Annotated in this window: 56 protein-coding genes and 3 pseudogenes (1 of these 59 cut by a window edge); 23 read left to right on the forward strand and 36 right to left on the reverse strand. The window is 67.0% G+C overall.

From position 1 onward, the window contains the following. The coding region (locus HNR00_RS14940; protein WP_183570657.1) for a transposase at positions 1 to 242 on the reverse strand (242 nt) is incomplete at its 3' end. Positions 243 to 400: 158 nt separating this feature from the next. Between HNR00_RS14940 and HNR00_RS14945 the strand changes: the two genes are divergently transcribed. Then, positions 401 to 790 (forward strand): transposase, encoded by a 390-nt coding sequence (locus HNR00_RS14945; protein WP_183570659.1) that lies wholly within the window; start codon positions 401 to 403, stop codon positions 788 to 790. Between the two features lie 51 nt (positions 791 to 841). Here HNR00_RS14945 and HNR00_RS14950 read toward each other — a convergent pair whose 3' ends face one another. From HNR00_RS14950 to tnpA, 3 genes are all read right to left on the reverse strand, one after another. Then, positions 842 to 1075, reverse strand: coding sequence for a hypothetical protein (locus HNR00_RS14950; RefSeq protein WP_183570661.1), 234 nt, complete (start codon positions 1073 to 1075; stop codon positions 842 to 844). A gap of 74 nt (positions 1076 to 1149) precedes the next feature. Next, entirely contained in the window at positions 1150 to 1497 is a 348-nt protein-coding gene (gene tnpB / locus HNR00_RS14955) for an IS66 family insertion sequence element accessory protein TnpB (protein WP_183570663.1), read from the reverse strand. Then, positions 1494 to 1865: an IS66-like element accessory protein TnpA gene (gene tnpA, locus HNR00_RS14960; RefSeq protein ID WP_183570665.1), complete on the reverse strand. Its 372-nt coding sequence runs from the start codon at positions 1863 to 1865 to the stop codon at positions 1494 to 1496. The genes tnpB and tnpA overlap by 4 nt, the downstream gene beginning before the upstream one ends. 94 nt (positions 1866 to 1959) lie before the next feature. Here tnpA and HNR00_RS14965 point away from each other — a divergent pair. Beyond that, positions 1960 to 2223: pseudogene (locus HNR00_RS14965) on the forward strand (transposase); the annotation flags it as partial. A gap of 160 nt (positions 2224 to 2383) precedes the next feature. Here the strand turns inward: HNR00_RS14965 and HNR00_RS14970 are convergent. The 3 genes from HNR00_RS14970 to HNR00_RS14980 are packed head-to-tail and all read right to left on the reverse strand — an operon-like array spanning position 2384 to position 7223. Continuing rightward, entirely contained in the window at positions 2384 to 4261 is a 1878-nt protein-coding gene (locus tag HNR00_RS14970) for a vWA domain-containing protein (RefSeq protein WP_183570667.1), read from the reverse strand. Continuing rightward, the gene (locus tag HNR00_RS14975) at positions 4261 to 5979 is read right to left on the reverse strand and encodes a hypothetical protein (protein ID WP_183570669.1); all 1719 of its coding nucleotides are present in this window, start codon (positions 5977 to 5979) and stop codon (positions 4261 to 4263) included. Before HNR00_RS14975 ends, HNR00_RS14970 begins: the two co-directional genes overlap by 1 nt. Before the next feature lie 59 nt (positions 5980 to 6038). Further along, entirely contained in the window at positions 6039 to 7223 is a 1185-nt protein-coding gene (locus HNR00_RS14980; protein ID WP_183570671.1) for a TAXI family TRAP transporter solute-binding subunit, read from the reverse strand. A gap of 187 nt (positions 7224 to 7410) precedes the next feature. Between HNR00_RS14980 and HNR00_RS14985 the strand changes: the two genes are divergently transcribed. From HNR00_RS14985 to istB, 8 genes and pseudogenes are all read left to right on the forward strand, one after another. Further along, positions 7411 to 8400 (forward strand): hypothetical protein, encoded by a 990-nt coding sequence (locus HNR00_RS14985; RefSeq protein ID WP_183570674.1) that lies wholly within the window; start codon positions 7411 to 7413, stop codon positions 8398 to 8400. Positions 8401 to 8466: 66 nt separating this feature from the next. Continuing rightward, positions 8467 to 11898: a tubulin-like doman-containing protein gene (locus HNR00_RS14990; RefSeq protein ID WP_183570676.1), complete on the forward strand. Its 3432-nt coding sequence runs from the start codon at positions 8467 to 8469 to the stop codon at positions 11896 to 11898. After that, positions 11895 to 13937 carry a hypothetical protein gene (locus tag HNR00_RS14995; protein ID WP_183570678.1) on the forward strand — a complete coding sequence of 681 codons (2043 nt, stop codon included), beginning with the start codon at positions 11895 to 11897 and terminating at the stop codon, positions 13935 to 13937. The genes HNR00_RS14990 and HNR00_RS14995 overlap by 4 nt, the downstream gene beginning before the upstream one ends. After that, positions 13934 to 17350, forward strand: a complete 3417-nt coding sequence (locus HNR00_RS15000) for a hypothetical protein (protein WP_183570680.1) — start codon at positions 13934 to 13936, stop codon at positions 17348 to 17350. The genes HNR00_RS14995 and HNR00_RS15000 overlap by 4 nt, the downstream gene beginning before the upstream one ends. A gap of 131 nt (positions 17351 to 17481) precedes the next feature. Next, positions 17482 to 20007 carry a hypothetical protein gene (locus tag HNR00_RS15005; protein WP_183570682.1) on the forward strand — a complete coding sequence of 842 codons (2526 nt, stop codon included), beginning with the start codon at positions 17482 to 17484 and terminating at the stop codon, positions 20005 to 20007. A gap of 190 nt (positions 20008 to 20197) precedes the next feature. After that, positions 20198 to 21118: pseudogene (locus tag HNR00_RS15010) on the forward strand (ISL3 family transposase); the annotation flags it as partial. 170 nt (positions 21119 to 21288) lie between these two features. Continuing rightward, positions 21289 to 22579 (forward strand): annotated as a pseudogene (gene istA, locus HNR00_RS15015) (IS21 family transposase). After that, positions 22576 to 23445 carry an IS21-like element helper ATPase IstB gene (gene istB, locus HNR00_RS15020; RefSeq protein WP_183570684.1) on the forward strand — a complete coding sequence of 290 codons (870 nt, stop codon included), beginning with the start codon at positions 22576 to 22578 and terminating at the stop codon, positions 23443 to 23445. The pseudogene istA and the gene istB overlap by 4 nt, the downstream one beginning before the upstream one ends. Here the strand turns inward: istB and HNR00_RS15025 are convergent, their stop codons facing one another. Then, positions 23446 to 23877, reverse strand: coding sequence for a hypothetical protein (locus HNR00_RS15025; RefSeq protein ID WP_183570686.1), 432 nt, complete (start codon positions 23875 to 23877; stop codon positions 23446 to 23448). A gap of 85 nt (positions 23878 to 23962) precedes the next feature. After that, complete coding sequence (locus tag HNR00_RS15030; RefSeq protein WP_183570688.1) at positions 23963 to 24124, reverse strand: hypothetical protein; 162 nt, start codon at positions 24122 to 24124, stop codon at positions 23963 to 23965. Here HNR00_RS15030 and HNR00_RS15035 point away from each other — a divergent pair. The 3 genes from HNR00_RS15035 (at position 24104) to HNR00_RS15045 (ending at position 27529) form a co-directional block, all read left to right on the forward strand. Further along, positions 24104 to 24655, forward strand: coding sequence for an IS66 family transposase (locus tag HNR00_RS15035; RefSeq protein WP_183570690.1), 552 nt, complete (start codon positions 24104 to 24106; stop codon positions 24653 to 24655). The two genes, HNR00_RS15030 and HNR00_RS15035, sit on opposite strands and share 21 nt — an antisense overlap. 521 nt (positions 24656 to 25176) lie before the next feature. Then, positions 25177 to 26748: an integrase arm-type DNA-binding domain-containing protein gene (locus HNR00_RS15040; RefSeq protein WP_183570692.1), complete on the forward strand. Its 1572-nt coding sequence runs from the start codon at positions 25177 to 25179 to the stop codon at positions 26746 to 26748. A gap of 226 nt (positions 26749 to 26974) precedes the next feature. Then, entirely contained in the window at positions 26975 to 27529 is a 555-nt protein-coding gene (locus tag HNR00_RS15045; protein WP_183570694.1) for a metallophosphoesterase, read from the forward strand. Here the strand turns inward: HNR00_RS15045 and HNR00_RS15050 are convergent. The 9 genes from HNR00_RS15050 to HNR00_RS15090 form a co-directional block, all read right to left on the reverse strand. Then, positions 27526 to 27816 (reverse strand): hypothetical protein, encoded by a 291-nt coding sequence (locus tag HNR00_RS15050; protein WP_183570696.1) that lies wholly within the window; start codon positions 27814 to 27816, stop codon positions 27526 to 27528. The genes HNR00_RS15045 and HNR00_RS15050 overlap by 4 nt on opposite strands. Positions 27817 to 27871: 55 nt before the next feature. Continuing rightward, complete coding sequence (locus HNR00_RS15055) at positions 27872 to 28294, reverse strand: hypothetical protein (RefSeq protein ID WP_183570698.1); 423 nt, start codon at positions 28292 to 28294, stop codon at positions 27872 to 27874. Between the two features lie 178 nt (positions 28295 to 28472). Further along, positions 28473 to 29156 (reverse strand): hypothetical protein, encoded by a 684-nt coding sequence (locus tag HNR00_RS15060; RefSeq protein WP_183570700.1) that lies wholly within the window; start codon positions 29154 to 29156, stop codon positions 28473 to 28475. Between the two features lie 74 nt (positions 29157 to 29230). Beyond that, positions 29231 to 29695 (reverse strand): hypothetical protein, encoded by a 465-nt coding sequence (locus HNR00_RS15065; protein WP_183570702.1) that lies wholly within the window; start codon positions 29693 to 29695, stop codon positions 29231 to 29233. Positions 29696 to 29704: 9 nt separating this feature from the next. Beyond that, the gene (locus HNR00_RS15070) at positions 29705 to 30136 is read right to left on the reverse strand and encodes a hypothetical protein (protein WP_183570704.1); all 432 of its coding nucleotides are present in this window, start codon (positions 30134 to 30136) and stop codon (positions 29705 to 29707) included. Beyond that, positions 30133 to 30447 (reverse strand): hypothetical protein, encoded by a 315-nt coding sequence (locus HNR00_RS15075; RefSeq protein ID WP_183570706.1) that lies wholly within the window; start codon positions 30445 to 30447, stop codon positions 30133 to 30135. The genes HNR00_RS15070 and HNR00_RS15075 overlap by 4 nt, the downstream gene beginning before the upstream one ends. Continuing rightward, positions 30444 to 30773 (reverse strand): hypothetical protein, encoded by a 330-nt coding sequence (locus tag HNR00_RS15080; RefSeq protein ID WP_183570708.1) that lies wholly within the window; start codon positions 30771 to 30773, stop codon positions 30444 to 30446. Before HNR00_RS15080 ends, HNR00_RS15075 begins: the two co-directional genes overlap by 4 nt. Next, on the reverse strand, positions 30766 to 31083 hold the full coding sequence (locus HNR00_RS15085) for a hypothetical protein (protein WP_183570710.1): 318 nt from the start codon (positions 31081 to 31083) through the stop codon (positions 30766 to 30768). The genes HNR00_RS15080 and HNR00_RS15085 overlap by 8 nt, the downstream gene beginning before the upstream one ends. After that, entirely contained in the window at positions 31080 to 31547 is a 468-nt protein-coding gene (locus HNR00_RS15090) for a hypothetical protein (protein ID WP_183570712.1), read from the reverse strand. Before HNR00_RS15090 ends, HNR00_RS15085 begins: the two co-directional genes overlap by 4 nt. A 486-nt stretch (positions 31548 to 32033) precedes the next feature. On the opposite strand from HNR00_RS15090, the gene HNR00_RS15095 reads away from it, so the two are divergent. After that, a complete protein-coding gene (locus tag HNR00_RS15095) occupies positions 32034 to 32450 on the forward strand; it encodes a hypothetical protein (RefSeq protein WP_183570714.1) in 417 nt (138 codons plus the stop codon). 48 nt (positions 32451 to 32498) lie between these two features. Then, positions 32499 to 33086, forward strand: coding sequence for a hypothetical protein (locus tag HNR00_RS15100; RefSeq protein WP_183570716.1), 588 nt, complete (start codon positions 32499 to 32501; stop codon positions 33084 to 33086). Between the two features lie 139 nt (positions 33087 to 33225). Here the strand turns inward: HNR00_RS15100 and HNR00_RS15105 are convergent, their stop codons facing one another. Further along, entirely contained in the window at positions 33226 to 33513 is a 288-nt protein-coding gene (locus HNR00_RS15105; RefSeq protein ID WP_183570718.1) for a hypothetical protein, read from the reverse strand. A 268-nt stretch (positions 33514 to 33781) separates the two neighbouring features. Between HNR00_RS15105 and HNR00_RS15110 the strand changes: the two genes are divergently transcribed. Continuing rightward, positions 33782 to 34231: a hypothetical protein gene (locus HNR00_RS15110; RefSeq protein ID WP_183570720.1), complete on the forward strand. Its 450-nt coding sequence runs from the start codon at positions 33782 to 33784 to the stop codon at positions 34229 to 34231. Here the strand turns inward: HNR00_RS15110 and HNR00_RS15115 are convergent. From HNR00_RS15115 to HNR00_RS15140, 6 genes are all read right to left on the reverse strand, one after another. Next, entirely contained in the window at positions 34210 to 34380 is a 171-nt protein-coding gene (locus HNR00_RS15115; RefSeq protein WP_183570722.1) for a hypothetical protein, read from the reverse strand. The two genes, HNR00_RS15110 and HNR00_RS15115, sit on opposite strands and share 22 nt — an antisense overlap. A 140-nt stretch (positions 34381 to 34520) precedes the next feature. Further along, on the reverse strand, positions 34521 to 34955 hold the full coding sequence (locus HNR00_RS15120; protein WP_183570723.1) for a hypothetical protein: 435 nt from the start codon (positions 34953 to 34955) through the stop codon (positions 34521 to 34523). Between the two features lie 81 nt (positions 34956 to 35036). Beyond that, positions 35037 to 37010 (reverse strand): hypothetical protein, encoded by a 1974-nt coding sequence (locus HNR00_RS15125; protein ID WP_183570725.1) that lies wholly within the window; start codon positions 37008 to 37010, stop codon positions 35037 to 35039. Positions 37011 to 37586: 576 nt separating this feature from the next. After that, the gene (gene cap2-3 / locus HNR00_RS15130; RefSeq protein WP_183570727.1) at positions 37587 to 39833 is read right to left on the reverse strand and encodes an anti-phage 6A-MBL system cap2_3 protein; all 2247 of its coding nucleotides are present in this window, start codon (positions 39831 to 39833) and stop codon (positions 37587 to 37589) included. Between the two features lie 5 nt (positions 39834 to 39838). After that, positions 39839 to 40966: an anti-phage 6A-MBL system MBL-fold protein gene (gene mblB, locus HNR00_RS15135; RefSeq protein WP_183570729.1), complete on the reverse strand. Its 1128-nt coding sequence runs from the start codon at positions 40964 to 40966 to the stop codon at positions 39839 to 39841. A gap of 43 nt (positions 40967 to 41009) precedes the next feature. Further along, the gene (locus HNR00_RS15140; protein ID WP_183570731.1) at positions 41010 to 42275 is read right to left on the reverse strand and encodes a patatin-like phospholipase family protein; all 1266 of its coding nucleotides are present in this window, start codon (positions 42273 to 42275) and stop codon (positions 41010 to 41012) included. Between the two features lie 148 nt (positions 42276 to 42423). Between HNR00_RS15140 and HNR00_RS15145 the strand changes: the two genes are divergently transcribed. Continuing rightward, on the forward strand, positions 42424 to 42732 hold the full coding sequence (locus HNR00_RS15145) for a helix-turn-helix domain-containing protein (RefSeq protein WP_183570733.1): 309 nt from the start codon (positions 42424 to 42426) through the stop codon (positions 42730 to 42732). A gap of 107 nt (positions 42733 to 42839) precedes the next feature. Continuing rightward, the gene (locus HNR00_RS15150; protein WP_246390668.1) at positions 42840 to 43706 is read left to right on the forward strand and encodes an ImmA/IrrE family metallo-endopeptidase; all 867 of its coding nucleotides are present in this window, start codon (positions 42840 to 42842) and stop codon (positions 43704 to 43706) included. Between the two features lie 144 nt (positions 43707 to 43850). Here HNR00_RS15150 and HNR00_RS15155 read toward each other — a convergent pair whose 3' ends face one another. The 7 genes from HNR00_RS15155 to HNR00_RS15185 form a co-directional block, all read right to left on the reverse strand. Further along, complete coding sequence (locus HNR00_RS15155) at positions 43851 to 44321, reverse strand: hypothetical protein (protein ID WP_183570737.1); 471 nt, start codon at positions 44319 to 44321, stop codon at positions 43851 to 43853. Next, positions 44303 to 44641, reverse strand: coding sequence for a L5-gp82 domain-containing phage-derived protein (locus HNR00_RS15160; RefSeq protein ID WP_183570739.1), 339 nt, complete (start codon positions 44639 to 44641; stop codon positions 44303 to 44305). Before HNR00_RS15160 ends, HNR00_RS15155 begins: the two co-directional genes overlap by 19 nt. Positions 44642 to 44650: 9 nt before the next feature. After that, positions 44651 to 46330 (reverse strand): AAA family ATPase, encoded by a 1680-nt coding sequence (locus HNR00_RS25940; protein ID WP_183570741.1) that lies wholly within the window; start codon positions 46328 to 46330, stop codon positions 44651 to 44653. Positions 46331 to 46366: 36 nt separating this feature from the next. Continuing rightward, complete coding sequence (locus HNR00_RS15170; protein ID WP_183570743.1) at positions 46367 to 46879, reverse strand: hypothetical protein; 513 nt, start codon at positions 46877 to 46879, stop codon at positions 46367 to 46369. A 49-nt stretch (positions 46880 to 46928) separates the two neighbouring features. Next, positions 46929 to 47129: a hypothetical protein gene (locus HNR00_RS15175; RefSeq protein ID WP_183570745.1), complete on the reverse strand. Its 201-nt coding sequence runs from the start codon at positions 47127 to 47129 to the stop codon at positions 46929 to 46931. Positions 47130 to 47226: 97 nt separating this feature from the next. Beyond that, positions 47227 to 47661, reverse strand: a complete 435-nt coding sequence (locus HNR00_RS15180; RefSeq protein ID WP_183570747.1) for a hypothetical protein — start codon at positions 47659 to 47661, stop codon at positions 47227 to 47229. An 11-nt stretch (positions 47662 to 47672) separates the two neighbouring features. Next, the gene (locus HNR00_RS15185; protein WP_183570748.1) at positions 47673 to 48374 is read right to left on the reverse strand and encodes a hypothetical protein; all 702 of its coding nucleotides are present in this window, start codon (positions 48372 to 48374) and stop codon (positions 47673 to 47675) included. 167 nt (positions 48375 to 48541) lie between these two features. On the opposite strand from HNR00_RS15185, the gene HNR00_RS15190 reads away from it, so the two are divergent. The 5 genes from HNR00_RS15190 to HNR00_RS15210 all read left to right on the forward strand — a co-directional run bounded on the left by HNR00_RS15190 (position 48542) and on the right by HNR00_RS15210 (position 51886). Beyond that, complete coding sequence (locus HNR00_RS15190; RefSeq protein WP_183570750.1) at positions 48542 to 49156, forward strand: hypothetical protein; 615 nt, start codon at positions 48542 to 48544, stop codon at positions 49154 to 49156. 3 nt (positions 49157 to 49159) lie between these two features. After that, a complete protein-coding gene (locus HNR00_RS15195) occupies positions 49160 to 49354 on the forward strand; it encodes a hypothetical protein (RefSeq protein WP_183570752.1) in 195 nt (64 codons plus the stop codon). 200 nt (positions 49355 to 49554) lie between these two features. Beyond that, entirely contained in the window at positions 49555 to 50121 is a 567-nt protein-coding gene (locus HNR00_RS15200; RefSeq protein WP_183570754.1) for a hypothetical protein, read from the forward strand. Between the two features lie 409 nt (positions 50122 to 50530). Then, positions 50531 to 51211, forward strand: coding sequence for a hypothetical protein (locus HNR00_RS15205; RefSeq protein ID WP_183570756.1), 681 nt, complete (start codon positions 50531 to 50533; stop codon positions 51209 to 51211). A 462-nt stretch (positions 51212 to 51673) separates the two neighbouring features. Then, positions 51674 to 51886: a hypothetical protein gene (locus HNR00_RS15210; RefSeq protein ID WP_183570758.1), complete on the forward strand. Its 213-nt coding sequence runs from the start codon at positions 51674 to 51676 to the stop codon at positions 51884 to 51886. Between the two features lie 275 nt (positions 51887 to 52161). Here the strand turns inward: HNR00_RS15210 and HNR00_RS15215 are convergent, their stop codons facing one another. The 4 genes in view from HNR00_RS15215 to HNR00_RS15230 are tightly spaced (at most 55 nt apart) and all read right to left on the reverse strand, a layout consistent with a single transcriptional unit that may run on beyond the window. Further along, positions 52162 to 53073, reverse strand: a complete 912-nt coding sequence (locus HNR00_RS15215; RefSeq protein ID WP_183570760.1) for a cation diffusion facilitator family transporter — start codon at positions 53071 to 53073, stop codon at positions 52162 to 52164. A 55-nt stretch (positions 53074 to 53128) separates the two neighbouring features. Next, complete coding sequence (locus HNR00_RS15220; RefSeq protein ID WP_183570884.1) at positions 53129 to 54400, reverse strand: cation:proton antiporter; 1272 nt, start codon at positions 54398 to 54400, stop codon at positions 53129 to 53131. Between the two features lie 54 nt (positions 54401 to 54454). Next, the gene (locus HNR00_RS15225) at positions 54455 to 55522 is read right to left on the reverse strand and encodes an endonuclease/exonuclease/phosphatase family protein (protein WP_183570762.1); all 1068 of its coding nucleotides are present in this window, start codon (positions 55520 to 55522) and stop codon (positions 54455 to 54457) included. Continuing rightward, positions 55519 to 55543: the 3' portion of a DUF421 domain-containing protein gene (locus HNR00_RS15230; protein ID WP_183570764.1), read on the reverse strand. It continues 512 nt past the right edge of the window; 25 of the gene's 537 nt are visible here — the last part of the coding sequence; its start codon lies beyond the right edge, outside the window; its stop codon occupies positions 55519 to 55521. The genes HNR00_RS15225 and HNR00_RS15230 overlap by 4 nt, the downstream gene beginning before the upstream one ends.

Raw genomic sequence — 55543 nt, forward strand, 5'->3', positions numbered from 1 at the left:
AGCAGCGCCCGCTGCAACGGCGCCTCATCCCAGATCCCGGCCGCGATGAAGTGGTGCAGCCGATCGTAGGAGACCCCATCGGCCCGAGCCGCCATCGGCTGGATGCTCTTACGATCACCCAGGCCGATAAGCCCGGCCACGTAGGGTGGGCACATCGCCCGCCGTGACGGATGCGACAGGTCAGCCAGGAACGGCTGCAGCCATCGATCTAGATCGTCGCGCCATCCGCCCGCATCCGACATCGCAATCACCCACGTCCTTCGACATGGCGTGCGAATCCGCGAACACCCGGTGCGTTCCCTCAACCTGCCAAAGTAGTGCTAGAGCATCGTCCTGAAAATCGGACTCTCGGGTTGCGGCGTGGCGGCATCCCTGATTCCCTCCGACAAGGAGGTGGATCATGGGTGGCTGCAAATCACTGGACCTTCGCGAGCGGATCACCGGGTTTGTTGAGAACGGCGGCTCGCGGCGGGCCGCGGCGCGGCAGTTTGCGATCAGTGCGAATTGCGCGATCAAGCTGGCGCGGCGTCGCGCTCGAACCGGTTCGGTGGCGCCTGCCCGCCAGGGGCGGCCCAAGGGCAGCGGCAAACTGGAGCCGGTGGCCGACTTCCTGATCGCGGCGGTGGAGGCCACGCCCGACATCACCATGCCGGAACTGGCCGAGCGGCTTGTGGCCGAGCATGGCGTGACGGCGACGCCGGCCATGCTGTCCCGCTTCCTCTGCCAGCGCGGCTTCTCGTATAAAAAAAGCCCTGATGGCCGCCGAACGCGGGCGCGCACCGATCCCTGAGGATCGCCACGAGTGGCGCACCAAGCGCCAGCCGCTGATGCGAGCGGCCTGTCACCGCCTCGTCTTCCTCGACGAGACGTCCGTCACCACCAAGATGACCCGCCTGCGCGGGCGCAGCCCAAAGGGACCCGGTTGCACGCCAAGGCGCCGTTCGGCCAGCCGGGCGAGTTCGAAGCGCAGCTTCTCGATCAGGGTGTCGGCCTGGACCGCCTCGCGCGCCATGCCGACGATCAGACGCTTGAGCGCATCGACGTCGTCGGGCAGCAGGGCAGGATCGAGAGCCACGCCAACAGCTTAGGCCGTGCCGAAGGCGCTCGCCACATCCATGCGCCCGGACGCTGCCGCCTCGGTAGTCTGCCTCAGCCCGCGATCCTCGGCCGGTCGGTGCGCAGCGGCGTGCGCCAGTCGATGCCCTCCAGCAGCATGGCGAGCTGGGCCGGCGTCAGCGCCGCCGCAGCCCCGGCAGTGGCCGGCCAGACGAAGCGGCCCTTCTCCAGGCGTTTGGCGAACAGGCACAGGCCCTGGCCGTCCCACCACAGCACCTTGATCAGGTGCCCCTGCCGCCCGCGGAACACGAAGGCCTGCCCCGAGAACGGATCGCGGGAGAGATGGTCCTGCACCAACGCGGCCAGCCCGTCGAAGCCCTTGCGCCTGTCGGTGTGTCCGGTGGCCAGCCAGACGCGCGAGCCGGACGGGACCGGGATCATCGGTGGAGCAGCGCCGCGATCACGCCCTGCAGCAGCGCCAGGTCCGCTCCGGCCTCGGCCCGCAACCGATGGCCGCCGGCCAACTCGATCTCGACGACGCCCGACTCGGCCGGCCTCTCGGTGGCCGCAGCGGCGGGAGGCGGCAGGGCGAGCGGGACGAAGGTCGGCGAGGCGGAGGCCGTCCGGGCCTGCTGCTCGGCCAGCACGGCGCGCCGCCAGCGGAACAGCAGGCTGGAATGCAGGCCGTGTCGACGCGCCACCGCCGAGGCGGTCGTGGCGGGATCGTCCGCCTCGGCCAGGATGGCCCGCTTCTGCTCGGGCGACCAGCTTCGGCGCGTGCCGGCGACAACGATGTGAGAGTTGGTCATAGGTCCAGACACAGGGCCGATACAGCGCCATCCGACGCCAGGTCCTGTATCCAGGGCAGAGCACTACCCGCACAAGGCGGCCGCCACCGAGCGCTTACTGTCCGGCTTCCAGACCATGATCCGCGAGCGCAGACCGCCGGACCTCGACACCTGGATCGACACGGCTGCCCGCGGCCTCCTCGCGTCCTTCGCCAACGGCCTGTCGAGAGACAGGGCGGCTGTCGCCGCGGCGCTGGTCGAGCCGTGGTCGAACGGCCAGACCGAGGGGCAGATCACCCGCCTCAAGCTCGTGAAGCGGCAGATGTACGGTCGGGCCAAGCTCGATCTGCTCGAAGCGCGGCTGATCGGCGCCGGGTGACGCAACTGTATCGAGAGTGCGCCAGACCCAAAGTTGCACGCCGAAACACAGTCAGAGAAACGCGGGACACTTCCCGAGGCCTGCTTGGAATGCTTGAGAACCTCGCAGCAATGCGCTCTGGACTCGATACGCGCGGCATCGCGATCGCCTATGACGACATTCACGGTATGGTAATTTTTTTGACGTCCCGGTTTCCTGCGGACAGATTCACCGTCTCCGTCTTTTCTCCGCGCCCCGTGGAGACTCTGATGCGATAGCGGCCCGGACTGAGAACCTGAACGAGACGAGGCCCGAGATAGGTCGTTTCCGCGTCCTCGGTGCTGCCCGCGTGTTCCCGCGCGATGTCGAAGCGCGTGTTCTCGTCGCGGATCGGAGCTTTGTTCTCGTCCTCCAGTTCCACGTGCATGACCGCCACCGGCAAGGTGGCGGTGACTTCTGTGGCCTCGTCGGCAACGACCTCGGCCTCGATCACCGGCAGATTCTTCGGCTCAGCGCTGTCGGTACTGATCAGCCGCGGAGTCACGCGGTAGCGGCCTTCCGGTACGCGCTGCCGGGTGCCACTCGCGGCTGGAATCTCCGGCCCGGCCGGATCGAGCGGCGCGAGTCCGAATACCACCGCGGCGGTGATCTGTGAGTCGGAGAGACCGTCGGGATAACGGACCTGTAGGGCCAACGTCCCGTTCCGCGGTTCCATCTTGAACGTGAACAGGGTGTTGTCATTGCTTTCACCGAACCAGAGATCCACATCGCGGCGCTGCGTCTGACCGGCGAGCGTGGCTGTGACGACGTAGCGGCCCGGCGGCAGATTGCGCTCGAATTTCGAGTTGGTCGAATAGAACGACAGAGTCTTGCCAGCCCCCGGCGTGCCTGACGATGCCGGGGGAACCAAGCTCAAGGTCCAGTCGATCTGCGCGGTGATCGGTCTGCCCGACGCATACTGTGCTCTTGCGACCAGGGTTGCAGGATCAAGCTCGATCGCGAGCGGGGCATTTCCATTCATCGCGACCCGGACCGGGATCTTCTTTTTCACCAACTTGGGCGGCGTGACGATGTCGCTGAACAGATGACCGTCGTAATCGCCTTCCGTGGCGCGGATGGTGACTCGATCCGCATCGAGCTTGAACCAGGGCCCCCGATCGCCGTTGCGCAACGTTTCGAGCGTGAGTCCAAGATCGGCCATGCGGAAGCCGCTTGGCAACGTCACGGACTTTCCGGGCGTCCGGGCGAAACGTAGGTCAACGTCGAGCGTCGGGAGAACCGGCAGGAGCATCTGCCCGATTTGCGTGCCGATCTTGCGGGCTTCGGTGATCGATTGCGGCGTACGGAGTTGCGCGTCGAAGCATTTGGCCAACTCGTCGGCCCGCTGCACGTCCTGCTCCTCGAGGCCGGAAGTGATAACGAAACGGACGCGTATTTTTTTCCGAACGAAGTCCCCGTCCTTCTCTCGGAAAACCGGATCGAGGCTGCCGCCGGGGCACGGATCGGGATCGCAGATCTTCTCTCCCTCGATGATGTCGGTGACGATGACGAGATCCGCTCCCTGTGCGGGCGCATCCTGCGCCGCTTGCAGGATCGCCGCAGTCACCGGCGTATGGCCTTTCGGGTTCCAGCCTCGTCCCTGATCGTCCATCTCCTGTTTGACGCCCGATGCGCGTGCCACGGCATCGATCTGCCTGTCATCGATCCGTGCCGGCCGGATGTGCTCGACGTCCTTGCACTTGTCCTCATTGCTGATCTTCTGGTCCCGCTGGTAGAACTGGTAGCCGAACCGTACCAGACCGAGCTGAGCCGTTGTAACCGGCTCGTTGCCGCTCGCCTGACTGCGCAGCGACTGAGTCAGCGTGTCCACGACTGCCGCGGCGAATTCGCCGCGGCGCGGGCCGCGGTCGAGATAGCGCTTCCACATGCTGCCCGATGCATCGAGGACCAGGATAATCGGGCGCGGCTGAGCGCCCGCCCGAGGCTGCTGCGCCGGGGCGACCGCACACCAAAGGAGCAGGGCGAACAGCAGGAGCGGGCGCAGGATCGTCGCTGGCATCAAAGCACCGTGACTTCGGCAAGTTCGAGCAGGATTCGATCGGTTCCGGCCGGACAGGTATCGGCCTGTGCCCGGAAGGCGGCAGTCCGCTTCACACCCGGAAGATCGATCGACAAAGTGCCGGCGAGATTCAAGCCGCCGGTACAGGCAGCGTCAAGGGCCGCGACCGCGACGAAAATCCGCCACCGCCCCTTCGCAGGCGGCGATGCGAGATCGAGCTGCGCTGGCGAGGAGGCCCTCACCGCCACGTCGGGCGCATTGATGTCGGGCCTGCCGACATAGTCCGGCCCGAACGCCATCAGCGTGGCCTTGAGGCCGCTTGCGCCGGACAAGATCATGCCGATCCCGGTGGATAGGGACGATCTCGCAGCCGGCCGCAGGGCAGTGGTCGCTGCCAAGGCGAAAGGCACGACCCCTTCCGCACGGGGGAGATCTGAATTCGCGACCCCCACCGGGGACACGGGACCTGACAGCGCACCTGGGCCGGGCTGTTGCCCAGGTGCCGGGACAAGTTGTTTCGGGAACGCTTCGGGCTCGATCTGGGCTCTGGGTTCCGACGGCTGCCCGGGGAGCGGCGATGGAGCCGTCGAAGCGGCGGCGCCCTGTTGAGGGCCGGATCGGGTCGGTTGACTTGGCCCGGAAGATTGGCTTGGAGCCACAACATTCGATTGGCGTCCGGTTGCTTGGCCCGTTGGGTTCTGCGGTGCCGCACCCGAAGGCGTTGTCGGAACGCCAGGCGGGGACGCCCCGGGCGTCGTGCCGACGGGGTTGACGCCGACACCCAGACCGGCGTGGGTCTGGGGTGCCGTGACCACGGATGGCGGCGATTGGGAAGGGTATGGCGGCCCGGGTTGTTTGGCGCCTGTCTTAACGGCAACGCAGGCGAGGTCCGGCGGCGGCGGTCCGCCGACGCTCCTCAGTCGGTTCGGGCAGGTGCTCCCGGCAGCGATCAGGGTCGCCGGCACGGTGATGGGCGGAACCGGGCAGGTCGCGGCCGACTGGACGATGGTGAACGGATTGACGCCGGACTGCCCGTTGCCGAGCACGCGCGCGATGGTCGCCGCGGCCTGCGGCGGGAACCCCTTGGCAGGTGCCAGGCCGCCGCCGGGCACGACGAGATGGAGCGTGACCTCGGCGTTCGCGGGTGGACGCGTCGTGCGGATGGCCTCCTTGCCCTCGAGGCCGAAACAGCCTTCCTCGACCACGACATTTCTGACCGTCTCGGAATCTCCGGGCGTGAGCTTGAAATCCGTGGCCACGACAAGGACTCGGATGTCGTTATCCTGCGTGTCCGGGCCTCGTCTCCTGTTTCCGGTCTCGTTCCTGTACCTAGCGAGGATACCGTCGAGCTTGGAGAACGCTTCCTGAAGGCTGTAGAGGTTGGGCGTCGCGCCCAGCATCCACCCCGCTGGCGGGCGGGATCCCTGAACGCGTCCCTCCGCAAAGTTGGTGACGGCGTCGCGGGCGACGCTGCGCCGCTCCTCGGGCGACATTCCGTCGAGCTTCAGAGGCACGCGGTCATCATCGCGCATCAGGTCGCAGAAACGGTCCTCGATTGAGCAGAGGATGAGCCTCTGGCGAGGCGGATAGGCCGCGACCAAGTCTTCCAGGTGCCGGACGCCATCCCCAGAATAGGTCCCGCGCTCCGCGAGCACGACGAGCACGGCCTGCGCCTCGGCACGGGGCGGCAGCAACAGGAGGGCGCTGGCCATCAGCATGGCGAGGGCCGACCTGGACCAGGCACGCCTCCTGGCCGCGCGCGTAATGGACCCGCTCGTCATGGCAGCAGGCTGGGCGGGCACTCGGCATGTCCTTTGCGCCATGAAGCGTAGAGCGTCGCGGCAACCGGCGAGGTCGGATCCTCGATCCGGATTCCCGGAGCGGGATCGCGCAGGAACGCCTCGTAGCACGCCCGGTCACGGTCCGCCGTCTCGTCGCAGACGCGGGTCGGCCTTTCTCGGTTCCGGGCGAGCCACTCGGTGGCCACGGAGAATCGTTCCCAGCCGGCGACGGGAGCGGCGAGATCGACCTGGCACCACAATCCTCGTTCGGTACCCGGCCGTCGGACCAAGTCGCCGATGCGGCCAAACAGATGCTCCGCGAACTGGCGGACGGGCTTGTAGCGCGGCTGATTCGGCTCCCAGGCGAACACCGCGAGCACCGAGGGGACCGCGCCGACCGCCACGCTGCTTCCGGGAGCGATCAGCGAGGGATAGTCCTCGGAGGAAAGCACCGAGGCTTCGTAGGGCGCCGCGTCGGCCTCGCCCGACCCGAAAGGGACGAAATTGAGGTGGGCCTCCATGCTCTGTGCGCCGCTGATGCTTTTGAATTGAGCGGCACCGCGACCGACCACAAACACCATGGCGTCGATCTCGCCCGCGATCAGCTGGGCGCGCGCCTCGTCAGGCCCGGTCTCGCTCTCGATCGGCTTGATCCCAATCCGTTCGAAGAGCAAGCGCGCGGTGATCCGCGTGCCGGAGCCCGGCAGCCCGACCGAAATCCGTTTCCTGTCGAGCGCTGCCAGGTTCGGCACCCTGCCGCGCGCCAGGATGTGAATCTCCTCGCGGTGAAGGCGTGTCAGGTAGCGCATCTTCCGGCGCAGTTGCTCGTAGGTCGACGGGTCACGGCGGAAGGCGTCGAGTACGTCCGCCTGCACGATGGCGAGGTCGATGCCCTTGAGGTTGAGGAGGTCGTCGATGTTCTGAACGGACCCGTAGCCGACTGAGACGACGATGCGCAGCCCGCGCCGGCCGCGCTCGTCGAAGACCCGCGCCATGTCCGCGCCGAGTGGCATGTATTTGCCGCCGGGTGAGCCGGTAACAAGCCCAACCACATTCTCGTTGTACCGCGCTCTATCTGCATCATTTAAGAAAATTTTTGAGGTTGATTGCGCATAGGCGCTAGCTGAAGAACCAACAAACCAGAAAGCTAGCACCATAATTGTCTCGAAAAGCGCTTTCATTGGAACTCCGAAAAGGGATGAGATCCCCCCCGACTTCACCCACACCATATCTAAACGCCAAAATCTCATGCAAGTGACTTTTGGCCCTTGAACTCAGGCCGAAGAGCAGGCTTAAGTGCCTTTCAGCAGACGACAAGCCTTGGGCATTAGCGCGATAAATTTATGATCCGTTTTTGGGGAAAAGGGAATGGCGCAAAATAACGATTTAGAACAAGAGTCGGTCTCTAAGAAAAAAATCTTTTTGACTGCAGTGACCGCGTTGGCTCTCTTGGCTATTTATTATTTTTTACCGCTATTATTGGCATGGATTTATTCTCCATCGCTCGATAGTGCACTCAAATCAGAAGATCAATCAAGACTTTTCAAAAAGACTGTTTTGAGCGGATGCCCAGAGCGGCACTCGCTGAAATGCGTACATTCGGACGACACGGCCCTGGCTCAAGAACACAATGCTGCAATAAATATTTACACGAAATCAATCTACAAGAAAAACAGAGATATGATCGAGTACTGGATTGTTTCATCAAGGCCTGCTATAGGCTCTCTTCGTATAGGTATTATTAGTAGCGATCTGGCCGAAGAATTCAAGTATTGCTCAGAGAACATCCGCAATAAAGATGTCGCTAATGTGGAAGATGGTCCAGCGGCAGCTATTCAGGATCGTCTTGTATTTGTAGGTAATTTCAATGGTCGATTGACCTGTAAATATATTATGGATGCCTTAGAGTTTCATATGAAAACAGATAAAAATGTCAAACTTATATCAAATCCAGAAATTATGCTAGAATATGTTGCGACTATGTCTAGTCTCATTGAGACAATTTCGAATGTGAACCAGTCGGCAGGAGATGAATTGCGCAAAATTGGAAAAATTGGCGATGCTGTGGCACGTCTTGAAAAAAATGATATATGTTCTGGCTTGAATGATCCCAGTTGTCGCCCGGACTTGTCTGATATCCAGCGGCAAGTTTCGAGTATATTAGAGGCAAAATCAAGATATCCAGAAAAAACTAATAGGGAAGTATTCGAGATCGAATTAATATCTATATTGCGAAGCTGTATTATATACTTTTATGCGGCTATAGCAATTTTTTTACTTTTGTTATATCAGAACAAGAACTCTCCTTTCAAGGCACTGAGTTCTTTGCTTCGGATTATCTTTGTAGGGTCAAGATAGTTTTGGGAATAAACCCTCCGGATAATATTTTACTTTAACAATAAACATCTTGTACGGAGAACGAAAGTGTCAGCGAACGACCTCAAGGAACAGTTCCGTCCGACGCTCCTCGTCGGTGTCGGTGGCACCGGCATCAAGATCGCCGAGCGGATTTTCGCGCGCGCGCTAGCCGAACGGGCCTGGCTGCGCGACCGGCTCGACGTCGTTGCGATCGACACGGACGAGAACGACCTGCGCGGCCTTTCCGCGCTGGAGAGCCGGCAGTGGATTCAGGTCTCGACCACCGACCGGGTCGCGCAGTTGCTCGACAAGAATCCGGAGATCGAGCCCGACTGGTTCGGTTCGCGGCGCAAGCTGCCGCACGAAATCCTCAACATGACGCTGCTCGACGGGGCTGCCCAGATCCGGCTTCTGACCCGGCTCGCCCTGACGCATGCGCTTAAGCGGCGGGCGGTGCAGCAGCCGCTGGGCGACGCGATTGGCCGGATCGCAGCGCTCAACAGCCGCACCGTGTTTGGCGGGGCGCTCAACGTGATGATGGTCGGCTCGCTGGCCGGCGCCACGGGCTCTGGGCTGTTCTTGCCGGTCGCGCTGCTGCTTGCCGCGCTCTGCCGCGAACGGTCGATCGCCGCCGAGCTGCGCGGCCTCTTCCTGCTGCCGGACGTGTTCGTGCGCAGCGGCTCCATGCAGTCGGGGCAGATCGACAACGTGCATGCCAATGCCTACGCCGCGCTCAAGGAGCTGAACGCAGTCAACCTGTTCGCTGGCGAGCGCATTGGCGCAACCGACCTGCACTTCGAGTACGCTCCCGGCGCCACGGTCGGTCGCGGGCAGTTCCCGTTCGCCAGCGTGTCGCTGATGGACTACGAGAACATCCGGGGCGGCAATCTCGGGCGCAACCTCGACAACTATCTCGAGATGGCGGCTCGAGCGATCTACGTCCTGATGTTCACGCCGATCGGCCAGAAGGTCGCGAGCGTGAGCGTTAACGACGCCAGGGCCGTGTCGCGCGCCGCCTCGCAGGACACAACCAACATCTATTCGGGCGTTGGCGTCAGTACGATCGAGTACCCCGCCGCCGAGGTTGCCGACTACCTGACCCTTAAGCTCGCGAACGAGAACCTTGCCGGCGACTGGCTGCGCCTCGACCGGAGCTTCTTCGAGCGCCAGCGCCGCTACGAGGAGCAGCGTGCCGCTGGCAACGTCGCCGCCCGCCGCCCCGACCAAGGGCAGGTGTTCCTAGAGGATCTCGACCAGTTCGCCAAGAAGGACAGGCTGCCGTTCTTTGCGGAGATCGATGCGCGGCTGCATCCCGTCATTCGCGACGAGAGGACGTATGTCGAGAAGGTCGAGCCGCGCTACGAGACTTATCTCGACGCGATCCTCGGCGAGGTCGTCGCGCGGTTCTGGTCGCGCGAGAACCTCCGCCGCGTGCGCAATCGCGAGATGATCGATTCGAGCCAGCTTCGCAGTCAGACCACGATGACCGATATGGTCCGGCGTCTGGAGGCGGCGCTAGACGACGATCTGCGCAGCATCGACACGGCGCTGCCGGTGGCCCCGGAAGACGATTTTGTCAACATTCTGCTCACTGCCGACGATCTCTCCGAAGGCGAGTGGCGGCCGTTCCATCTCCAGAGCTACCTGATCAAGGACGGTCCCCATCTCATCGAGGTGCGCGCCTTCCTCTATGCGCTGGCGCGCCGGGTCGCCGAGCGCCGAAGCAAGCTCGACCCGCGCGCCAAGCGCCGGCTCCTCTACGCGCAATCGAACGTGTTCGACACCGAACGGGCAGCCGACCCACCCGACCGCCGTTCGCCCAGGACGATCGAGACCGCCCGCGAGGTCGCCGAGCGCGGGCTGCTGTCGCGCTGGGTCAAGGGCTCCCCTGAGGATTTCCGCGACACCTACGCCGCCTATTTCAACACCTCGCTTCAGGCCTTGCGCGCGTTCGCCGAGGAGGAGATCCGCGCCAAAGTGCTCGACCTGCTCGCGGACGAGATCGTGGGGCTCGAACGGCACTACGCTGGGCTGTTTCTCGAATTACGGGCGATCTTCGAGCGGCTCAGCCAGGAGGCCGACCTGCTGGAAGGGCGGCACGGCGCCGAGATGCGCGCCACGAACGGCAGTGTCTTCGTCAATGCGGACCGCGAGGCGAAGGCGGCCGTCTGGGCGGACCTGCGCACGGCCTCGGGCGGGCTGCACCTTGCCGAGGCGGCTAACAAGACGCTCGGGCGGGACGTCTACCGTCAGTACCGCAACGATCGCCGGCTCCGCGTCAGCACGGATTTCGGCGCGCTCGGCAGCGTCTTCGTGAGGGCGATCGTCGAGGATTTCTCGCGCTCGGCCGTGGAGCGCGATTTCCGCAGCCAATACGACATCGGTATCGTCGAGGCGATCAAGCGCGACAGCCAGCGCATGCGGCAAGACTGGAAAGCCCGCCTGCGCGCGCTCGTCGATCTCGTTTCGTCGCAATCGGATCCGTTTCTGACGCTCACCGACCAGGGGCATGGCCAGCGCTCGATGTATTGGGCCGTGCACTCAGACGTGCGCCGCGACATCGCCGACGACCGCGAGTTCGAAACGCTGTTCACCTTCAATCAGGGTGAGCAGCCGCTCGTCGCGGAGGCGTTCTCGCCCAAGCAACTGATGTGCTTCAACAGCAAAGTGTTGCTCGAGCTCGTCCACCTCACGAAGGTCCAGGCCGGAGAGCAGGCGCCGCGCTCCGTGACCGCGCCCGCGCCGGGGCGCTACTACGAAGCCTATGCCCACATGATCGACGGCCTGATCGAGGAGGATCTCAATCCGCGCGCGAAGTCGCCGCACATCACCCCGCATCTCGACGCCGCGTGGCACCGCCCGGGCATGCTGCCGGAGATCTCGCCGGAGCTTTCGCGGGCGCAACGCAACGACACTTACCGCGCGCTGGCGATTGCGCTTGGCCTCGGCCTGATCACCTTCGACACCCATTACGGCCAGAAGGTCGCCGGGTTCTCGACGCTCGGCCGCGTCGGCGCGTTGGGCTCCTCCGCCGACCTCGTCGCCAGCCATGACTGGTGGGAGGTGACGGGCTCCTTCCTCGCGCATTCCGAACTCGTGCGCGCGACCGAGCGCTTCTGGAAGGAGACAACTCAGCGTCTCGGACTCGGCGAGAGCGTCGATCCAGACCCGTTCAATGCGCTCTCCGATCCGGCTCTCGTGGCGGATATCCTACGCCTGTCAGTCCCGCGCGACGACGAGGCGCGGCGCGAAGCGCGCACGCGTGCCCTTCTCGCTGGCTGGATCGCGGCGCTGGCGGACTTGGTCGACGTTACGGCTCGCGACTTCGCTGCGCCCGGCAGGCAGGCCCAGCATAATCAGGCGGTCAAGGCGGCGCGCGCTGGCGCCTTCGAGGCCCTTCGCCGGGATGGTATCCGCCAGGAAACGCTCGGGTCGATCGGGCGGGTCTTCGACCGCGCGGTCGAGGACTCCCGCGCAGCGCTCGGTTCCGCAGTATGACGGCCGGCCAGGGGCCGGCCGTTGCGTCCAGGGCGGCGGCGCGCCCGACGAGTGTGATCGTCGTCAATTGCAGCCGATGGCCGAACTTCGTCCAGGCTGTGCGCAACGACGCACTCGACCTCTACGCGGCAGAGGCGCGCGTCGCGTTCTGGGACGTAACGATGGCCGAGAGCGAGGAGACGTTGATCTGGGGACAGTGGCCCAAGCCCTTCGCCCAGCATCCGCGCCGTTTCGTCGACGAACTGCTCGACCGTATCGAGCAGGTCGAGGAGGCCGCCAACGAGCGCTTGGTTGTCCTGATGGTTTTCGACCGTCCCGAAAGCCTCTCGCCTGATTCCGGTGCCGACCGGGGGACCGGCGCGGGCGTGCAAGCCGGAGCGAAGGCTGTGAAGATCGCGGTCGCGGCGGTAGAGCGCCTCTCGCGGCCGATGGTCGAGGCCGATCCGTCGCTACGCTCGAAAGTGCTCTGGATCGCCGCCTTCCACGGCGCCGAGTCCGAACGGGACAGACGCGTCGCCTTCGACGTGGTGGCGCCGCCAGCCGCTGGTTCGCCGGCCCGGCTCTTCGAGACCGCAGTGTACCTGTCGTCCGCGCGTGGCGGCAACCGCCGCGCCGGCGACGCTTTCACGGCGCTGCGGATCCTGATTGATCTCGCCCGAGACGAGGATGCGGCGCGCGCCCTTCTGCGTGCGATGCCGAACAACCGCGACGGCCGTGTCTTCCTGTTGCGGCCAGCGCGAGTCGCGGCCAACCCCTCCCAGGACACCCGAGCCCGGCTCGCCCGCCTGATCCGCTCGACGATGGATACGGCGGGTTCGACGGTCGAGGATCCGGCCGCCGACAGAGTGGGGCCGATCGTGACGCGGTTGCTCGAACGGCTCGAGACGTCGCAACCGGGACGGATCGTCGGCTTCACGGCTACGCCGACCCCCGGCTCGAAGAAGGCCGGCGATACCTCGGCGCTCGATGCCGGCACGGTGGAGCCGGCATCCGAGCACTGGGCGGAGGTCCGGAATCTCGACGGCGGCGAAAGGGCCTTCGTACGCGCGAAGGGCGAACTCGCAACATTGTATGACGCGCGCGACGCCAATCTCGCCCGCGAGCGCCGATCCCTCGACGAGAACGCCCGTGAGAACGCTGGCCAACTTGAGGAGTTGCGAGGTGCTGCCTTCGATCCGAGCTTTGGAGTGTCCGGCCAAGTCAAACGGCATCTCGAACGCGGTTGCGATTATCTGTCGCAGAAGTTCGATGCGCTGACCCAGGACGCCCATCGATCCCGTGATGCCCACACGAGCGCACGCGTCGGGGCGAAGGCGATTCCCGACCACAAGCTCGACGGGCCATTCGATAACTTGCGCTCGGCGCTGTCGGCTTGGCTCCCCCTTGAGGTCATGCTTGTGGCCACCGGCGCGATGGCGGCCTCCTTCGTGCTGTTCCAGATGCCGATCCTCTTCGCGCACGATGCGAATCGTTGGACGGTCGCGCCGCTGATCGTTGCGGCGGCCGTCTGGCTCGTCGGCTGGGTGATCGTGCTGGGTCGTTGGCGACGGGCCGAGCGACATCGAATCGATGCGATCGTCGGCGTCCGTACGGCTCAGCGCGCCGCCGCCGAGGATATCGACGAGATCGCCAAGCTCGGACTGCGACACGTCGCGACGGCACGGCTCGCGGGACAATGCCTGCCGTTCCTGACCCTGATGACGCGGCGCGCGGAGGAGATCGGCCGCATCAGCGCAGAGATGCAGCGCGTCTTCGATGCGCTTGAAAGAGAAGCGCCACCGTCCGACGCCAAGGACGAGTTCGTCGCCACGGCAAAGGAGAAGCTCAGGACGCTGCCCCAGGAAGACGCGTTCAAGACGATTTTGTGGGACGAAAAGCCTCCGGCCACGGCTCTACACGACCTCGAATTTGACGCCGGCCGCAGCCCGCTCCGTTTCCAGAGCACCTTAACCTTCCGCGGGGTCGTGCGGATCGAGAATGTAGCCTTTGCCGACGACGCTCACCCGCCAGCAACGACCCCGCCGAACGTACGATCATGAGCTTTGACGACGTCCCGAATGCGATCGTTGCGGCTTTGACAGGTTCCCTGTTCTGGGTCTGCCTCGCCGTGGCGCTCGTCGGGCAGATCGGCCTGCTCTCCGTCGCTTGGCTGCTCGGCCGCGCTTGGCGAGGGCGGTTCACAGCCATTGGAGCCGCCGCCCTCCTCTTCTGCATCGCTACCTCCTTGCAGGGAATGATGCTGTTCGAGCCCGCAGGTGAGGGTCCGATCCCGTCTCTGGTCGATCTCATGCGGCTCACTGCGCCCTGGATCGAGCGCGTTCTATACCTGCCGCCTGGCTTCGCCGAGCCGGGTCAACCGCTCGGCTCGGTCCTGCTCAACCTCAGTCTCGGGTTCCTGATGCTCCCGGCCACCTTGGCCGCTGCCTTGATCGTGCGGAAAATCGTATCGCTGATCGGCCACGCGCGGGAAACAACCGGGGCGCAGCTTGTCGAGGACGCGAATGCGGCCGCCATCATTGCGGGATGGTTCCTGCACAGGCCGCCGCTTGCGCATGTCTATCTTATCCTAGTCGGCACGAGCGCGGCGGCGGGACTCGTTCTCGTCGGCTGGATCTGCGCAGATGTCGAGCAGCAATTTGTCAGGGACGGCATCGCTGCCTCCAGACGGGCACTCTGGGTTGCGCCTTGTCTGATCTTTGGATTGCTGTGGGCGGCCACACAACCGGCTGAGAGCGTGCGACCGTCGCAGAAGGCGACGCGCGGAGCCGGAGCCGAGGCAGATGAGCCCGACCTCGAGGCCTTGTACGAGAGCTACACGGCCGACTTCCGCGCACATCTGCTGCTGGCCAAGGCTAGTCCGGCGGAAGGCCTCCAAGCCGGCCGCACGGATGTCGACGAGACGGCGGAACGGATCGCGCGCGTCGCCAAGCGGGAGAACCTAGCGGGCAGCGCGGCGTTGGGCGCCGCGCTTGGGCGCAAGCTCAGCGGGATCTGGGGCGGTACGCATGGCGCCGCGTCGGGCAACTCGGAGAGGCTCGCCCTGCTGATCGGCGAGGAAGCGAACTACCTTCACTTCCTTGTGCTGGCCGAACTGATCCTGTCGGCCCAGGACCGCGGTACCACCACTCTGGTGATCGCGCCGGAGTCATCGTTCGACCGCATCGGGACCGCGATCGGTCGGGCGCTGCAGGCTTTCGAGGGTGGGCCGACGCAGCGGCTCTTCCTGGGAAACGAGCAGCCGAGCGGGCGCTACGACATCGTCGTCAGCTCGCTCCAGCGCCTGGAGGCGGACATTCTGTCGAGCCGGGAGGCTTCGCTGGAGGAGGCGCGACGGCGCTTCGGCCTCCTGATCGTGATCGACCTGCACCGGCTTGACACGACGTTGCTGCGGCTTCGCCTGATCCGCCTGTCCCGGCTGCTTGAGGGGCGCGCCCTCCTAACCGTGGCGCAGAGTGCGCCCCGTGCCGGCCTCAGACCGCAGCTTCTCGCGGTTTTGGCTCCGCTCAGCGTCGAGACGGTTCGGCCAATCAGCTTGATCGGCCAGGACGCCGCACGCCGCTTCCAGCTCGTATGGCGCAACGACGCCGAGGCACTCAAGGCGCTCTTCGAGCGGGATCTGGGTAGGCCTCTCCCGGACACGGCGGTGGAACTCGCGCCGCTGATACTGGCGCGCGCTTGGAAGCGCGGCATTGCTGCGACCTTCTACGACCTCGCTGGTCGCATCGACAGCAAGCTCTGGCTCGGAACCGTGCCGAGCCAGGTCCGCGCGCCCCTCGTCGGAATCGGCCCGGATGAGATGCGAGACTTCGAAGCTGGCAAAGTCTCGTTTCCCAGACGTGAGCATCGCGTCGTGGTGATCGAGGATCTCGCCAACCTCGTAGAGGCGATGAGCCGGTCCGTGAACTTCATGAACAACCCCGGCGTGCTCGTTCACATCGTCGCCCACGATTACCCCTTGCGCGATTTCTTCTGCAACGAGTTGCAAGAGGATGGCGGGCGAGAGAGCCTACTGCCCATTGCCTCGAGCCCGCGCGGCGGCCCGGCCGAGCTTGCCCTCGCGCTGGCCGACGAGATTCTCAAAGCGCCGAACGGATGCGTATCCGAGCGCGCCCTCACGCGCTGCTTCGAGGATTCGGACGTCGGTGAGCGTCTTCAGCACGATACCTGGGCCGATACGACGCGCCGGGGATTGACGGAGCTGCTGGGCGCACAGCTCGGCTACGTACCGGAAATCCGAGTCGAGACGAGCGCCGGTCACGAGCGGCAGTTGATCTTCCGGGCGGCGCACGAGCTTCGGCTCGATCCGACCTACATGCTCGATCTGCGGCGCGACGGCCGCTCCGATCCCTATCGGTCTTACCTCGACCGCAACGACAACGGCCTGACCTATATCGAAAGCTCGCTGATCCTACTGCGCGGCAGCTTCGTCACGATCAAACGCGTCGATACGGACGAGGGAGAGGTCAAAGTAGCGACGGCGGAGATCGGCAGCTCCATCGCGAATCTGCACACCCTCAATCGGCCGCGCTATCGCTTCTCTCGCCTGTACGACCCGAATATGCTCGCCAAGGAGCTTGTCCTGCTGGGCGAGCGGGTCTCGGCCGCAACCGCCCCGATGCAAAGTCTCGTCCTTCTGCTGCGTGGCCCAGTCACCCGCTTCACGGTCGGGTTCCACGAAATGGCCGAGTTGGCGCGACCCTTCACGGCCGGGCACGCGCCCAAATGGCAGGAAGAGACCGTGCGGACAGACATGCGCCAGGCGGTGCAGATTCTGCTGCGCCTGCGCGTCGGCGATTCCGTCGGAGCGGATCGGGCTCGGTGCGCGTTCACGCTGGCCGCGACCCTTCAGGACGTGCTCTGGAGCATGTTTCCCTCCGACGGCGAACGTCTCGCGGTTCTGTCGCCGCAAGCGGCGCCCGCCGTCGATGAGGTCCTGAAAATGGATCACGAGACCGAGAGCGCGGATCCATTCGAGCTCTATCCGGCGGTCCTAATGCCACGCCTCGCCGAAGGCCTCGCCGACGTGGAGCCGCGGGAGCCGTCGAGAGTCTGGACGCCCGGCGGCCTGCTGCGCCCGCCGGTAGAGGAGTCGCGGGCGCTCGACAGGATCGCGCGAATGATCAAGGCCCACCAGAGGGATACCGAAGGCGAAGAGATCCTGAGCGATGAGGCGGTCGCGCGCTTCAGCGAGGGTGACCGCTTCCTCGATTTTCTGCTGATCGAGGACGCCTCGCACGATCTCGGCTGCCTGCGCGCCTTGTTCGAGAACTCGCACCGCGAGGCGGTCATGAACGTCTGGTGCCGCTACGTCCGCTGGTGTGCGGGCAGGGCCGGGGTTGCGGACTTCTACTACCGCTACGGTGATCCGGGCGAGCGTATTCCGGCGATCTTCGATTTCGAGGCCGCCGCCGACGTGCTGGAGCGCTGGATGGCCGGAGGGGTCAGGCGATGAGGTGCGGTAGGCTAGGCAAAGCCGGCGGTGGAACGCTATGGCGGCTCGCGCTCGTCGCGCTCGCTCTGCTCGGTTTGGCTTGGCCCACGCAGGCACGAGTCGTTGGCATCGTCTTCGATGATTCCCGCAGCATGGACGAGCGCGTCCACCTGCCGACCTTCGGCGTGCAACTGCTAATCTCGAGCCTTGACGGGCGCCCCGGCATCGATCGCCTGCTGACGTTGCGCCTGTCCGAGGGGCTTGAGCGGATGCGCAACCGATCCAACGCGCCGCTGCCGGAGCAACCGATCCGCGATGCTGCGCTGCTTCAAGGGACGATCGACCGCTTCCGTACGGATTGGCCGGCGAAGCTGGCTCCGGGAACGCCCTACGCAGCCATCGACATAATGTTACGTAATATCGTCAACGCCCTGAAGCCCGGAGAGGCGGGCTTCATGGTTGTGGTGTCGGACGGCGAGTTCGGCGATCAGCCCGACGAAACGGCATTGCGCCGGGCCTACGAGGCGTACAAGGCGCAACTCGACCGTAAGGAGGCGAGCCTCCAGGTCGAGTTTCTACTCATTGCCTTCCCCGACAGGCTCAGACTCGAACAGATCGTCGAGAATCAGAAGGTCCGAAAAACGCTGCTCGATGTCTTCAATGGCGGAGTGGCCAATGCCCAGGGCACGGCACCGAAGGGTCAGCACGATGTCGGTGACATCAATGATCTACTGAAATCTCTGAAGCGGGTCATCGCCGCCGTGTCCGGCACTGCCGAGAACCTCGCCGAGACCTACGTCCAGACGGCTGGGGTCATGCGCACGATCGACACGCCGCTGGCGATCAGCCGTATCGTCACGCTCGCGACGTCTTCCGACAAGCAGAAATTACCGCACCTGAGCGCCACGTCCTTCACGGGGGCTGAGCGGTTCGTCTACGCCTCGCGCATGGACCGCGCCGACGTGGCGGCACCGAACTTCAAGCAGTTCGGCGAGACGACACAACTGGTCTTTGCGCCGCGTCTTCTCTACGCTGGCAAGCACATCCTGACCTTTGATCGCCCTATAGGCGACGACGTGATGATGGTGTTTCAGACCGCAGCGGCTGCAACGCTAGATATCCTCACCGAGGCTGGCGCTCCGGTCGCGACGGACTCGCAGGCGCGACGCATCCTGGCACGTGGCGCGCGCTACAGGCTAGCCGCGACGCTGCTCGACGAGACACCGCAGGGCCCCCGGCCCATCTCGCTCGGGTCGCTGCGCGGTCGCACCACGTTCGAGGCGATCCTCGACGGGAGCGGCGGCCCACGGCGGCTACCGATGGCGGTCGATCCGGGAACAGATCGGGCTGTTGTCGATTTCACGGCCGGACCACCGGGCGAAGGCACGGCGCGCGGCGAGGTCACGCTCGAAGGCTTCATTACCTCGCCGAGCCAGCCGATGCGGCTCTCGATCGTCGATGGTGTGACGAAGTTCGAGACCAGACTACGCGGACTCGAAAGCTGCCCGGTCTGCGCGCCGGGCGCGATCGGGGCGACGTTCGACTCGACCGGACGTCAGACCGACATCGCGGAGGGGACCATAACACCGCACGGCGCTCTGTCCGGAACGACCAAGCTCGACCGAAGCGGCATGCCGGCATGGATCGAGGTCGTTGACGATGCCGGCAACATTCTTTCCGACGGGGCGGCCATACCGATCACACCGAAGAAGGAGATCCGATTCAAGCTCCGCCATACCGGGACGCTGCCGGCCGATCTTCCCAACGCGACGGCTCCGTTCGCGCTCGTTTTCAAAACCGAGGAACCCCTCTCGGGCGAGGGACTGGTCGAGGGAGCGGTGCAGATCGGCACCGCGCCCGCCACGCTGCAGTTGCGCGAGAAGCACGGGCCGGACGACGCCGACGGACGGCTCGTGGCCACGGCAACGGCCCTCAGCGATAGCTCGCTCGATCTCGTGTTTGCGCTCGAGGGCGCGATCACCCCATCGGCACCCTCGCAATTCTCAGTGACCTACGACGGCCAGATGTTTCGGGTCGATGTCGTCGAGTCGGCGAACGGCCGCGTCGTGCTACGACCGCGAGCGGAGTGGTGGTGCGCGTGTTTCCTCTGGTTCGATGCGGGACTGCACCGCATCAGCGTGGCTTATCGCGGCCCCGGCGGACTCCAATCCGCTCACGCCGAAGCCGAGATCGTTGTTGCGCCGACGCACCGGGAAATCTTGACGGGCTGCGCTCTTTTCCTCGGTTTGTTGTTGATCGCCGCGTGGTTCATCGGCGTCGTCGTTGTCACGAGCAAGACCGCCCGCTTTCCGAAGGGAGCCGTTGCTGAGATTCAGGAAGGACAGCAATTGCCACGCCACATCGATCTTCGAGCACGCAATCTGACCTTCCTCAAAGCCCTGTTTTGGCCCGTGAGACGTTTTTGGACTAGGAGTGTCGTGCCTCACGAATGTCGCCTCGTCGAGGGACTTTTAGTTGTAGCCAGACGCGGAGGTTACGTTTTGCGGCTCAACAAAGAGCTTTCGGCTGAGATCAGGGGCCACACCATTCAAGAAATTCTCTCAAAGAATTCGGATCTTTTTAGCATTCGAATGAACTGGAGAGAGGAAATTTCAATGTGCGGTCCCCCAGTTGTTCGGATTCGTATACTGCGATCGATTTCTGATATTGCGTACTGAGAGCGGTATTTTGATAAGACAATGTAACTTTAATGTTTATGAAATTAGTTCGATCTCACATAGATAGCAGCAAATAAACTGTCAAACAGCGTGGAATATTGACCCCGGATCGGCGTGCAACTTTGGCTCTGACTCACTTTCGGTGCAGGCGGGTTGATGGATCTCGGCTTTTGCCGTCGGAGATCCTGCCATGGCCCGTAGCCTTCATCTCGGTTCGGTCATCCCGCCCGGCCTTGTCGTCGATCACATCGAGGTGGGAGCAGGCCTGACCATCACTGCTCGGCCGAAAATCGCCTCGGCCCGGTGTCCGAGGTGCGAGGGCGTCTCGTCTCGAATGCACAGCCGTTATACCCGCACCCTGTCGGATCTGCCGGTCGCCGGCCGGCGCGTCGTCATCACGGTCAGCGTCCGCCGGTTTCGGTGCATCGAACCGAAGTGCCGGACAAAGGTCTTCGCCGAGCGGCTCGAACCGGACCTCGCCACTGCCTACGCTCGGCGCACGGGACGGCTCGAGACCCTGGTTCATCATCTCGGCCTCGCGCTCGGTGGCAGGCCGGCGGAGAGCTTCGCCCGCCGGCTCATGGTGCCGGCGAGCCGGGACACGATGTTGCGGACCGTGCGCCGCCGCGCCCAGAGGCCGACAGAGCCCCTCAACGTGATCGGCATCGACGATTGGGCGTTCCGCCGCGGGCACCGCTACGGCACGCTGATCTGCGATCTGGAGCGGCGGCGCGTTGTAGCCCTCCTGCCGGATCGCGAGAGTGGCACCGTCGAGGCATGGCTCTCCGCCCATCCCGAGATCGCCGTCCTCGCCCGTGACCGCGGCGGCGGCTACGGCGAGGCTGCGACGCGGGCGTTGCCCATGGCGACCCAGGTCGCTGACCGCTGGCACCTGATGGAGAATGCCAGCGCCACCTTCCTCGATGCCGTGCGCAAGTCGATGGCCGCCATCCGTGTCGCGGTGGGGGCCGCCACGATCGACCCCGACCGGCTGACCTGCGCCGAACGCCTACAGTACGAGGGCTACCGTCGGCGAATGGCGACTGCCGAGGCGATCCTGACGCTGTCGCGACAGGGGCTGCCGATCCGGCAGATCGTCCGCACGACCGGACTACGATCCGCTGACGGTGTCAGCGGGCGTTGAATACTCCCTGATTGTGGGCATCGAAAATTCCCTGGTCGGTGCCCTGGCCCGCGGAGGCGGGACGCCCCCCGCACCCTCGGGCTTATCCATCCTCAGCCACCATGCCCGCCGACACGTATTGGTCGGGAGCGACGAGGATGGTCCTGCTGGGAGAACTCCTCATGATCCTGGACCTGCACCGAGAGGGCTTGTCCGTCACCGCCATCGCTCGCCGGACCGGGCGCGACCCGAAGACGGTCCGCAAGTACATCGAGCGCGGCCTGGAACCGCCGGCCTACGGCCCCCGCCAAGCCGGACGACCGAGCAAGCTCGCACCCTACCTCGACTATTTGCGCGAGCGCGTCGCGGCCTTCCCCGATCTCAGCGCGGTGCGCCTGACCCGCGAGTTGCGTGAGCGCGGCTACACGGGCGCCTACACCGCGGTGAAGCGGTTCGTGGCCGCGATCCGGCCGGCCGAGGCCAAGCCCTACGAGGTCTGCTTCGAGACGCCGGCCGGCCAGCAGGCCCAGGTCGACTTCGCCCGCTTCGTGGTCACCTTCACGGACGCACCGGACACGGCCTGCATCGTCTGGCTGTTCTCGCTCGTGCTCGGGCATTCCCGGCACATCGAGGCGCGCTTCGTCCTGCACCAGGATCTGCGGACGCTGTTGCGCTGTCACATGCAGGCGTTCACCGCGATCGGCGGCGTGCCGATCGAGATCCTGTACGATCGCATGAAGACGGCGGTTACCGGCGAGGATGCGGGCGGCCACATCGTCTACAACCGATCATTGCTCGCGCTGGCCAAGCACTACGGCTTCCTGCCCCGCGCCTGCCGGCCCTACAGGGCCAAGACGAAGGGCCCCTTCGACAGGCTCAGGGTGAGGGGTCGAACGGCCATTCTCCTACATCGGCCAGGACTTCTTCCTGGCGCGCTCGTTCCGCGACCTCGACGACCTGAACGCCCAGTTACGGACTTGGCTCGACACCGTTGCCAACGTCCGCCTGCACGGCACCACGCAACGGATCGTCGCGGAGGCCTTCGCCGCCGAGAAGCCCGAGTTGCAGCCGCTGCCGGCCGTACCCTTCGATGCCCTGCTCAAGCTGGAGCGGCGCGTCAGCCACGATGGCCTCGTCTCGATCGGCGGCAACTATTACAGCGTACCGGACCGAACCCGGCGCGTGGTCGAGGTGCATCAACTGCCCGACACGATCCGCATCCTCGACAGCGGCCGCCTCGTGGCGTGCCATCCGATCTTGGAGGGGCGGCGCCAGTACCGCGTCGATCCCGATCATCGTCAGCGGGCGGCGGCGCGGGCCATGCGCCACGGCCATCCCGACAGCCTGACGATCGGCCGCCGTGGCGACCACGTCGCCCGGCGCTCGCTGGCCGTCTACCAGGCGATCGGCGAGCGGCTCGCCGGCACCGGGATCGGAGGCCGCTCATGACCCGCGCCGCCGCAGCCTGTACCGCCACCACTCTCGACAGCATCAAGCGCAGCCTGGTCGGCCTGCGCATGCCGCGCGCCCTGGAGGTGCTTGATGCCACGGTCCGGCGCATCGAGCAGGGCGAGATCGACGGCATCTCTGCCCTCGACGAGATCCTGACCGAGGAACTGACGCTGCGCGAGAACCGCCGCGTGAAGACCGTCCTGCTCGTGGCGCGCCTGACCACGATCAAGACGCTCGCCGGCTTCGACTTCACCTTCCAACCCTCGCTTGACCGGGAGCGCATCCTGGCCCTCGCCGAGCTGACCTTCATCGACCGATCCGAGGTCGTCCATCTGCTCGGCCCGCCCGGCACCGGCAAGAGCCATCTCGCGACCGCGCTCGCCGTCGAGGCGGTCAAGGCCGGACGCAGCGTGGTCTTCTCGACGCTGGCCGACCTGATCACCTCGCTGGCCAAGGCCGAACGCGACGGGTCCCTACGCGAGCGCATCCGCTATCTCTGCCGGGCCGCGCTCCTGATCGTGGACGAGATCGGCTACCGTCCCGTCGTCCTAGGCGGCGGCAACCTGTTCTTCCAGCTCGTCAACGCCCGGTACGAGAAGGGCGCGATGATCCTGACCTCCAACCGCGGCTTTGCCGAGTGGGGCGAGGTGTTCGGTGATCCGGTCGTGGCCACGGCGCTTCTCGACCGCCTTCTGCACCACGCCGTGGTCATCCAGATCGAGGGGGCGAGCTACCGTCTGCGTCAGCACGCCGACCTCGTGCCGGAGCACGTCCGCTCGAAGGCCCTCATCACCCCGCCGCCCGCCCCGAAGCGCCGCGGCCGCCCACCTGGAAAGGCGATGCTCGATCACGCAGGCGGCTGATCACCGCTCACCGCCGAGCCTGCCGGTCAGGGAATTTTGAAAGCCCATAATCGCGGAGACTTCCAGGCCCGTTGACACGACCGAGAAGGAACTAAAAAACGTAATCAGGAGCAGCTTGCGCCGACAACCCCAATCAGAGAAGGCTCTCAGTGTCGGGGCGATGAACCGTGCGTGCGCCTCCAAGGAAAGCTTCACAATGCGCGAGACGCCCAGTCGCATGAGATACGACGCCTCCACTCCGGAGGCGTCGTCCTCGTGGCGACGTGATAATACGTCGAAGTCGAGATCCTGCTCATTGATCGCGACCCGCAGGACCAATCCATATTCGTCCGTCGCGATACGCGCTGCGAGAATGCGTTCCTCGCGATCGAGCGCTTCGTGAAACGCACGCAGATCACCTGCCATCGCCGACTCGGCCTGAGCGATCGTCATGGATCAATCTCCACTATATGCATCTTGAAGACTGGATTGCCCCGACGAGGATGCCGTGGCGAGTAATCGGATCGACGCATCCACTTCAGATCGCGGCGATCATCGCCTTGTCCACCACCCAGGGTGCGCTCAGGCGATCAAAGCGCAGGCCGGCGATGAAGGTTTGCGTGCCCCAATGCTGGCGCTGGGCAGCGGCAAGACCCGGACCGGCCGGCTCTAGATCTATGTGCGCGACGAGTTCCCCCACGGTGGCGCCCGTCCGCTGGCGGCCGTGTTCTTCGCCTTGCCCAACCGCCGGGGCGAGCGCCCGCTCGCCCATCTGGCGGGCTTCTCCGGCGTGCCGGTGGCCGACGGCTATGCCGGCTTCAACGGGCACTACGAGAAGGCCCAGCCGGGTGGCCCGCTGACGGAGGCAGCCTGCTGGGCGCATGTGCGGCGCAAGATCTTCGACGTGCATGCCGCGACCGGCTCGGCGCTGGCCGCGGAGGCGCTGGCACGGATCGGCGCGCTTCACGGGATCGAGCGTGAGTTGCACGGCAAGCCGCCCGACGCCCACATCCGTGAACGGCAGGCCCGCGCGAAGCCGCTGGCGACGGCGCTGAAGCTGTGGGCGGAAAGGAGCCTGACCCAACTGCCGGGTCGGTCCGAACTGATCAAGGCGTTGCGCTACATGCTGGCACGCTGGTCGGCGCTGACCCGCGCCTTCGACAACGGACGCATCACCCTCGACGACACCCAGCCCGAGCAAGGGGACGAACAATCCATGTGTGCAGGCTAGGACCGAGGCCGGGCCCTAGACGACTGAAGTTCCGTTATCGGCATTGTCTGCGATGCGCTGGCACGACCGGGTCGGATCGACACCCCTGTCTGATGGTACTTCTCACTTAATCGCAATCATCGCTCCTTCGCAAAGGAACGATGTTTGAAGGCTGATCGTGGAGCCTCACGCGTTCGTGATCCGACACCCAAGTAGGTGATTCGGTCGGCATCGTCATTGTATGGGGGTTGTACGACGCGATGGACGACAGCTAGCAAATGCCCGCCAAAGGCGCGCGCAGCTCTTTGATTTTGCTAGACAAATAGCATTGGAGCGGGTGAAGGGAATCGAACCCTCGTATTCAGCTTGGAAGGCTGGTGCCTCGACTGGTTTTCGCCCCTGAATACCAGCCCATTCCATTAACCAGCCCACTGAGAATACAGCGGAAATCCCCCTCACTGCGTAGCCAGCACCGTTGCGCACCGTTTACCCCTGAGGCTGGTATCGGGCTGGTATCACGCTGACGGGGGGACCGGCGAGGCATGGCGAAGGCGGCTGCGAAGCCCAAGGCAAAGGCGGCGTACACCCGCAAGCGCGTGGCCCTGGCGGTCGAGCACGTCGAACGCGGCGAGGACCTGATCGAGCAGGGCAAGGTGCCCGGGCGCGGAATCGAGTTCGCCGATACGCGCACCGCGGGCCTGATCCTGCGTGTCACGCCGCGCGCCTCGACGTTCATGCTCAAGACCGAGGCCGCGACCATCCGGTTGGGCGAAGCCAACAGGCTCACGGTCGAGCAGGCGCGTGACCAGGCAGCCCTCGCGAGGATCAGCCTGAAGCGCGGCCGGGACCCCCGCCGTCAGGTCGCGGCCTTCGAGGCGTCGATGGGCCAGACGGCCGACGTCGCCGCATCCGCCGAGGTCGCCGCGGCGGTCGATGACACGCCCGCGCAGACAGAGGCCGACCGTCGGGCCTACGGGCCCTGGCTCTGGCGCGACCTGATCGACGAGTTCCTAGCGGCCAAGCTCCCTAAGTTGAAGGGAACCTACAGGTCCCAGTACGAGAGCTACCTGCGCCACAAGGCGTTCGACCGAATCCGGGACCGCCTCGTCTCCGAAATCCGCATCAAGGACCTGGAGGGCGTCAGAAATTCCGTCGTTACGAGCAACACCGCCTCGGCCGCCCACCGCGTCGTCCAGCAAGGTAAGGAGGCGCTGTCCTGGGCCTGGCGCTACAACGCCGGTGTCAGCGGACTCGACGTCTACGAGTTTGAGTGGTGGCTGCGGTGGAGCATCGAATACTCCTCGGGCACGCGTGATCACGTGCCTCTGATCGAGGAGCTCGCCCGCACCCTGGCGCTCGCCGAGCGGCACCGGTCGCTCGGGCAGACGGAGCACGCGACCGGCCCCGGCACGCTCGCGATGTTGTGGCTGACCGTCCTGACGGGGCAGCGGACTTCCCAGACGTCCATCCTGCGGCACGACCGCCTCTACCCCCTCGACGGCATGCCGGGGTGGCTAAGCGCAAATTGGTCCGGGTCCGAGATGAAGGGCGGCAAGAGCGGCTCCCGACCCCACGCCCTGCCGCTGCCCCCGCAGGCGCTCGCGGTGCTGAAGCGGATCCTGGCCGAGCTCGACGAGCCGTCCCCATGGGCGTGCCCGTCCTCCCGCGGCGACGGCCATGCCAACCAGTCCGCGGTCAACAAACTGCTCTGGCGCCTGGAGGGCTTGGACAACAACGGCGATCCTAAGCCCGGCAGGGCGAACTTGCTCGCGCTGCACGGAATCGAACCGTGGACGCCGCACGATGCCCGGCGCACGCTCGGCTCGTTCCTCGGCGACCGCCGGCTCGGCGGCGCGGCGAGCGCCATCCTCTCCCATAAGGAGGGCAAGGGGGAGAGCGAGAAGGAGCGGACCGCCGCGGTCACGCGGCTCCACTACGACCGGGGCCAGCGCATGGCCCTGAAAGCGGAGGGGATGGAGCTTTGGGTCGCCGCGGTCGTCGAGGCCTACGAGCGAGAGCGCGCCGCGCTGGCCCTGCTCCCGATGCCGGCGCCCCCGCCCCGGACGAAGCGCCGGCCGCGGGTGAAACCGCCCGGGATCAAAGCGGACGCCTGATCCCGCTCAGGATCACTCGCCTATCGCGGCAAGGGACCGGTAACCATCCGCCCAGGGATAACTCGGCGGGGCGGCCGCGCCGCCTTGCCGGGGGAATCCCGAGCTGCGATCCCGGACCAACACCGACGGAGACGACCCGTGAAACGAATAGCGCGCCCCCTCACCGAGAGACCCAATCCCGGGGCGTGACCGCGCGGCGGCAGCCCCCAGACCGGAGGCTGCCTTCATGACCAAGACCCTCTTCACCGCCGACCTGCACCTGAATCACGCCGCGGTCATCTCGATGTGCGGGCGGCCCTTCGCCGACGTCCGCGAGATGAACGAGGCGCTCATCCACGCCTGGAACTCGCGCGTCCGCCGCGGCGACACGGTCTGGTTCCTCGGCGACTTCGCCATGAAGGCCTCGCCCGAGGAGTGCGCGGCCTTCTTCGGACGCCTGAACGGGATCAAGCATCTCGTGCGCGGCAACCACGACGCTAAGCGCGTGCTCGACCTGCCGTGGGCCAGCCAGCACGACCTCGTCCAGACCACGGTGGACGGCGTCAGGCTGGTGCTTTGTCACTATGCCATGCGGTCCTTCCCGGGCGTCTGGCGCGGCAGCCTCCACCTGTTCGGGCACACGCACGCCACGCTGCCGCCGACCCGGCAGTCCTGCGACGTCGGCGTCGACGCGTGGGCGTACCGGCCCGTCACGCTCGACGAGATCCGGGACCGGCTCGCCGGCGTCGATGAGGAGCCCGAGGAGATCCGGCTCGCCTGTACCCTGGATGACGAGGGCTAGTCCTCGTCATCCTCCGGGTAGTAGCGGACCCAACGCTGGGTGAGGATGTCGAAGATGAAGCTGGAGGGACCCTCCGGCTTGTACTTGCCCCGCATGCACCAACGCTCGTCAGGGTCACGCCCCCGCACGTGGCGCACGATGAGGATGGCGCGGCCGCCGTCGAAAAGCTGGACGTCGACGGCAAAGCCGCGGTGGTCCAGCGTACGGGCCCGCGATACGTGCGTGATCGGACAAGGCACCGACCTGAAGCGTATGTGGCAATACTGCCGCAGGCGCTCGATGGCCATGTCGGTCTTCACCGGGACAGGCCGGGGGTTCAGGCGGGACTTACGGCGGGAGCGCTTAGCCACGGGCCGACTCCCTCGCGCGCCGTTCGGCCCTGAGCCGTTCGTCGAAGGCGTCGGCGTCGGTGATCCCGGTCGCGAGCTCGAAAAGGCGCCTCAGGCGGTCCTGGCGCGCCTCGTCCCAGGCGCTCGCGATGAGCGTCAGGTATCCCCAGTCGATCCCGTCCATCGTCTCGTCGAGGAGGCGAGCGCGGCCCATCCATTCAAGCTGGAGGCGGATGTGGCGGTCTTCGACGGGCACGCCTTCGACGCAGCGCGCCCGCATGACGTGGATGCCGAACGGGTCGAGCGCCTCGTAAGCCTCGTCGTGCTCGTCACCGTTGTTGGCGGCGGCCATGAAGCGCCGGAGTGTCTCTCGGTCCGTCTCCGTCATCTGTGCGAAGACGACGTCCCCAATCGGGGACCGGTCGTGTTCCCTCATGCCAAAACTCCCACGCGGGGCGGTCGCCCCATGCGCAGGATGAAAGGCTTCAAGCATTGGGAAGTCCAGGGGGCGCGGGCGGCTCTCCCAAGACTCGTTGCGTCCATCATTAACGCCACATCAGGGCGTCCCGGTCAACCGATGACAGATGAATAGCGGTAATACGGTTAACAAGTAGTTAACTCGCCAGGGCGATGTGCTCGTCGTACTCGGCTAGGAACTCGCTCGCGCCCCCGTCCCCGGCGATGACGTGGAGGTACGCCGAGATCTCGCTGTGGCGCGTCTCGTTCTCGCGGCCCATCAGGTGCTCGCGCAGGATGAGGTGTCGCTCGCCCGGCGGTATGGTCCGGCGGGTCCAGTGGTCGGTCTGCGGCGTCGAGGCCCGCGCAACGTGGCGGGAGATCTCGTGCTCCATCGCCTCGTCGAAGGGCTTCATGGCCAAGATCTCGGCGTTCGTCATCGTGGCGGCGCGCTCCTCCAGCCACGCGACGTCGCCTTCGTCGTACGACCCCTCGCGAATCCGCGCCACGATGCGGGCGCGGCGCCGGGCCTCGCGCTCTGCCTCGGGCATGGCCTTCTCGAAGACGACGACGGCCATCATGCCGAGGGCGGATTCAATTGCGTCCTCGTCGTCGTAGGGGCCGCCGCAAGTCGCCGCGGCGTAGAGAACACGGTGGCGGGAGGCGTAGCGGTCCACCGCCTCGGCGACGACCTCGAAGGCGGCGGCCGGCGCCAGGCCGCCGAGGTCGAGGCGCAGGCCCCACGCCGCCGCCCTGGCGCTGTGGTCCCCGGCGGCCAGGGCGCGCAGCCACTGCTCGAAGTGCTGGCCTGCGCCGTCACGAAGCTCGTCGAAATACGTCATGGTCCGCTCGCGGAAACCGGGGTTGCGGGGGAATCGGGGCTGCGCCCCTGTCGCCGGGCGCGTCGACGGAGGCGTCAGGTCCGGCGGCGGCCCGCCAAGCCCCACCAGTAGGCCTCCTCGACGGCGAGGCGCTCGACGAGGTCCTGGGCCTGCGCGGTCCAAGGGTGGTCCCGCCGGAGATGGGGGCGGAGTCGGGCCTGGAGGCTGGCAAGCCCGCTCGCGCGCATGCCGGCGAAGCGCTCGATGTCGAACCTCCCGACGGGCTGCCCGAGCTCGTCGACGAGGGCCCGTCCGCGGGCGAGGCGCTCCGTCGCGACGAGGACGGCCTGCTCGATGGCGAGGTCGCGCGGGTCCTCAGTGATGTGGGCCCGGCCGCCGGGGGGCGCGGGGATGCGGTCCGGGTAGAGCCGCGACGGCGCGAGACGCAGGCCGTGCACGTAGAACTCGGACGTCGGGTACGGAAATCCGCGCGGGGGCGGTGCGACGGCCTGGGGCGTGGCGGGCGCCGGGGATTCGGGGACGAGGCTGAGGTGCGTCATGGCGAGCTCCTAGAAGAAGGCGAGTTGGATGGGGGCGTTCGGGCGCGCCGGCGGCGAGGCCCTGCGGCGTGTCGGCTTGACCGGTTCAGCGGGCAGCCGTCCGAGGTAGGCGTCGATCTCGGACGGCGTGACCGTCCGGACCGTTCCACGGATTGCCTTGAACATCGCAGCGCGCGGGGAATTAGGCCCGCCGCCCATCCGCCGCTGGAAGCCGGCGATCTGCGTGTGGATGTCGAGGGTCTCGCTCAGGGGGAACGGCCATAGGGCGGGCGCCACGTCGCCGTCGGGCATCGGGCCGGTGGCAAGGACGTAGCCGCCGACGCGGAAGCCGGCGATGATGGAGGCCGCAGCCTCGGTGCGCTCGTCCCCGTTCGCGTCACGCTCGGCAACGAATGCCGTGCGGGTCTCGCGCCCGCACTCCGCGATGACGACGGCGCTCACGCGGCGGCTCCGTGATCGAGGACCTCGCGGACGGCGGCGAGGGCGTCCGTCAGCCCGGCCGGGCTATCGAGGCCAAGCTGCTGGGCCCACTCCTTCACGAGCTCCGGATCGCCCGCGGCGTCCCGGAGCGCCAGGATACCGTCGAGACCGGCGAGGGCCGCGTAGGCCGCCTGGCCGTCGCGGGGGACGATGACGAATCCCGCGCGGTCGAGGCGGGCCAGCGTGTCACGGGCGACTTGCATGGCGGGGCGACCGCCGGAAGCGGCGACTTCGCCCGCGATGGCGTGGATGGCCTTTGTCGTGTCGGTCATGGCGTTGTCCTTGGGTTAAGGCGGGGGAGACGGGCGCCGCGCACCGGCGGCGGGGCCGGTTCAGGCGATGGCTCCGGGGGCGCCGGAACGCGCTTCGCCTCATGCTCGGCCAGCGCCTCGGCGAGCTCGCCCACGGCCATGCGGGCGGCGAAAAGGAGCTCGCCCTCGATGCGGCGCAGCTTGCCGTCCAGCATGCGGTCGCCCTTGGCCTCTATGGAGGCGGCCCGGCAAGCGGCCATGACGAGGGCGAGACGGCGCCGGGTTTCGACGGCGTCGATGCTGTAGAGTTGGTCGACGAAGATCGAGCGTCCGAGAGGCCTAGACATCGTCGCCCTCCTCGGGGAATCGATGCGCGTCGAGGAGGTCGCCATGCACGTCTCCGGCGTGGAGCGCGGCGACGATGGCGATGGCGCGGGGATCGTCGTCGCCGAGCAGGCCGGGGCCGTCGTCGTCGTCCATGAATTCGAGCGTGACGGGGCCGAGGGGGTGGAACGCGAACCGGGGCTGCGGGCGGCCGCGCTCGTCGTCCTCGCCCGGCACGATGTCGTATGTGACGTCGACCGTGCCGACGTAGCGGACGCCGTCGATGTCGAGGTCGAACTCGTGGACGGTCTGGTACTGGTCGAAGATGCTCATGCCGCGACCTTCGCCGCCCGGGCCTTGGCCATGCTGTCGATGCGCTGGCGCTGGCGTTCCTCGGCCGAGAGCGTCGGCATCTCGGTGACGCCGCGCTCGCGCAGGAGGCGGTAGACCGTCGTCGACCGGAGACCATGGCGCATGGCGGCCCGATGGACGCCCTCGCGCATGGCCGTCGCGACGATGACCTCCTCCTGCGCGACGGTCGTCTTGCGGCGGGCGTTGCGGACGGGGACCTCGCCGGCCCGGGCGCGCAGGACGCGGCGACCGTCGGCCGCCATCCGCTCGATTGCCCAGCGTCCGAGCCAGGACCACCTTTCCGTGCAGGCCTCCCAGCCGTGGGAATCCCAAAGTCGGGCGACGGTCTCGACGGACGGGCGGATGCGGCAGGCGGCGTCGATCTCGGAGACGGCGGTGGTACCGACTTCGTCGAGGTTCGCGCGGGTGCGGACTGGGCGGCTCATGAGAACACCCTTTCCGCCCTGACCAGGACGACACCGTCGGCGTCGCAGAGCTCCACGGATTCGGGCTCGCGAGGCACGTAGCGAATGTCCCGCTGGAGCCCGAGGGGCCGCAGCACGGAATCGCCCGGGGCGCGACGGCCGAGCAGCACGTCCGAGACGTATTGAGGCGTCACGCCGGCGCTATCGGCCCATCTGGATTGACCGCCGGCTTCTTTACATGCCGCCCGCAGACGCGAGACGACGTCAGTCTCTCTCAGTGCCCGTACCACCCGCCGCTCCCGAATTAGCTTGTACGCGGATAAAGGTAGACCGGAAACCGTCGATTACAAGAACTATTTCAAAGTTGACGCCAGGACAACTTATCAAATGAATTTCTGGTATCATAAAGACACCAGAAAATGCCATGGCGCCGCACCATCAATACGGTCTTTCATCTTGCTGGGACGAGTGGCACGATACCCATGCCAGCGGATTTCAGGAGCCGACATGACCCAGACCGGACTTTGGAGCGTGAGGATGGACGGGGGTGTTTTCGGACGCCTCCGCCGTCGCGAGCGCCTCGAATCCCTGCCGCCCGAGGGGACCGTGATCGACCGCAAGACGGGCCACGCCATCGTTCGGGGCGGCGTCCTCGTCGCCCTATCGGAGAGCGAGGCCGAGGACCTCGTGGACCCGGCCGGGGCCGCCGAGCGCCGCTATCGGGCTGCCGTCGTCGCGGCGGGGTGGCCCGACCGGCTCAAGCGCATCACCGCCGAGCCCGGGCACGACTGGCAGGCCGACGGGACCTACCCGACGGACGATGCCGGGCTCGCCCATGTCTACTGCGAGCGCATCGCCGGCCGGCACGTATGGGTACGCAACGTGACCTACCCCGAGGCCGTCAGCCTCGGCATCACGCCCTAGTCGATTTCCACCCCACCCCGCAGCATCCCCATAGACAGGAGACACCCCATGCGCCGCTTCCTCGCCGCCTTCGCCCGCTCCCTTGCAGCAGCCCTCGCCGCCATGCCCCGTATGGTCTTCGAGGGCGGAAAATGGGTCGCCCGGACCTTTTTCCCGGGCCGGCCCCAGGAGGAGGCCATGGCCGAGCAGGAGCTCGTCGAGGAGCTCATGCGCCCCCGCGAGCTCCCCAAGGCCGACACCGGCTACGACAGCCCCGATGAGGCCTGGGGCCGCGCCGCCGGCGACTTCCTCATCCCTTGCGGCGAGTCTCTCCACCGCCCCGAGGCGATCCTGGACGAGCGCGCGATGGCGTATCTGGATTCGCTCAACGTCATGGAGCGGGCGGCGATCTTGGCCTACGACGCCAAGTTCATCGGGCAGCACCTGATGGGCGAGCGCAAGCTGAAGGGCCTGCCGCCGGTCCCGACGGCGGCGCAGTGGACCGACGCCGAGAAGGCCCGCCTCGCCGCCCTGGCCGCACCCGTCCGCCAGGGCCTCGCGGAGATGCAGACCAAGATCGACAACGTCGCCGCGATCATGCGTTCGCAGGGCTACGAGCCGGTCTACGAGCCCGCGTTCCGCCCCCGGGCCGCCTGACGCCCGAATCCCCCGCCGAACGACGAAGGCCGCCCTGGTGAGGGGCGGCCTTATTTATTTTCACGGAGGGGGCCTCCGGCGCGCCGGAGGCCCTGGATGTTTGCTGCGGCATGCCGAATCGACACGCGCTGAGCACGTCTTAGCCCCGCGCGCGCTGGGCCGCCGCGAGGGCGAGGAGGCGCTGCGTCCGGAGCCGACGGTCGGCCTCGGCGCGGACGGCCTGCGCACGGATGGTCGCCATCTCCTCCGCCATGACGCGGTCGTAGACGAGCCGGGCGGTGCGCGCCCTGATCGCGTTCGCGGCCGCACGGTCTGCCTGGCGCACGGCACGGTCCCGGGCGAGGGCCCCGCCGAGGCCCAGGGCCATACCCTGCATGGCGCCGTCGAAGGAGCCGACGACCTGAGAAGCGGTGGTGTGGTAGGCCATCGGGGCGTCTCCTGCAGCGGGTGTGTCCAGGAGATCGCAGCTCTCGAATCCGGCCTCAAGAGTCCCCCACCGGAAGGCTGTGAACGGGGTGAACAAAGCCCTGGCCCCAGGGGTAAACATGCCCCTGAGATCTCACCGTCTCCTGGCGAATGCGATCCCGTTACTCCGTCGTACGGCACGCTCCCACGCCTCGGGCGCACGTCGCAGAGCCTCGGCGTACGTCACGCCGGGAATGGCGGGATGCAGGGCGCGGCCCCACGTTGAGGGCATGTTCAAGGTCAACGTCACCGTCGACACCAGCCAGTTCTCCCGCGAGGTCGACGCCATGGTGGCGGAGGACCTCGTCCCCTACCTGGCGAACGTGGTCGACCAACTCGCCGACGGCGCCATCGCCGCCCTGGTGGAGGCGCAGGCGGCGATCATCGACCGCCCCAAGCCCTTCACGCAAGCCGGCTGGCGGAAGGGCAAGCCGAAGCCCGGCCCGGGCGGCTCGGTCGTCACCGACGTGCACCTGCTGCCCATCCAGCCCGGCACGCCGCCCGCCTCGGTGTCCGGGAAGGACAGGTCGAGGCGGGGCACGTCGGGGATGGCCAGTGGGGTCAAGCCCGGCGTCGTGATGGCGGCGATGGCCTGCGGCCGCCACGCCGCGACGGCGCCGGGGAGCGCATCGATGGAGGACGTGGCGACCGGCATGGATCAGCCCTCGGTGGGCTCGTAGTCGTCCGCCTCTTCCATGACGACGATCTTGGCGGGCATGTCCGCGATGGAGGCGGCGGCAACGCGGCGAGCGGCTTCCTCGCGCGTAAGCGGATTCATGAGGTGCGGGTCGTTGACGTAATCGTATGTGTGGAGCGTGACGCTGGTCATGGGTGCCTCGATGCGTGGACGGGCGCCCGCCTCACGATGGAGGCGGGGAGCCCGATACGCCACGCAGGCTCCCCTGGCAGGCTGCCAGGACCGCCATGATGGCGGCCTGAGGCGACCCTGCTGGGACCGCGTGCATCCCGCTATTCCCGCGTCGGGGCCGGGGGCTGGGCGGGGCGCAGGAGCTTCCGGTTGAGGGCCGCGCTGGCGTGCTGCCGGTCCCATCCGTGCTCCTCGACGAGGGCCTGCATGGCGACGCCGAGGATCGGCTCGACGCGCACGGCGATCTTGTCGAGGGACTCGCCATCACGCATGCGCTCGTAGACCTTGCGCTGGCGGAGGATGGACCTCAGTCCCTGCACGATGGCGGCATCAAGCTCGTGGGCGCGCTTGGCCTTGTCCCTGGCGCGCTGGGCGCGCCCGCGGGCCTTCGCCTGGGAGACGGTCAGGCGGGTCGCGGGGGACGGCGCCCGGGGCGCGTCCTCGGGCACGTCGTCGACGTCGACATGCTCGAAGCCGAGGAGCTCATCGGCGAAGGCGGTGGCCCAGGCGGCCCGGTCGGCGGATGCGTCGGTCATGGGAGCATCCTGCAGACCAGCGTCGCATGGCACCAGAAACAAAGAAGCCCGCCGGCGCGAACGCAGCAGCGGGCTTCCCTCTTACCGTGGTGCGGTTCGAGCCTCGCAGGAGGAGGCCTGAATGTAGCCCGCCGCGACGCGAGGAACAACATGCCATCCCACGGGGCGCGCCTCGGGGGACAGGTGCGCCCACGGGTCTCGACCGGCCGCCATCTCCTGCATGGCGTAGGGGCGGCGCAGGCCACCGGCCACCATCACGACCTCGCCGTCGAGGGTCATGGTGCAAGGCAGCGGGTCGAGGTCGTGCCAGGCGGTGTCGGACACGAGGATGGGCTCCAGGGCGTCGAGGACGAGGTTGAGGGTGGCAGGGGTGTGAGGTTCAGGAGAACAGCCCGAGACGGCCCAGGGGACGGCAAGGACGGGCAGAACAGGCGAGGCGGTGCGAGGTTCCGAGGAGGGAAGAACGGCAAGCCCACGCCCATCCCAGGGCGAGGTGCGAGGTTCCGAAGGAGAGGCGACGGACCGGGACGAAGTATGGGTTTCAAGACCCCGGATACCCACCAAGGCAGGGGGATCCGCCAAGGCGCAGGAAAGCCCGCGAGCCGGGGTAATCCCACCAGGGCAGGGAAGACCCGTCAGGGCCGAGGTATCCTCCCCAGGGCCGGGGATACGCCCCGGGACCGGGGTATCCAAGACCGGCGCAGGGACGACCACCGGGGCGAGGGTATCCTCGGGCTTCGCCAAGGGGTTTCCCGGGCAAGGGCTCTCATTTGTGGGAACGACTACCCCCGAAACCCTTGTCAGACCTGAATAAAGCTCGACGCGGGTTTGGTCGAGAACGGCCTCCATGTGAGCCTTCACGACACCCTCGTTCGACCGGCCGACCATGAAGGAATCGTGCACCGGGAGGACCGAGACGCCGTCCTTCCGGCACCGCTTCATGACCTGGAGACACATCCTGGAATCGACGCCCATGAGCCGGATGCCGGCGTCGGAGCCGATGTGGCGGGCGATGGGGCGGTTGCGCTCGATCAGGGCCTCGATGAGGGCACCGGTCTGCCGCCGCCCGTGCTTCCACTTAGGAGTGCCGTCGTCAGCCTCCTCCTCGCGCTTCGCCAGCAGAGCCTCGACGGCGTCCCGGCGGGTCGGGGCGTTGATGGCGACGTTGAGGGCCAACTTGCCGTCGGACCTCGACCAGCGCCGTAGGTCGGCCACGTAGGGGTCGTGGGCCAGCGCGATGCCCTCCATCGCATATAGAAGCGTCGGGTGCAGGGCGCTGAAGTCGGGCTCAATGATGAGCTCGTTGTTGATCATGAGCTCCCGGCGCCGGGCCTTGGGCAGGTTCTGCCACCAGCCGTAGAGGCGCCCGTTATGGTCGAAGCGCTCGCGGCTGAAGATGCGCACGACCATGGGGTCCGTAGGGACGACGGTCGCCCAGGTCACCTTGCCGCTCGGGCGGACCTTCCGGGCACGCCAGGCGTAGGGGCCGCGCTCCAAGTCGGCCGGATCAGCCTCAGGGTCGACGCCCACGCGGATGCTGCGCAGGGCCTCGTTGACGGCCTCGGTCTCGCGCACGATGCGACGGGCGCGCTCGGTGTCGGGGATGTCGAGGAAGGAGCCGTCCTCGCGCCGGATGACGACGGGGACCTTGGGGCCGACGTGGCGGATGGGCATGTCGCCCACGAGCTCGACGAGTTTGTCCGAGGCCCAGAAGGCCGACTGCATCGGCGTCTTCTTCAGGTGGGCGCCGGGCTCGGCCTTGGCGTGCCAGATCTTGCCCGTGCCTTCGAGGGAGTCGATCAGGCCGCACACCAGGCGGCGGCTGTATGCCATGCCGGTGTAGCGGGGGGCCGCGGCGTACCAGTCGTTTCGGCGGCTGTAGGAGATGCGGCGGTTGGCGCCGAGGCGCTCGACCACGGCGCCGGCGATGATGCTGGCCTTTGCCAGGTCCTCGCCGCGGCGCGTCGAGCGGTAGACGCCGGCCCGGTCGAGGATGCCGAGGTCGGTCTGCCAGTGGCAGTCCAAGGGGCGGTCGTCGCCCTGCGAAAATGACATGTGGGGTTCCAGCCTGCGAAGCCTCGCGACCGCCGAGGCACCACACCCGGCTCGCGAACCCCGCTAAGGTCCGCGCGTCGCAGGCTTTTTAGAAGAGGCCTCGAAGGCCCTGCGCAGGGGGCTCGGGCGCCCCTTCCCCTGACCCTAGGGGCCGGGGTCTAGCCGACCCGAGACGGCGCAGCGAATAGGCCTGCGCGGCGGCTTTGCGGAGTGACCTAGAATCCTTCGGTCGCGATCATCGACCCGCCAGCGGCCTTCCCCGGGCCTCCGAGGTTCCACGGGTGCGACGCCATGCCGCGATTTTAGCATCATCGATAGGCCATCCGGTCCTCCGAGCGGCTCCGCGACTCACGGCAGCGGGCGCTGCGCCAACACGATCACGCTCCCGCGCCAACCCCCGCTCCTGCGGTTACCCTCTTTCGAGGTACCCTGCCTCTAGCACCGGCGCAGACCTACGATTCGTGTTCCATCGGTGAGGCTTAGGGCATGTTCCAAGGCGACCTCGCGCTCGAGGTCTGGGAATTCCCGGATGACTACCCGAGGGCGCACAGGATACGCGAGGCTTGCCGTGATCCCTCATCCGACCTTTTCGGCCAGCACCACGTTCAGCCCGTCGTCGCCGAGGATCAGCGACAGCCCGGGCAGGCTGTCCAAGGCGGTGTCGATGGCCGTGTGACAGAGTTGGACGATGTCGGTGGGACTCGGGTCCACGGGATATCGGGAGGGGTGCGAATGCCACTCCCCGACGTACCGGACCATGTCCATGACCCTGGCCATCTTGCCGGTCACGTCGTCGGAAAGGCCCTCGATGCCCCTCTCGAACGCGGCCGGCGTCCCCCTGCTGTCGGGCGGAGGCGGCAAGGATTCGACGATATGGATCTTCCGCGCCGAGCCATCGACCACGCCGATGACGGAGCCGCCGGTCTCGGCAGGTAGGGCGCCCTCCCGCATGCCGACCATCGCGGACCGCACCTCGGCGTCGATGGTGATCTCCCATCCGACGAGGCGGTGGCGCTCGACAGGGGCGACGACCGGCGCCGTGACGGACACGCCGCCATCCGCGGCGAGGGTCCAGATGCCGATTGAGGGGCCGGGGGCATCCAGGGCCCGCGCGAGGCCCATGGCGGCCAGCGACGACAGAAGGGCGACGCGAGTTTCCGGGACGCGGTTCGTCACCGCCCGACAAGCCCCCGTGTAAGCGTATCTCTCGCCCGTGGCCGTAAGGTGTCGCTCCAGCGTGGGGATCAGCAGCACGGACCGATAATACTGGGCCTCAAGGTCGCGCAGCGTGATCGAGCGATCCTCGGGCTCGACGAGGACCACCGCGGCTTCGGCGGAGGGATTGAAGAAGATGCTTGCACGACGGCCCGGCACGGCGAGGTCGGAGAGATGTCGGCTCGCCGCGACCGAGGCCGAGGCGTCGATGACGACCGCAGCCTGCGCGAGCGCATCGCCGAGGTCGTCGGCGTGGGGCCCGGGACGGAGGACGTTGCAGCCGATGACCCTCGTGACCGGGCCGGCTGCCGTGGGCTGGAAGACGGCGTTCAGGTGATGACCGAGCGCGGCCGCCTTCACTTGCCCGACCTGCATGGCCCCCAGCGTGTGACGTGCCAAGTTGTGGGGCAGCAGCCGGTCGTCGTCGACGATGCACCACTCGTATCGTCCCTCCCGGACGAGGCATTCGGCGACGTGGGAGCCAATGGCGCCTGCCCCGACCATGACCACCTTCCGCGCGTCCTCCGCCTGCCGGCCTCCCAAGGTGGCGGCCAACCCCGCGTCGAACGCACGATGGACCTGCGCCATCTCCACGACGCATCCGGCCAACTGCGTGCCGTCGACGTCGCGTGACGGGATCGCACGGACGAAACCGGATGCCGCGTTCGCATCCTGGTCCGGGAGCAGGACGCCGAGGGCGACCCCGACCTCGCCGACCGTCTTCTGCGTGATGAAGACCCGGAGGTCGATCAGTCCCGGACGGTCGCCGTTCGGAGCGACGACCGGCATCGCGACGATCAGGGCCAGCGCCCCGTTGAGGCGCGCCCGGTCCTTCGCCTCCGACCCGGCCCAACGCCTCACACGTTCCTGGAGGTCGGGGATGATCGAGACGCCGCGGTCAGCAAGCACCGCAGCGAGCGCTGCCAGATCGCGCGGGGCCCGCCGCATTCGGGTCATCCGCTCCGGGGGCACGGTATAGGCCACCGGGATGATGCGGCCCGCGTCCGCGCTCCTCGGCATGGAATCGATAGGCAAAACCATCAGGACGTCGGGATCGTCATCGCTGGTTCTGAAACCGACGAGCTCCACGTCGTCCGTCCCGGACAGGACGGAGGTCGGCACGACGAGCTTCAGGGGAGAGAGCCCGAAGAAGGGGTCCACGGGTTGGTGGGGGTCGTGCAATTCGCCTCGGGCGGCACGCCGGAACCAGAGGTGGACGCGCTGCAGCAGTTCCGCCGGGGACCAGGTCAGGCGCGCCTCGTCCCAGGGACGGTCGTCGATGCACATGGCGGAGGGAAAGCCTTCCGGCACCAGATGTTGATGCTCCGTGTCCGGAAAGTCCTCCCGAAGCATCACCACGAAGGGCATGGCCTCCTCGGCGCCAAGGGCGATGCCGATCCTCTCGATCCTTTCGATGGGTACGACGGGCCGCTGCGGCACCCCGGTCGCGATATCGACGAGGAGCATCTCCGGGCCGGCGGGATGTCGGCGCGCCTCGACCACGCTGGCGATGTCCGGGGCCGTGCGCATGTAGGCGTCGATGGCCCTCGCCTGCCTCGCAACCAAGTCGCCGACGGAGATGACGGCCCACTCGTCGATCCAGGCCATGGCGCTCAACCCTGGCGGGCGGGCTTGGAGGTGGCGGCGGTCGCGACGGTCGGGGCCGCAAGCACCAGGCCGATGCCGTAGCGGTCGATCTCGAAGCGCAGGAGCTTCGGTGGGTTTGCGGTCTGGTCCATGGTCACCATGAACGTCCCCAGCTTGTCGCCGACGACGCGGCGATGGTGGTTGGCCGCCTGGCGGTGGGGCGGCTGGGTGGACTTGTCCTCAGGCGATCCGGGGAGCGGGATGGGCTTGCTCGGCGACACGATGGTGCAGCGGTTCCGCCCCTGGGTCTCGAAGAGCCATTTCACCTCGGGGACCGCCACGGTCTCGGTCAAACCGCGATCCGGCCCGAGGGACAGGTACGAGCAGTGGTGGAACAGCTTCAGCAGGTCCCAACGCAGGCGGTCGTCGTTTCCGTAGCCGCGTGTGATGTTCACGATCTCGGCCAGGACCGTATGGTCGACGTCCGAGCCGAACAACGCATACGATTCCTCCCCGCCGTCCACGAAGACGGCCTGGAAGACGATGCTGTCGCCGTTGCGGTCGTGGACCACGGTCTCGTCCTGTCGCCAGGCGAAGGGGCTGTGGACGAAGAATTCCACAGCCTCGGGGCCGTCCTTGGCGAAGCCGGGGACGAGCTTGCCGGCGTCGACGAACAGGTGCCTCCGGCTTTCGAAGTCCATGCCTTCCGCTTCCATCCACGACTTGAGGCGGTCGGCGCGGGAGAAAATGCGGATACCCTTCTTCTCGCGGAGGCGATGGCGCGCTTCCTGTCGGATGAGGCGGGCATCGCCGTCGAGGTTGGTTTCCGTCAGCGCACAGGCGGGCACCCAGAGCTCGTCGATCTCGACGCGGCCCTCCCCCTGGTATGCGGTCGAATGCCGGAGCCAGAAGAACTCGCCCATGCGCTGGCAATGGTCGTCGTCGAGATGCGTGAAGCAGACCACGTCGAAGTGGTTCCGCCCCGCCCTGCGGAGCACCGCCCTCAACTCCTTGGCGAGGTCGCAGCGCTTCTCGTACGGATCGTCCGGATTGTGCTGGTTCCCGAAGTCGATGAGCAGCAACTGCTTGTTCGCGAGCTCAAGCAAGGTGCTGTCGGCGTTTCCGAGCGGATAGAAGGTCGCGTAGGCGGTCATCTCGGCGTCTCCTTTTCCATAGAATTCGGGGCGTGCATTCCGTCTAGGAGCGCCAGTGAATGGTCCTCGGGAACAGGTCGGCCGAATGCGTCGTGAGGACCGTGTCGGCCACCTCGAAGCCGTGCCGAGCGATGCGTTCGAACGCGGCCGGCGTCATGGCCTTGAGGTCCGTGGGGTGGCCGAGTGCCGCGCGGACCTCGGCGTCGTTCAGGAAGGCGTCGTACTCGCGCTCGTCGCGCGAGCGTCCTTTCTTGATGTCGACGTCCCGGATCGACACGCCCATCTTAAAGAGGGCGCCGGCGACGACCTTCGCGTCGACGTCCCTCATGAACATCCTGGACCTGAGGGCCCGGATCTGGTCGCTCGCGATGTCGAAGAGTCGGGGACCGGCAAGGCGTCCCCTGAAGATGGCCAACGGGGAGGCCGAGCCGTACGCCGGGACCGGACCGGAAGCGTCGCTGCAGATGACGAACGCCGCCGGGTCCGGCGCCATTCCGGGCTTGTAGATCGCCTCCAGTCCCAGGTTCTCGTAGACGCCCCCGTCCCAAAGCCCGATCCTGTCCGCGTCGGGTTGGGTCCGCTTCTGCGGCTTGCGCGTGGCGGGATCGGTCTGGAACCAGCCCTCCTTGGGCAGGTCGATCCAAAGGGCGCCCAGGACGTAGGGGACAGCTGCCGATGCCGCGACCGCATCCGCCAATCGGATGTCGGGAGCGTAATGGCGCCCGAACACCCAGTCCCCCATTTCCCTCGCTGAGAACCTCCAGCACTTGCCGCTGTGGAGCGACGTCGTGTTGATGAACCAGGCGGGCTTCTCCGGCAGGTCCCGCACGCGGCCGGAGACGCCCCAGCGCTCGACCAGGAGATCCGCGAGCACGCTGGCCCGGTGCGTCAGTATCCTTCGCCCGAAACGGAGCAGACCTCGCCATCCGACCGCGCGGAACGTGAAGAGGTCGACGGTCGTCAGAAGTTCGCGGAGGGCCGGGTATGTTCGTTCGAGGTAGGCTGCCGAGCCGGGCCACGCATGTTCGTTGAACGACATGAGGGCCGAAACGAGCAGGCTTCCGCCGGATACGGTCGAAACGTGCGTGACCCTTTCCAGAAGGCCCTCCTCGGCAAGGCGTTTCAGCACCCCCGCATGGAAGGCCGCGGCGCGTATGCCTCCGCCGGAGAGCGCCAAGCGAATCGGCAGCACGGGTGGTTGGCCGGCCGACGTCGCGTCCGCGACGGTCGTGGCCGGCGGTTCCGTTCCATGCTCCCGGGACGTCGGGTCGGCTTCGCAGCCAGGCTTCGGGCCGTTCTCCGGCTGCATCGCGTGCTCCGGCTACGCCACCGTGGTAGCGAACCATAAAGTATGTCTACACCGAACATGCGTGTCGTTGTAGCGCTTTGCAAGGCCCGGATGTTAGTCTACGCCGAACTTTTTGGTTCGACCGGTTCGTGAGGGGAGGCAGGCCGCGGTGGCGACGTTCGGCGAGAAGATCAAGGAGTTGAGGAAGAAGGCAGGTCTGACGCTCGACCAGCTCGCCGAGATGACCGGCTCCAGCAAGTCGTACGTCTGGGAGGTGGAGAACAAGAATCCGCCGAGGCCATCGGCCGAGAAGATCGACCGGATCGCCAAGGCGCTCGGCGTCACCGCCGATTACCTGATGGACGCCGAGGCCGACTTGGCGACCGCGGAGGACGAGGCGTTCTTCCGGAAGTACAGAGGCCTCGACCCGGACGTGAAGGATCAGATCCGCCGGATCACCGAGACCTTCAGAAAATAGTTGTCCCGCAACGCCCGCGGCCGTTGCCCCGAGGTTGCTTGGCTGCGAGCCTGGACCGTCAGTGATTCAGGTTCCGGTCAATGCCAGACACATCCGAGATGACGCCGATGAGGTGGGCCAACCGGCTCACCCAAATGCTCGACGCTGTGAAGGGGGTCGACCGTTACCCGGTCGACGTCGAGGAGCTGATCCTCGAATATTCCCGGGTCATCTCGCCGGACGACCCGGTACTTGAGATCGTCAGCCGGCCCCTGAGGGGGTTCGAGGGCGCGCTGGTGCCGGTGCGTGAGGAACCCTGCGGTTGGCTCGTCGTCAGCAACTCCACCGCATCGCCGGGCCGGCGCCGGTTCACGGTCGCGCACGAGGTTGCGCACTACCTGCTCCACCGCGACCGCATTCCGCCCCAGGGCATCTACTGCAAGGAGGAAGACGTCAGCCGCCGTGCCGGTAAGGACATCGAAAAGGAGGCGGACAGCTTCGCCGCTGCGCTCCTTATGCCCCTTCACGACCTGCGACGACAGATCGATCCCAGTGCCAAGCCTACCCTGGCCGATCTCGGCGCGCTGGCCGAGCGGTACGGCGTGTCGCTGACGGCGGCGACGCTGAGGTGGCTCGAAGTCACCGAGCGCCGGTCGCTTATGGTCGTCTCGACGGAGGGGTATGCTCTCTGGGCAAGGTCGAGCGAGCCGGCGTTCAAGTCCGGACGTTTCATCAGGACGTCGGGTGCCCCGCATGAGATCCCCGCCGGCGCCGGTGCGTCGCGGCCCGATCTGGCGGAAGCCTGTAGGGCTGGCATCAGCCACCCCTCCGGGATTTGGTTCGACGAGGAGGTCGAGGAGTACACGGTGCATGCGACCGCCATCGAGCAGGCCATCACCATACTGCATCTCGGCGAGGGACGGCCCCGTCGGAGCGTCGTGGAGGAGCGTGAACCTGATGTGGTGGACAGGTTCGAGGCGAACAGCCGGGCCTGAGTCAATGATGCACTGCCTCGACCTCACCGGCGGCCGGTTGCCCATCAGTCGACATTCGTATCGCGGCGAGAATCGGTGACCGCTTCTTCACGCCCCAGGGCCATGATGCCCCGAACGGTTTCGGGGCGGCGGTCATGGTGCGTTTCAGTCGCCCGAGGATAGGTCTCCCCGGCCCGAGGCGCAGCGCGGGTCTGTGAACTGGCTCGTCAGGTCGAGCCTGTCCCCATCACCCGGCGCCTGGTCGATGCCCCCGCCGGTCCGGGGCGAGCCGTCGGAGAAGACCCAGTTGCCCGCGATGACCGGCATGCGGCCGCGCCCCATCGTGCCCTTTCCGACGATGACCTGCGTCTCCCGGCCGGTGCGCGTCGAGACCACGCTACACGTCACCGTGACGGACCACGAACCCGGGCGCCCATCCGGCACCGCGTCGACCCGCGTCAGCCGCTCCTGCCCCCGGCCCGCGGGCGCCCTGACCGCATAGAGCCACCGGTCGCCGGTCCTCGGGAACGCGGACCCGGGGCCATCGTCCGGGAGGTAGGGCGCGGGATTCGCGTTCTGCGCGGCGGCCGGGGCGGCGGCGAGCACCAGGGCGAGAGCTACAGCACGGCCCAGCATGATCTATCCTCCAGGAAGTGAACGAGGGAAGCGCGAAGGACGGTGGTGCCGTCGTCCAAGGTGAAGGCGGCCGCCTCGAACGGGTCGAACGACACCCGCACGGCAGCGGGGTACCGCGGCGCCTCGATGGGGACGCCCCGGGCGTATGCGCAGACTGCCCTTTGGCCGAGGCGCTGCACACGGGCGACGGCGGCGGGATGGACGATGAAGACCACGTCCATGAGGGCGATGGCGGGGACGTGCCGGGACACACGGCCGCCCTCGCGGACGGACCACGCTCGCGGCTGCAGGCGCCGGTTGAGGTAGACGTCGACGAGCATGGCGGCCCCTCACATGCGCGTCGCGAGGGCGTCGCGCGCGGCGACGATTAAGTCGACGAGCTGACGCAGCGTCCGCACGGAACCGTCGCGCCAGTGCGCGGCGAGGACGGCTTCCTCCTCGGGGTCGGGGCCCGGGAGCCACGCGTCGTCGAGGCCGCGCTCGGCCCGGATATCGGCCATGATCCCCCGCGTCAGGGCCGGGAGCGAGGCCAGCGTGCGAGGCCCCATCTCGAGCACGCGGAACCGCGAGAGCAGCGCCGCGTCGAGGCCGGAGCGCGAGTTCGCCGTCGCGATGTAGCTGACGCCAGAGAGGTCGACCGGGCATTCCAGATAGGGATCCTGGAATGCCTTTGCGGTCTCCCGCTCGGTCATGGCCAAAATTCCGTCGGTCAATAGGCCGTTGTCGCGGCGCGTCCCGGCGCGGGAGAGCTCGTCGAGGACGACGAGGACGCTCGCCGCATCCGCGCGCCGGATAGCCTGGAGGGGCACGCAGGCCCGGCCCGTGCTCCACTGTCGCGACGTGCCGATGAAGCTCGAATCCGAGACGCCCGCGCAACCGTAGACGGTGACCGCCAGTCCGAGGACCTCGCCGAGGCGACGGGCGAACCGGGACTTGCCGGTGCCCGGGGGTCCCAAAAGGAGAATCGGAGGGAGCGAGACGTACGACCTGGTCGCGAGCGGTCCGAGGATGGCGTCAACGATGGCGACGTCGTCCGGAAACTCGGCGGCAAGCGTTGCCCGCGCCGCGGCGAGGTCCGGGACGCGGATGAGGCGGAGCCGCCGGCCGGCGACGGGCGCCCACTCCGAGCGCGGCGTCGAGCCGGTGTGAGCGCCCGGCTTGCCCTCGCCCGCCTTGGCGAGCCCCGGCAAATGTTCCACGCTGGCGAGCACCATCAGCGACGGCCCGGTCTCCACGACCGCCGCGGGTGCCTTGGCCTTGGCGCGGTCCTCGGCGGCCATCTCGCGGGCGGCCGAATCCCACGCCGTCTCCGGCTGCGGCGCGCCCCGGGACGCTTGGGCGAGGAGGCGGCCGCCGCGGTCGAGGGCCAAGGCGAGCCGTCCGAGGCTGCCCTGCCCGGGGCGCCAGTGCAGGGGGTCGACGTCCTCCGTCAGGCCCACGGCGACGCGGACGTAGCGGTGCCCGTCAGCCAGCCCCAGCAGATCCGGCATGAGGGCGCGAATGAAGGTGCGGGCGGGCTCGTGGCCGACTTCCCATGCGCATAGCGCCAGAACGCCAGCGAGGAGCCGCAGGTGCTGCGTGACCGCCTCATCCTCGAACGACCCGTCATCAGTGAAGTCGGCGACGATGTTGGCCTCGCGCAGCCACTCGGCGACGGTGTCGAACGCGGCCGCGATCTGGACGGAAAGGGTCTGCTCGGCCTCGCGCTTCTCGCGGTAGGACACGGACCCGTATTCGTCGAAAGCGAGCTTGAGCGACCTATAGACGCCGACGATGCGCACGTCCTCGCGAAAGGCGTTGGCAGTCTGGAGGGACGGAGTCGTCCGGCCGTAGCGTGCCGTCAGCAACAGGGCGGCGGGGGCGTGGGGGAATCCGCCGCGCTTAGGCGGCAGGGCGGCGCCGGAGAGATAACGCTCGATGGCGCAGGCGAGCGCGCCCGCATCGGGGGTGCTGGTCATGGTCTGGTATCCCGTTGGGTGTCCAGCGCGCCGATGAAAACCGGAGCGCACGTGCCTCCACCATAGGGCGGAGGCGTTAAGGTTTCGTTACGTGACTTTGCTGCTCGGGTGTCGGGGCGCCTTTCCGCGCTCCGTGCTGACGTAGCGGATCATGTCGACGGCATCGTCGAGGATCTGGGTCGCGAGCCGCTGCATCGACTCCCTCTCGCGGGCCTCCTCTCTGTCCGCCGATGTCCGCAGGCCGACAAGGCTCAGGAGGATGAAGCCCAGGCTGCGGGGGTGCCGGTGGGCTGCGGCCCGGCCGACGAGGGCGAGGACCCACGGGGCCAGTCCGTAGCGGAGGATGCGGTCGTGCGTGACGGTGCGTCGGTTTATCCCCGTCACGCGCGAGAGGTCGCCGTTCCATTCGCCGCCGAATACTTTGGTGGCATAGTAGTCCATGGCATCGGCCAGGGGCTCCGCGATGGCGGCGTGCGTCGTCGCCTCCGTCCCGATGTAGGGCGTCCTGTCGACGTAGGAGAGCGGCTGCCCGTCGGCGGTCCCGACGCACAGGGCGCCGGGGACGGGGGACTCGATGCCGGGGATGAGCTCGATGCGCACGTCAGGTCCTCGTCGGTGGACCGGGGCCGTAGGCCCCGGCAGGTTTGCTTCAGCGGTCCTTGCCCTCGTAGCGGTCGAGGAACGCTGCGGCATCCGCGAGGCTGTGGCAGGGGATGACTCGGCCGCCCCAATGGATGGTCCAGGGGGCGACGGTGCCGTCCTCGAACGTCGAGAAGGCCCCGGCGGTGCGCTTGGATAGGTCGGCGCCGTAGCGGGCGAAGCGGCGCTCAAGGTTCTTGCGGTTCGACATGTTGGTCTCCCGAGTGGCCGGTGCCCCGGGCCGGCGGTGAAGGGGGCATCCCGCAAGGGGAGCGAGCTCGGGGGCCGGGGCCCGTGGGCCCCGGGTGTCAGACTGCCGGGGGCAGCAGGTGGCCGCCCATGCGGGCCAGCCGGGACAGGCAGCGGGGGCACGTCGCCGCGTCGGGCAGTTCGTTCGACCAGCCAACCGACCGGGCCGCCCCGTAGGTCGCCCCGCAAAGGCCGAGGTTGGCGTCCTCTGGCACGATGTGGACGAGGCTTCCCTTGCCTCCCTCGGCGCCGTTGGCGAGGCGCCCGAGGAGGCGCTGCGCTTGGCCATGGCGCCCGTCGTCGAGGTCGTAGCGCGGCACCGAAGCGAGGTGATCGGCGCGAACGCGGGCGGAATCCTCGGAACGGGTGCGGGCCTTGACGTCGCGCTGGGCCTCCATGGCCGCGAGGTCCTCGACGCGGAGCGGCTCACGTCCGTCGGTCTTGCGGGCGGCGTTCAAGCCGCCGAGGAAGAAGGCGGTGAGGTTGTTGTGCATGGCGCCCTCCCTCAAGCCGCGATGTCGGTGTGGTGCCAGAGGTCCTGGTAGGCCTCCTCGTACCTGTCGGTCGCCTCGTCGTAGTCGGCCTCGGCGCGCTCTTCGTTCGTCCATGCGATGCCGGCGTCGCCTTCCATATCGCCGGAGACGATGGCCATGCGCTCCCGGCGGGCCGCGATGAAGTCGGCCCGTGCCTCATCTCGCTCCCGCTCCAGTTCGGCGAGGCGCGCGGTCAGGCGGGCTTCCTCGGTCTCGGGTGCGGGCTGCTGGACGGTCGGCTCGGGCTCCAGTCCGAGGAATTGCAGCGCATCGGCGAGGAGCTCGGCCGGGTCGTCGTACTCGTCGGCGTTCACGAGGACGCTTCCGATGAGGCGCTCGCCGTCGGGGTCCCGGGCGTAGATCTGGAGGTCGTGCAGCGCGTCGGTCTCGCGAGTGCAGAGCATGACGTGGCGGGCATGCTCGGTGCGGCGCGTCTCGTGCCTCACGGGCGGGAGCGCGGCGATGTAGTCGACTAGGTCGATCTGCACGGGCGTCACCGGCGCGGCGAGCTTCGCCGGCGCCAGGGCGGCCTTGGCGGTGGCCCAAGCACCGCGCATGGCGGCGCCAATGAAAGAGCGGACGCCCTCTGCGGCTTCGGCTGCGGCCTTGCGGGCGCGGCCCCATGCGTCGCGGAGTATGGCGGAACGGTCGTAACGGATGGCGGCAGTGGCCATGATCTGGTTCCCTTCGGGCTTCCAGCAGTTCGGTGAAAACCGACCTCGCATGGCGCAGAAGAGTAGACATCGTTAATGCCCTGTCAAGCTCCCATCCGACGCCCCCGTAGGTTCCTCGCATCGCGAATCCGTACGCTGGTCCCAGTGGCGGATTCGCGGGGACGGACATGGACGCGCATTACCCGGACGACAGGTTCATCAGGGAGGTGCTCGACGAGGACGAGCGCCAGATCGGGCAGCGGACCAAGCAGGTCTTCTCGCTCTCCCTCGACAAGGCCAAGGGCATCATCGTCGTCGTCAGGAACGACGGCTGGCACGCAGCCTACGAATGTCGACCGCTGACGCCTCTCACGCCGGTTCGCGGCATGTGGGCCGATGCAGTGCTCCCGCTGTCGCAGGACGAAATCAACCGCCGCTGGTTTCTTCAGGCGGCCGGTCGGATCGTCGAAGCGGTCGTGCTTGGGCAGGAGGCTGAGCGGCTGGGCGTTGCTCCCGAGGACATGTGGAAGGTCATCGCGACGCTGGATGGCGGCGTTACCGTCCGGCTGCCTGATACCAACGCCGGCTATGGCGCAGCGGGCATGCTGTCGTTCTACAACGGCGACGACGTCGAGCTCAGCATCCTTGGGCGTTCGTTCGGGAGACAGCCCGACCCGGCGATCTTGAAGATAGTCTGGAACGTCTATCAGCTCGGCCTCTCGAACGGCATGCAGCGGGGAATCGAGGAGGGCCGCCGCGGCCTGAAGCGCGACCTCGCCGACCTCCTGAGCGAGGCGGCCTGAGCCATGAAGCAGGCCACCATCGACCAGATCGCCCTCGGGGCGGCTCGGTGCGCGGAGGAAATCATCGTCGAGGAGCACCCCGGCGGGGCGGCCCAGCGGCAAGCCAAGCTCCAGGCCATGTTCGCCGAGTGGATCGAGCATGCCGTCAACCGGGAGGTTCGGAACGCCCGGCGCCGGGTCGAACGGTGGCGGGCATGAGCGACCTCATTACCAACGAAGACCTGAAGGGTGTGTGCGCAATGGTGCACGCCATGGAGGGTGCTAAGGTCACGCACCTAATCATGAGTCCGCACGTCTTCGTCCTCGTGTCTGAGATCCAAGCGCGCCATGCGCTCGGAAAGCCTCTGACGAAACGAGCCTTCCGACGCATAGGCGGCCGCGCAGGCACGGAGCCGGTCGTGACGGTCGTCTCGCACGCCCACGTCGAGCAGCACCGCGCTCCCCTGGCCCACGCGAATCCCGAGACCGCCCGGGGCGCCGCCCGCGACCGGCACTTCGCGGACCTCGCGCTGGCGGAGGGCGACCCGAGCGCGACCGCGCGCGGCTGCCGCCGAACCGACCTTCGCCGCGTCGAGATCGAACTCGTGGCCCCGGCGAGCGACAAGATTGCCAGTTTCGTCATCGACGCCGTCCTGGAGGTTCTGGCGCACGGCGGCAGCATCGGTGACGGCGCCAGCATGCAGTGGGACGTCCCCGCCTACACCACCAGCCTCGACGCCGCCCGCGACTATGGCCGCCGGGTGCTGCCGGGCTTCTACCTTATCAGCGGTACCTGCGGCACCACCGGGCACGCCTCGGTCGGCCCGGACTACGACGGCCCCGAAGGCGCCCGCCTGCTCCGGGAGTGGCCCCCGGACGGCGTCGCCCAGGTCGGCTGGCACGAGCAGCTTCCCCAAGCCGACGAGCCCCATCGCGAGCCCCGCCTGCGCCGTCGGGCGCTCGACCACCAGAACGAGAGGACCTGACTGATGGACCTTGTCACTTGCGAGACCTGCGGAGCGCAAGGAGCATCCGCACCACCGCCGAACGCAGCATCAGGGCCACGCAAGCCCATCGCGAATTTGAGCTGTTTATAGGGGGAACACGCCCCTCACCTTTGCCCAAAATCTCGTTAAGGGATCCTGTGCTGTCCAAGATTTCAAAAACCGGCGACCGATAATCACCATCTATTAAGGACATATTTACCTTGACATTGAACACAGTGGAAACGATAGCTCGCAGTGCGACGGGAGCAGCATCTAAAATTATCAACAAACCCAGCGGCGGCCAGCCCCCTATAATGTATGGTTTAAGGTTTATCTTGCGCGATGGTGGAGCATGAACATCTAGTTCCGCACGTTCCGGAACGCTTTACACCTAGGAGCACTTAGGCGAATGGTCCGGACGAAAGGTCGTCGCCGGCTGACCTGCCATCACGAAGCTGGACACGCGTTGACGCGATGGTATTTCGGACATAAAACGGATCGCGCTGTAGTCCTCACTGTCGATGAGGTCCGGGCCGGCAAGATTGTAAGGAACCGCAAGGATATAGATATTGTTAGCTGCGAAGGTATAGTTGAAGGTTACGACATTCACGGCTATCCGTATGGACCTATACATACCGCAGGCTCTGCTGAGGAGCAAAATTATTCCAACTACCTGCGCGCCATCAACCAAGATGTAGAACTTATAAATTGCTTTGCAGGTTTCATAGCTGAAGCGCACTACCGACATGCATCGGTGAGCGATTGCATGTTAGCAGGTGGCATACAGGACATGCAACTTGCCCAAGATTTGGTTGACGCCTGGGATTTGTCAGGCGAAGAACAGCGGGAACTCTTACGGCTATCCGAATCAAGAGCCGCCGCCCTTGTGCGGTCGAAGTCGGGGTCTGTTGCTATCAAGGCTGTAGCCAATGCGCTTATGGAACGCGGGCGTTTGACCGGGAGGCAGATCGCTCGCCTGTGCCGAAATGCCTACGGCGGCCGAGAGTGCGCTCACGGTGCCTGGAACGCACACTGGCCAGCGACGCCCAAACAGATCCGAGCAGGTTTTATTCCACATCGTCTTGGGTAGGCCGCATAGAGTTTGCGACGCTGCGCTGGATTATTTGTATACCTGGGCGACCACAGCCTCTCATGTCATTCGCTGAAGGCAGCCATGGCCTGCCGAGTATTGTTGTAGTTCTCGCATCCGCTTCCCCAAGCTCGCTCAGATAATCCGCAGCAACACGGGGATCTTCACGTTGTTGCGACGGAACTGGGGCATGCGCCCCATGCGGCCCTTCAGAGGTGTCGCCATGGCAGCCCGTACCAGCTCGGGAGCTCACCTTGGCCTGTTCGGCTTCGCGCCACTTCCGGACCTTCTGCCACAACTACTGGAATGGCCGCTCTTCGCTCGCAAGCGGTCGCTGCGCGGAGTGGTCGAGCCGGGAGGCTACATGATCCTGAGACCGAAGCCGCCCGCGTCCAGGCTTGCCTCCGGAAAGTCGAGAACCAGCTCGACCGCTTCCGGGCAGAGGAGTTCTGGGATCGCGTCATGCAGGAGATTGCCGAGCTCATCGCCGAGCGCGGCCTCCTCACGCCCGAGGAGATCCTGCCTGACCTACGCACCTGGACCGTCCGCGGGGCCGCCCTTCACAAGGAGCCGCTTACCCCCGGGAGACTCCGCAAGAAGATGGACGTCCGCGTGACCCACCGACGCTATTTCAAGGCGCCCGTCCACGGTCGCTACGCCCGGCGCGACGCCTGAGCCCGAGGTCAGGCACTCTCAGGCCGCTTGGTCCAGGATGCCTTTCCGAACCCGGAGGTATCGATGGCCGATTGGCACTGTCGGCCCCCGAACGGATCGAGCGGGCGGGGATCGGAGGTCGTAGACCTCGCCGGAGGGCGGCTTCCCCCCGGGGGACCCGGTGCATTTCTAGCCCGACCCGGCGGACAACGCCCGTCCGGCCGGGAGGTCCCAGGTCACGCCGACGTCCCATCCGCGCGGCACGGTAGGGACACGGACCGCCCTGCGCCGTCGCCTCACGGCCCGCCACGGGCCGGCATCAGGTACACGTAGGAAAGGCTCGGCAGCCGCGCCCGCAGGCGCCCTTGCGCCTCGTCGAGCACGGCGTCCCGGTCCTCGGCGGAGGTGCCGTCGCGAAAGGACAGGACCATGGCCAACACCACGCTGTCGGTCCCGATCTGCAGGCTGCGCACGTCCTCGATCCGCGCGATCCGACCGTCCTGGGCGACGAGGTCCCGCGCCTTGGTGAGGAGCGCCGCGGAGGCGCTCTCGCCGATGAGGAGGCTGCGGGTCTCGCGCGCGAGCACGACCGCCACGCCGACGAGCAGGACGCCGATGGCGAATGAGGCCACGCCGTCCGCGCGGGGCTCGTCGAGCCACACGGACACCGCCACGCCGGCGGCGGCCACCACCAGGCCGGTCAGGGCCGCGCCGTCCTCCAGGATGACGGTGAAGGTGCTCGGGTCCTTGGACCGGCGCAGCGCCGACCACATCCCGACGTCGGCGTGCCGCCTGCGCATCTCACGCCACGCCACGCCGAACGAGTAGCCCTCGAACACGACCGCGAGGCCGAGCACCGTGAAGTTGACCCAGGCGTCGCGGATCCCCTCGGGATGCCGGATCTTCTCGACCCCCTCGTAGATGGCGAAGGCGCCGCCGAGGCTGAAGATCAACAGGGCGACGACGAAGGACCAGAAGTACAGTTCCAGCCCGTAGCCGAACGGGTGGGCCTCGTCGGGCGGTCGCTTCGCCCGATGCATGCCGTAGAGCAGGAGCCCTTGGTCGACCGTGTCGACGAGCGAGTGCAGCGCCTCGGTGAACATGGCGCTCGACCCGGTGTAGAGCGCCGCGCCGAACTTGGTCACGGCGATGGCCAGGTTGCCGCCGAGCGCGGCGTAGACGACGGTCGTCGAGCCGTCCCGTTTCATGGGTTGCGCTCCGGAGGTGCGGGTTGGCTGGAGGCGGCGCGGCAGACCCGCTCCGTCAGGCGGCGTCCCGCTCCGGCACATCCTTGAGCGTCCGGCGTGCCACCATGCCCAGCGTCGAGCCCTGGACGACGATGGTGAACAGCACCACCGCGTAGGTCGCCGCGAGGATGGCCGGCTTGGCGTCGCTCTCGGGGACGGACAGGGCCAGCGCCACGGAGATGCCGCCGCGAACGCCGGCCCAGGTCAGGAACGGCACGTTGCGCGCCGAGAGGTTGCCGCCCCACCGGAAGGCGAGGAGCGGCGTCGAGACCGCCGCGAGCCGCGCGGCCAGCACGATGGGGATGGCGCACGCGGCGAGGACGAGCCCTGCCGCCTCGAATCGCAGGACCAGCACCTCCAGCCCGATCAGCAGGAACAGCACCGAGTTCAGCACCTCGTCGATCAGGGTCCAGAGCGAGGACACGTACCCTTGCGTCTCCTCGCTCATCGCGTCGCGCGGCGCCCGGTCGCCGACGAGCAGACCCGCCGCGACCACGGCGAGCGGGCCGCTGAAGTGGAGCTTCTGCGCAAGCGCGTAGGTGCCGGCCACGAGCGCGAGGGTGATCAGCACCTCCACGGGGAAGTCGTCGATGGCCCGCATCGCCCGGTAGGCGACGTAGCCGGTGGCCACGCCGAGGACGAGCCCGCCGCCGGCCTCCTGCAGGAGCAGGCGGGCCACGCCGCCGGCGCTGGTCGCCTCGCCGCCCGAGCCGGCGGCGAACGCGACGAGGACCGTGAACAGCACGATGCCGATGCCGTCGTTGAACAGGGCCTCGCCCTGCATCTCGACCTCCAGGGCCTCGGGCACCTTCACGTTCTTGAGCGTGGCGAGCACCGCGACCGGGTCGGTCGGACTGATCAGCGACCCGAACACGAGCGCCCAGGCGAGCGGGACCGGCAACCCGATGGCCTGGGCCGCGGCCCAGAAGGCGCCGCCCACGATGGCGGTCGAGATCAGTGTGCCGACGAGCGCGAGGGTGGCCACCGCACCCGCGCGGTCGCGGAGCGCCCGCAGGTCCAGGCTCATGGCGCCGGCGAACAGCAGGAAGGCCAGCATGCCGTTCATCACCACGTCGGTGAAATCGACCTGGCGAAGGATCTTCGTGAGATCCTCGTAGAGGTGCTGCTCGGGGAAGGCGAGGTCGAGGCCGACGAGGGCGAGCGAGGCGAGCAGCCCCATCACCAGCAGGCCGATGGTGTGCGGCAGCCGCAGGAAGCGGTGGTTCAGCCAGCCGAACAGGGCCGACAGGGTCAGCAGCAAGGCGGCGAGGTCGAAGATGGAGATCACAGGCATCCCCCGCCCAGGCCGCAGGCGGGTGCGGGGGCATCGTTGAAAGTAGGCTCAACGCGCCCGCACCCGTTCGGTCGCGCCCGCGGCCGCAAGCACGGCATTGGCCGCCTCCACGTCCCCGGATCTCATCCGCGGAGGTGCCTTTCCGCCGTCCCTCGTCAGGCGGCATAGCCTGACGAGGTAGGGGAAGTGATCCGAACCGAAGGCGTCGAGGCGCTCGACAGACAAGGTCGCGAAACCGCCCTCGTGGAAGACGTGGTCGAGCGGCCAGCGCATCCACGACGACTTGGTATTCCAGGTCGCGACGTAGCCGTAGTCGCGACGGGGGTCGAGCAGCCCGGCCAGACGCTGCGTGCGCCCGACGGCGATCTCCCATGGCGTGGCGTTGAGGTCGCCGGCCAGGATGCCCGGCTCCACCCGCTCGCGCAGCACCTCGGCCGCCGCGTAGAGTTCGGCATCGCGACCGCGAGCGGACTGCCAGACCTGCGGCGGCTTCGGGTGGAGACCGACGAAATCGACGACCTCGCCGGTACGAAGGCTGACACCGGTCACGACGGCCGGCGTGTCTTGCCCGGCCAAGTGCCGGATCTCGCCGTTCACGAGTGTCAGGCGGGAGAAGAGATGGATGCCGTAGTAGGAACCGGTAATCCGCTGCAGCGTGTGCGGCATCGACACACGCAGCGGGTTTAAGGCTTCATCCCACCACGCATCCGTCTCCATCGCGAGGAAGAGGTCGGGCTTGACGCGCTGGACGGCCTCGACCAACGGACCGGCCTCGCGATTGCCGAGCTGTACGTTGGCGACCAGCACCGATAGACGGCGCTCGGCCGGGCATGCGTCCACCCGTGACCCCCGGGCGGGCAGGTACGGCCACAGGATCCAGTTGTCGACCGTCAGTGCAATTGCCGCGATGACAAATGCCGGTGCAGCCGATCCAGAGTTTCTGCGAAAGAAAAATAGGAGTCCGATGCCGGTGGCGGCCAGCGCAACGGCAAGCGGCAGGCGCGGGAAGTCCAGCAGCCGGACAACCCACCATTCGGTCGGGATCAGCGGGATCAGGCTCGCAGTTGCAAGGACCGCAGCGAGCGTGACGAGTGTCCAAACAGCGGTGGCCTTCACGACCGGTTCGTCACGGCCGGG

This window comes from Methylorubrum rhodinum (genome assembly GCF_014199935.1).
Lineage (GTDB): Bacteria > Pseudomonadota > Alphaproteobacteria > Rhizobiales > Beijerinckiaceae > Methylobacterium > Methylobacterium rhodinum.

Bases quoted from the DNA above. Each gene is read 5' to 3' on its own strand.
- HNR00_RS14945 (WP_183570659.1), top strand. From the start codon at position 401: ATGGGTGGCTGCAAATCACTGGACCTTCGCGAGCGGATCACCGGGTTT.
- tnpB (WP_183570663.1), bottom strand. From the start codon at position 1,497: ATGATCCCGGTCCCGTCCGGCTCGCGCGTCTGGCTGGCCACCGGACAC.
- tnpA (WP_183570665.1), bottom strand. From the start codon at position 1,865: ATGACCAACTCTCACATCGTTGTCGCCGGCACGCGCCGAAGCTGGTCG.
- HNR00_RS14970 (WP_183570667.1), bottom strand. From the start codon at position 4,261: ATGCCAGCGACGATCCTGCGCCCGCTCCTGCTGTTCGCCCTGCTCCTT.
- HNR00_RS14975 (WP_183570669.1), bottom strand. From the start codon at position 5,979: ATGCTGATGGCCAGCGCCCTCCTGTTGCTGCCGCCCCGTGCCGAGGCG.
- HNR00_RS14980 (WP_183570671.1), bottom strand. From the start codon at position 7,223: ATGAAAGCGCTTTTCGAGACAATTATGGTGCTAGCTTTCTGGTTTGTT.
- HNR00_RS14985 (WP_183570674.1), top strand. From the start codon at position 7,411: ATGGCGCAAAATAACGATTTAGAACAAGAGTCGGTCTCTAAGAAAAAA.
- HNR00_RS14995 (WP_183570678.1), top strand. From the start codon at position 11,895: ATGACGGCCGGCCAGGGGCCGGCCGTTGCGTCCAGGGCGGCGGCGCGC.
- HNR00_RS15000 (WP_183570680.1), top strand. From the start codon at position 13,934: ATGAGCTTTGACGACGTCCCGAATGCGATCGTTGCGGCTTTGACAGGT.
- HNR00_RS15005 (WP_183570682.1), top strand. From the start codon at position 17,482: ATGGACGAGCGCGTCCACCTGCCGACCTTCGGCGTGCAACTGCTAATC.
- istB (WP_183570684.1), top strand. From the start codon at position 22,576: ATGACCCGCGCCGCCGCAGCCTGTACCGCCACCACTCTCGACAGCATC.
- HNR00_RS15025 (WP_183570686.1), bottom strand. From the start codon at position 23,877: ATGACGATCGCTCAGGCCGAGTCGGCGATGGCAGGTGATCTGCGTGCG.
- HNR00_RS15040 (WP_183570692.1), top strand. From the start codon at position 25,177: ATGGCGAAGGCGGCTGCGAAGCCCAAGGCAAAGGCGGCGTACACCCGC.
- HNR00_RS15045 (WP_183570694.1), top strand. From the start codon at position 26,975: ATGACCAAGACCCTCTTCACCGCCGACCTGCACCTGAATCACGCCGCG.
- HNR00_RS15050 (WP_183570696.1), bottom strand. From the start codon at position 27,816: ATGGCCATCGAGCGCCTGCGGCAGTATTGCCACATACGCTTCAGGTCG.
- HNR00_RS15055 (WP_183570698.1), bottom strand. From the start codon at position 28,294: ATGAGGGAACACGACCGGTCCCCGATTGGGGACGTCGTCTTCGCACAG.
- HNR00_RS15060 (WP_183570700.1), bottom strand. From the start codon at position 29,156: ATGACGTATTTCGACGAGCTTCGTGACGGCGCAGGCCAGCACTTCGAG.
- HNR00_RS15065 (WP_183570702.1), bottom strand. From the start codon at position 29,695: ATGACGCACCTCAGCCTCGTCCCCGAATCCCCGGCGCCCGCCACGCCC.
- HNR00_RS15075 (WP_183570706.1), bottom strand. From the start codon at position 30,447: ATGACCGACACGACAAAGGCCATCCACGCCATCGCGGGCGAAGTCGCC.
- HNR00_RS15080 (WP_183570708.1), bottom strand. From the start codon at position 30,773: ATGTCTAGGCCTCTCGGACGCTCGATCTTCGTCGACCAACTCTACAGC.
- HNR00_RS15085 (WP_183570710.1), bottom strand. From the start codon at position 31,083: ATGAGCATCTTCGACCAGTACCAGACCGTCCACGAGTTCGACCTCGAC.
- HNR00_RS15090 (WP_183570712.1), bottom strand. From the start codon at position 31,547: ATGAGCCGCCCAGTCCGCACCCGCGCGAACCTCGACGAAGTCGGTACC.
- HNR00_RS15095 (WP_183570714.1), top strand. From the start codon at position 32,034: ATGACCCAGACCGGACTTTGGAGCGTGAGGATGGACGGGGGTGTTTTC.
- HNR00_RS15100 (WP_183570716.1), top strand. From the start codon at position 32,499: ATGCGCCGCTTCCTCGCCGCCTTCGCCCGCTCCCTTGCAGCAGCCCTC.
- HNR00_RS15105 (WP_183570718.1), bottom strand. From the start codon at position 33,513: ATGGCCTACCACACCACCGCTTCTCAGGTCGTCGGCTCCTTCGACGGC.
- HNR00_RS15110 (WP_183570720.1), top strand. From the start codon at position 33,782: ATGTTCAAGGTCAACGTCACCGTCGACACCAGCCAGTTCTCCCGCGAG.
- HNR00_RS15115 (WP_183570722.1), bottom strand. From the start codon at position 34,380: ATGACCAGCGTCACGCTCCACACATACGATTACGTCAACGACCCGCAC.
- HNR00_RS15120 (WP_183570723.1), bottom strand. From the start codon at position 34,955: ATGACCGACGCATCCGCCGACCGGGCCGCCTGGGCCACCGCCTTCGCC.
- HNR00_RS15125 (WP_183570725.1), bottom strand. From the start codon at position 37,010: ATGTCATTTTCGCAGGGCGACGACCGCCCCTTGGACTGCCACTGGCAG.
- cap2-3 (WP_183570727.1), bottom strand. From the start codon at position 39,833: ATGGCCTGGATCGACGAGTGGGCCGTCATCTCCGTCGGCGACTTGGTT.
- mblB (WP_183570729.1), bottom strand. From the start codon at position 40,966: ATGACCGCCTACGCGACCTTCTATCCGCTCGGAAACGCCGACAGCACC.
- HNR00_RS15140 (WP_183570731.1), bottom strand. From the start codon at position 42,275: ATGCAGCCGGAGAACGGCCCGAAGCCTGGCTGCGAAGCCGACCCGACG.
- HNR00_RS15150 (WP_246390668.1), top strand. From the start codon at position 42,840: ATGAGGTGGGCCAACCGGCTCACCCAAATGCTCGACGCTGTGAAGGGG.
- HNR00_RS15155 (WP_183570737.1), bottom strand. From the start codon at position 44,321: ATGCTGGGCCGTGCTGTAGCTCTCGCCCTGGTGCTCGCCGCCGCCCCG.
- HNR00_RS15160 (WP_183570739.1), bottom strand. From the start codon at position 44,641: ATGCTCGTCGACGTCTACCTCAACCGGCGCCTGCAGCCGCGAGCGTGG.
- HNR00_RS15175 (WP_183570745.1), bottom strand. From the start codon at position 47,129: ATGTCGAACCGCAAGAACCTTGAGCGCCGCTTCGCCCGCTACGGCGCC.
- HNR00_RS15180 (WP_183570747.1), bottom strand. From the start codon at position 47,661: ATGCACAACAACCTCACCGCCTTCTTCCTCGGCGGCTTGAACGCCGCC.
- HNR00_RS15185 (WP_183570748.1), bottom strand. From the start codon at position 48,374: ATGGCCACTGCCGCCATCCGTTACGACCGTTCCGCCATACTCCGCGAC.
- HNR00_RS15190 (WP_183570750.1), top strand. From the start codon at position 48,542: ATGGACGCGCATTACCCGGACGACAGGTTCATCAGGGAGGTGCTCGAC.
- HNR00_RS15195 (WP_183570752.1), top strand. From the start codon at position 49,160: ATGAAGCAGGCCACCATCGACCAGATCGCCCTCGGGGCGGCTCGGTGC.
- HNR00_RS15205 (WP_183570756.1), top strand. From the start codon at position 50,531: ATGGTCCGGACGAAAGGTCGTCGCCGGCTGACCTGCCATCACGAAGCT.
- HNR00_RS15210 (WP_183570758.1), top strand. From the start codon at position 51,674: ATGCAGGAGATTGCCGAGCTCATCGCCGAGCGCGGCCTCCTCACGCCC.
- HNR00_RS15215 (WP_183570760.1), bottom strand. From the start codon at position 53,073: ATGAAACGGGACGGCTCGACGACCGTCGTCTACGCCGCGCTCGGCGGC.